The 56,709-nt window shown below is 31.3% G+C and carries 63 protein-coding genes, 4 tRNA genes and 2 pseudogenes (1 of these 69 only partly in view); 48 read left to right on the top strand and 21 right to left on the bottom strand.

The window, feature by feature from the left end; all coding sequences use genetic code 11:
* A protein-coding gene (gene ilvD, locus AJ932_RS02745; protein ID WP_052949447.1) for a dihydroxy-acid dehydratase crosses the window boundary here: on the bottom strand, positions 1-647 show its start. It extends 1,030 nt beyond the left edge of the window; only the first 647 of its 1,677 coding nucleotides appear in the window; it begins with the start codon at positions 645-647; the stop codon falls past the left edge of the window.
* A gap of 158 nt (positions 648-805) precedes the next feature.
* On the opposite strand from ilvD, the gene AJ932_RS02740 reads away from it, so the two are divergent.
* The 3 genes from AJ932_RS02740 to AJ932_RS02730 all read left to right on the top strand — a co-directional run bounded on the left by AJ932_RS02740 (position 806) and on the right by AJ932_RS02730 (position 2,365).
* The gene (locus AJ932_RS02740) at positions 806-1,453 is read left to right on the top strand and encodes a ferritin family protein (protein WP_002855562.1); all 648 of its coding nucleotides are present in this window, start codon (positions 806-808) and stop codon (positions 1,451-1,453) included.
* 64 nt (positions 1,454-1,517) lie between these two features.
* Positions 1,518-1,757 carry a ComEA family DNA-binding protein gene (locus AJ932_RS02735; RefSeq protein ID WP_044778569.1) on the top strand — a complete coding sequence of 80 codons (240 nt, stop codon included), beginning with the start codon at positions 1,518-1,520 and terminating at the stop codon, positions 1,755-1,757.
* Positions 1,758-1,789: 32 nt separating this feature from the next.
* A complete protein-coding gene (locus AJ932_RS02730; RefSeq protein WP_044778570.1) occupies positions 1,790-2,365 on the top strand; it encodes a ribonuclease HII in 576 nt (191 codons plus the stop codon).
* On the opposite strand, the gene AJ932_RS02725 is transcribed toward AJ932_RS02730, so the two are convergent.
* From AJ932_RS02725 to AJ932_RS02715, 3 genes are all read right to left on the bottom strand, one after another.
* Positions 2,366-3,811, bottom strand: coding sequence for a glutamate synthase subunit beta (locus AJ932_RS02725; RefSeq protein ID WP_070278429.1), 1,446 nt, complete (start codon positions 3,809-3,811; stop codon positions 2,366-2,368).
* Between the two features lie 9 nt (positions 3,812-3,820).
* Positions 3,821-8,311 carry a glutamate synthase large subunit gene (gltB, locus tag AJ932_RS02720; protein ID WP_070278427.1) on the bottom strand — a complete coding sequence of 1,497 codons (4,491 nt, stop codon included), beginning with the start codon at positions 8,309-8,311 and terminating at the stop codon, positions 3,821-3,823.
* Between the two features lie 134 nt (positions 8,312-8,445).
* A complete protein-coding gene (locus AJ932_RS02715; protein ID WP_044779740.1) occupies positions 8,446-9,753 on the bottom strand; it encodes a Na+/H+ antiporter family protein in 1,308 nt (435 codons plus the stop codon).
* 203 nt (positions 9,754-9,956) lie between these two features.
* Here AJ932_RS02715 and AJ932_RS02710 point away from each other — a divergent pair, with 203 nt between their 5' ends.
* Positions 9,957-11,195 (top strand): sulfite oxidase, encoded by a 1,239-nt coding sequence (locus AJ932_RS02710; RefSeq protein WP_070278425.1) that lies wholly within the window; start codon positions 9,957-9,959, stop codon positions 11,193-11,195.
* A 5-nt stretch (positions 11,196-11,200) separates the two neighbouring features.
* Positions 11,201-11,542, top strand: coding sequence for a monoheme cytochrome C (locus tag AJ932_RS02705; protein ID WP_002857673.1), 342 nt, complete (start codon positions 11,201-11,203; stop codon positions 11,540-11,542).
* A 25-nt stretch (positions 11,543-11,567) separates the two neighbouring features.
* On the opposite strand, the gene gyrB is transcribed toward AJ932_RS02705, so the two are convergent.
* The 3 genes from gyrB to dnaA all read right to left on the bottom strand — a co-directional run bounded on the left by gyrB (position 11,568) and on the right by dnaA (position 16,456).
* Entirely contained in the window at positions 11,568-13,877 is a 2,310-nt protein-coding gene (gene gyrB / locus AJ932_RS02700) for a DNA topoisomerase (ATP-hydrolyzing) subunit B (protein ID WP_052859133.1), read from the bottom strand.
* Positions 13,878-13,906: 29 nt separating this feature from the next.
* The gene (dnaN, locus tag AJ932_RS02695; protein ID WP_002860849.1) at positions 13,907-14,974 is read right to left on the bottom strand and encodes a DNA polymerase III subunit beta; all 1,068 of its coding nucleotides are present in this window, start codon (positions 14,972-14,974) and stop codon (positions 13,907-13,909) included.
* 159 nt (positions 14,975-15,133) lie between these two features.
* Complete coding sequence (gene dnaA, locus AJ932_RS02690) at positions 15,134-16,456, bottom strand: chromosomal replication initiator protein DnaA (RefSeq protein ID WP_002870442.1); 1,323 nt, start codon at positions 16,454-16,456, stop codon at positions 15,134-15,136.
* Between the two features lie 94 nt (positions 16,457-16,550).
* Between dnaA and ruvC the strand changes: the two genes are divergently transcribed.
* The 4 genes from ruvC to AJ932_RS02665 all read left to right on the top strand — a co-directional run bounded on the left by ruvC (position 16,551) and on the right by AJ932_RS02665 (position 21,191).
* Positions 16,551-17,033, top strand: coding sequence for a crossover junction endodeoxyribonuclease RuvC (gene ruvC, locus AJ932_RS02685; protein ID WP_083261775.1), 483 nt, complete (start codon positions 16,551-16,553; stop codon positions 17,031-17,033).
* A gap of 203 nt (positions 17,034-17,236) precedes the next feature.
* On the top strand, positions 17,237-19,780 hold the full coding sequence (flgE, locus tag AJ932_RS02680; protein WP_070278421.1) for a flagellar hook protein FlgE: 2,544 nt from the start codon (positions 17,237-17,239) through the stop codon (positions 19,778-19,780).
* A gap of 245 nt (positions 19,781-20,025) precedes the next feature.
* Positions 20,026-20,409, top strand: a complete 384-nt coding sequence (gene queF, locus AJ932_RS02670) for a preQ(1) synthase (RefSeq protein ID WP_044779746.1) — start codon at positions 20,026-20,028, stop codon at positions 20,407-20,409.
* Positions 20,410-20,546: 137 nt separating this feature from the next.
* A complete protein-coding gene (locus tag AJ932_RS02665; RefSeq protein ID WP_070278419.1) occupies positions 20,547-21,191 on the top strand; it encodes an outer membrane beta-barrel protein in 645 nt (214 codons plus the stop codon).
* Between the two features lie 35 nt (positions 21,192-21,226).
* Here AJ932_RS02665 and AJ932_RS02660 read toward each other — a convergent pair whose 3' ends face one another.
* A complete protein-coding gene (locus tag AJ932_RS02660) occupies positions 21,227-21,856 on the bottom strand; it encodes a hypothetical protein (RefSeq protein ID WP_002870446.1) in 630 nt (209 codons plus the stop codon).
* Between the two features lie 469 nt (positions 21,857-22,325).
* On the opposite strand from AJ932_RS02660, the pseudogene leuD reads away from it, so the two are divergent.
* A pseudogene (gene leuD / locus AJ932_RS02655) lies at positions 22,326-22,710 on the top strand (3-isopropylmalate dehydratase small subunit); the annotation flags it as partial.
* On the opposite strand, the gene AJ932_RS02650 reads toward leuD, so the two are convergent.
* The 3 genes from AJ932_RS02650 to AJ932_RS02640 all read right to left on the bottom strand — a co-directional run bounded on the left by AJ932_RS02650 (position 22,690) and on the right by AJ932_RS02640 (position 23,402).
* A complete protein-coding gene (locus AJ932_RS02650) occupies positions 22,690-23,220 on the bottom strand; it encodes a GNAT family N-acetyltransferase (protein WP_070278417.1) in 531 nt (176 codons plus the stop codon). The pseudogene leuD and the gene AJ932_RS02650 sit on opposite strands and share 21 nt — an antisense overlap.
* Before the next feature lie 27 nt (positions 23,221-23,247).
* Positions 23,248-23,323, bottom strand: a tRNA-Val gene (locus AJ932_RS02645).
* 3 nt (positions 23,324-23,326) lie between these two features.
* Positions 23,327-23,402 (bottom strand) — tRNA-Ala (locus AJ932_RS02640).
* Positions 23,403-23,517: 115 nt separating this feature from the next.
* Between AJ932_RS02640 and AJ932_RS11010 the strand changes: the two are divergent.
* The 7 genes and pseudogenes from AJ932_RS11010 to AJ932_RS02610 all read left to right on the top strand — a co-directional run.
* Positions 23,518-23,802 (top strand): annotated as a pseudogene (locus AJ932_RS11010) (DNA topoisomerase); the annotation flags it as partial.
* Positions 23,779-24,258 carry a topoisomerase DNA-binding C4 zinc finger domain-containing protein gene (locus AJ932_RS02635; protein WP_410002268.1) on the top strand — a complete coding sequence of 160 codons (480 nt, stop codon included), beginning with the start codon at positions 23,779-23,781 and terminating at the stop codon, positions 24,256-24,258. The pseudogene AJ932_RS11010 and the gene AJ932_RS02635, both read left to right, overlap by 24 nt.
* Positions 24,255-25,352: a hypothetical protein gene (locus AJ932_RS02630; RefSeq protein ID WP_070278413.1), complete on the top strand. Its 1,098-nt coding sequence runs from the start codon at positions 24,255-24,257 to the stop codon at positions 25,350-25,352. The genes AJ932_RS02635 and AJ932_RS02630 overlap by 4 nt, the downstream gene beginning before the upstream one ends.
* Positions 25,353-25,490: 138 nt before the next feature.
* Positions 25,491-25,754: a hypothetical protein gene (locus tag AJ932_RS02625; RefSeq protein ID WP_070278411.1), complete on the top strand. Its 264-nt coding sequence runs from the start codon at positions 25,491-25,493 to the stop codon at positions 25,752-25,754.
* A 27-nt stretch (positions 25,755-25,781) separates the two neighbouring features.
* Positions 25,782-26,606 (top strand): hypothetical protein, encoded by an 825-nt coding sequence (locus AJ932_RS02620; protein ID WP_070278409.1) that lies wholly within the window; start codon positions 25,782-25,784, stop codon positions 26,604-26,606.
* 166 nt (positions 26,607-26,772) lie between these two features.
* A complete protein-coding gene (locus AJ932_RS02615) occupies positions 26,773-27,111 on the top strand; it encodes a hypothetical protein (RefSeq protein ID WP_053872653.1) in 339 nt (112 codons plus the stop codon).
* On the top strand, positions 27,108-27,455 hold the full coding sequence (locus tag AJ932_RS02610) for a hypothetical protein (RefSeq protein ID WP_070278407.1): 348 nt from the start codon (positions 27,108-27,110) through the stop codon (positions 27,453-27,455). Before AJ932_RS02615 ends, AJ932_RS02610 begins: the two co-directional genes overlap by 4 nt.
* Before the next feature lie 387 nt (positions 27,456-27,842).
* Here AJ932_RS02610 and AJ932_RS02605 read toward each other — a convergent pair whose 3' ends face one another.
* From AJ932_RS02605 to AJ932_RS02590, 5 genes are all read right to left on the bottom strand, one after another.
* Positions 27,843-28,232, bottom strand: a complete 390-nt coding sequence (locus AJ932_RS02605) for a hypothetical protein (protein ID WP_070278405.1) — start codon at positions 28,230-28,232, stop codon at positions 27,843-27,845.
* The gene (locus AJ932_RS02600; protein WP_070278403.1) at positions 28,229-29,029 is read right to left on the bottom strand and encodes a Fic family protein; all 801 of its coding nucleotides are present in this window, start codon (positions 29,027-29,029) and stop codon (positions 28,229-28,231) included. Before AJ932_RS02600 ends, AJ932_RS02605 begins: the two co-directional genes overlap by 4 nt.
* A 202-nt stretch (positions 29,030-29,231) precedes the next feature.
* The gene (locus AJ932_RS10030; RefSeq protein ID WP_004305855.1) at positions 29,232-29,396 is read right to left on the bottom strand and encodes a YopX family protein; all 165 of its coding nucleotides are present in this window, start codon (positions 29,394-29,396) and stop codon (positions 29,232-29,234) included.
* A 63-nt stretch (positions 29,397-29,459) separates the two neighbouring features.
* The gene (locus AJ932_RS10745) at positions 29,460-30,071 is read right to left on the bottom strand and encodes a glycosyl transferase family 90 (protein WP_070278401.1); all 612 of its coding nucleotides are present in this window, start codon (positions 30,069-30,071) and stop codon (positions 29,460-29,462) included.
* A gap of 458 nt (positions 30,072-30,529) precedes the next feature.
* Positions 30,530-30,617 (bottom strand) — tRNA-Ser (locus AJ932_RS02590).
* Between the two features lie 135 nt (positions 30,618-30,752).
* Between AJ932_RS02590 and AJ932_RS02585 the strand changes: the two genes are divergently transcribed.
* Positions 30,753-30,829 (top strand) — tRNA-Met (locus tag AJ932_RS02585).
* Between the two features lie 13 nt (positions 30,830-30,842).
* Here AJ932_RS02585 and AJ932_RS02580 read toward each other — a convergent pair.
* From AJ932_RS02580 to AJ932_RS02570, 3 genes are read right to left on the bottom strand one after another with little or no spacing between them, the layout of a single operon-like run.
* On the bottom strand, positions 30,843-30,941 hold the full coding sequence (locus AJ932_RS02580) for a hypothetical protein (protein WP_002869298.1): 99 nt from the start codon (positions 30,939-30,941) through the stop codon (positions 30,843-30,845).
* Positions 30,938-32,008 (bottom strand): 23S rRNA (adenine(2503)-C(2))-methyltransferase RlmN, encoded by a 1,071-nt coding sequence (gene rlmN, locus AJ932_RS02575; RefSeq protein WP_070278399.1) that lies wholly within the window; start codon positions 32,006-32,008, stop codon positions 30,938-30,940. Before rlmN ends, AJ932_RS02580 begins: the two co-directional genes overlap by 4 nt.
* A gap of 22 nt (positions 32,009-32,030) precedes the next feature.
* On the bottom strand, positions 32,031-32,567 hold the full coding sequence (locus AJ932_RS02570; RefSeq protein ID WP_070278397.1) for a purine-nucleoside phosphorylase: 537 nt from the start codon (positions 32,565-32,567) through the stop codon (positions 32,031-32,033).
* An 80-nt stretch (positions 32,568-32,647) separates the two neighbouring features.
* Here AJ932_RS02570 and rsmA point away from each other — a divergent pair, with 80 nt between their 5' ends.
* From rsmA to secY, 24 genes are all read left to right on the top strand, one after another.
* Complete coding sequence (gene rsmA, locus AJ932_RS02565; protein ID WP_070233459.1) at positions 32,648-33,448, top strand: 16S rRNA (adenine(1518)-N(6)/adenine(1519)-N(6))-dimethyltransferase RsmA; 801 nt, start codon at positions 32,648-32,650, stop codon at positions 33,446-33,448.
* A complete protein-coding gene (locus tag AJ932_RS02560; RefSeq protein WP_083261774.1) occupies positions 33,417-35,411 on the top strand; it encodes a ribonuclease J in 1,995 nt (664 codons plus the stop codon). The genes rsmA and AJ932_RS02560 overlap by 32 nt, the downstream gene beginning before the upstream one ends.
* Positions 35,412-35,447: 36 nt before the next feature.
* Positions 35,448-36,209 (top strand): pseudouridine synthase, encoded by a 762-nt coding sequence (locus AJ932_RS02555; protein WP_070278395.1) that lies wholly within the window; start codon positions 35,448-35,450, stop codon positions 36,207-36,209.
* Between the two features lie 197 nt (positions 36,210-36,406).
* Positions 36,407-36,718, top strand: coding sequence for a 30S ribosomal protein S10 (gene rpsJ / locus AJ932_RS02550; RefSeq protein WP_002779353.1), 312 nt, complete (start codon positions 36,407-36,409; stop codon positions 36,716-36,718).
* Between the two features lie 9 nt (positions 36,719-36,727).
* Positions 36,728-37,303: a 50S ribosomal protein L3 gene (gene rplC / locus AJ932_RS02545; RefSeq protein ID WP_057032998.1), complete on the top strand. Its 576-nt coding sequence runs from the start codon at positions 36,728-36,730 to the stop codon at positions 37,301-37,303.
* Positions 37,300-37,914: a 50S ribosomal protein L4 gene (rplD, locus tag AJ932_RS02540; protein ID WP_070278393.1), complete on the top strand. Its 615-nt coding sequence runs from the start codon at positions 37,300-37,302 to the stop codon at positions 37,912-37,914. Before rplC ends, rplD begins: the two co-directional genes overlap by 4 nt.
* Before the next feature lie 2 nt (positions 37,915-37,916).
* Positions 37,917-38,198: a 50S ribosomal protein L23 gene (locus AJ932_RS02535; RefSeq protein ID WP_002856384.1), complete on the top strand. Its 282-nt coding sequence runs from the start codon at positions 37,917-37,919 to the stop codon at positions 38,196-38,198.
* A 1-nt stretch (position 38,199) separates the two neighbouring features.
* Positions 38,200-39,030: a 50S ribosomal protein L2 gene (gene rplB, locus AJ932_RS02530; RefSeq protein ID WP_002869292.1), complete on the top strand. Its 831-nt coding sequence runs from the start codon at positions 38,200-38,202 to the stop codon at positions 39,028-39,030.
* A gap of 1 nt (position 39,031) precedes the next feature.
* Entirely contained in the window at positions 39,032-39,313 is a 282-nt protein-coding gene (gene rpsS, locus AJ932_RS02525; protein WP_002851509.1) for a 30S ribosomal protein S19, read from the top strand.
* Positions 39,314-39,323: 10 nt separating this feature from the next.
* Entirely contained in the window at positions 39,324-39,749 is a 426-nt protein-coding gene (rplV, locus tag AJ932_RS02520; RefSeq protein WP_002860832.1) for a 50S ribosomal protein L22, read from the top strand.
* Positions 39,749-40,450 carry a 30S ribosomal protein S3 gene (gene rpsC / locus AJ932_RS02515; RefSeq protein ID WP_002851138.1) on the top strand — a complete coding sequence of 234 codons (702 nt, stop codon included), beginning with the start codon at positions 39,749-39,751 and terminating at the stop codon, positions 40,448-40,450. Before rplV ends, rpsC begins: the two co-directional genes overlap by 1 nt.
* A 2-nt stretch (positions 40,451-40,452) precedes the next feature.
* On the top strand, positions 40,453-40,878 hold the full coding sequence (gene rplP, locus AJ932_RS02510) for a 50S ribosomal protein L16 (RefSeq protein ID WP_002779441.1): 426 nt from the start codon (positions 40,453-40,455) through the stop codon (positions 40,876-40,878).
* The gene (gene rpmC, locus AJ932_RS02505) at positions 40,865-41,050 is read left to right on the top strand and encodes a 50S ribosomal protein L29 (RefSeq protein ID WP_070278391.1); all 186 of its coding nucleotides are present in this window, start codon (positions 40,865-40,867) and stop codon (positions 41,048-41,050) included. Before rplP ends, rpmC begins: the two co-directional genes overlap by 14 nt.
* Before the next feature lie 11 nt (positions 41,051-41,061).
* Complete coding sequence (gene rpsQ / locus AJ932_RS02500; RefSeq protein WP_002851549.1) at positions 41,062-41,313, top strand: 30S ribosomal protein S17; 252 nt, start codon at positions 41,062-41,064, stop codon at positions 41,311-41,313.
* Positions 41,313-41,681 (top strand): 50S ribosomal protein L14, encoded by a 369-nt coding sequence (gene rplN / locus AJ932_RS02495; RefSeq protein WP_002779438.1) that lies wholly within the window; start codon positions 41,313-41,315, stop codon positions 41,679-41,681. Before rpsQ ends, rplN begins: the two co-directional genes overlap by 1 nt.
* Entirely contained in the window at positions 41,681-41,914 is a 234-nt protein-coding gene (rplX, locus tag AJ932_RS02490; protein ID WP_002779437.1) for a 50S ribosomal protein L24, read from the top strand. The genes rplN and rplX overlap by 1 nt, the downstream gene beginning before the upstream one ends.
* A 3-nt stretch (positions 41,915-41,917) precedes the next feature.
* Positions 41,918-42,463 carry a 50S ribosomal protein L5 gene (rplE, locus tag AJ932_RS02485; protein ID WP_002851453.1) on the top strand — a complete coding sequence of 182 codons (546 nt, stop codon included), beginning with the start codon at positions 41,918-41,920 and terminating at the stop codon, positions 42,461-42,463.
* A gap of 1 nt (position 42,464) precedes the next feature.
* Positions 42,465-42,650, top strand: coding sequence for a type Z 30S ribosomal protein S14 (locus tag AJ932_RS02480; protein ID WP_070278389.1), 186 nt, complete (start codon positions 42,465-42,467; stop codon positions 42,648-42,650).
* A gap of 9 nt (positions 42,651-42,659) precedes the next feature.
* Positions 42,660-43,055 carry a 30S ribosomal protein S8 gene (rpsH, locus tag AJ932_RS02475; protein ID WP_070278387.1) on the top strand — a complete coding sequence of 132 codons (396 nt, stop codon included), beginning with the start codon at positions 42,660-42,662 and terminating at the stop codon, positions 43,053-43,055.
* 78 nt (positions 43,056-43,133) lie between these two features.
* On the top strand, positions 43,134-43,670 hold the full coding sequence (gene rplF, locus AJ932_RS02470; protein WP_070278385.1) for a 50S ribosomal protein L6: 537 nt from the start codon (positions 43,134-43,136) through the stop codon (positions 43,668-43,670).
* A 9-nt stretch (positions 43,671-43,679) separates the two neighbouring features.
* Entirely contained in the window at positions 43,680-44,036 is a 357-nt protein-coding gene (gene rplR, locus AJ932_RS02465) for a 50S ribosomal protein L18 (RefSeq protein ID WP_011990975.1), read from the top strand.
* A 13-nt stretch (positions 44,037-44,049) separates the two neighbouring features.
* The gene (gene rpsE / locus AJ932_RS02460; protein ID WP_002779428.1) at positions 44,050-44,493 is read left to right on the top strand and encodes a 30S ribosomal protein S5; all 444 of its coding nucleotides are present in this window, start codon (positions 44,050-44,052) and stop codon (positions 44,491-44,493) included.
* Positions 44,494-44,497: 4 nt separating this feature from the next.
* Complete coding sequence (gene rplO / locus AJ932_RS02455) at positions 44,498-44,890, top strand: 50S ribosomal protein L15 (RefSeq protein WP_002851292.1); 393 nt, start codon at positions 44,498-44,500, stop codon at positions 44,888-44,890.
* The gene (secY, locus tag AJ932_RS02450) at positions 44,890-46,155 is read left to right on the top strand and encodes a preprotein translocase subunit SecY (protein WP_002860827.1); all 1,266 of its coding nucleotides are present in this window, start codon (positions 44,890-44,892) and stop codon (positions 46,153-46,155) included. The genes rplO and secY overlap by 1 nt, the downstream gene beginning before the upstream one ends.
* A 27-nt stretch (positions 46,156-46,182) precedes the next feature.
* Here secY and AJ932_RS02445 read toward each other — a convergent pair whose 3' ends face one another.
* A complete protein-coding gene (locus AJ932_RS02445; RefSeq protein WP_070210590.1) occupies positions 46,183-47,454 on the bottom strand; it encodes an MFS transporter in 1,272 nt (423 codons plus the stop codon).
* A gap of 174 nt (positions 47,455-47,628) precedes the next feature.
* On the opposite strand from AJ932_RS02445, the gene topA reads away from it, so the two are divergent.
* The 6 genes from topA to AJ932_RS02415 all read left to right on the top strand — a co-directional run bounded on the left by topA (position 47,629) and on the right by AJ932_RS02415 (position 54,759).
* The gene (topA, locus tag AJ932_RS02440) at positions 47,629-49,731 is read left to right on the top strand and encodes a type I DNA topoisomerase (protein WP_070209939.1); all 2,103 of its coding nucleotides are present in this window, start codon (positions 47,629-47,631) and stop codon (positions 49,729-49,731) included.
* A gap of 1 nt (position 49,732) precedes the next feature.
* Positions 49,733-50,569 (top strand): biotin synthase, encoded by an 837-nt coding sequence (locus AJ932_RS02435; RefSeq protein ID WP_070210588.1) that lies wholly within the window; start codon positions 49,733-49,735, stop codon positions 50,567-50,569.
* Positions 50,550-51,725: a cation:proton antiporter gene (locus AJ932_RS02430; protein ID WP_060816449.1), complete on the top strand. Its 1,176-nt coding sequence runs from the start codon at positions 50,550-50,552 to the stop codon at positions 51,723-51,725. The genes AJ932_RS02435 and AJ932_RS02430 overlap by 20 nt, the downstream gene beginning before the upstream one ends.
* 114 nt (positions 51,726-51,839) lie before the next feature.
* The gene (locus AJ932_RS02425) at positions 51,840-53,108 is read left to right on the top strand and encodes a citrate synthase (RefSeq protein ID WP_044778608.1); all 1,269 of its coding nucleotides are present in this window, start codon (positions 51,840-51,842) and stop codon (positions 53,106-53,108) included.
* Positions 53,109-53,187: 79 nt separating this feature from the next.
* Entirely contained in the window at positions 53,188-53,952 is a 765-nt protein-coding gene (locus AJ932_RS02420; protein ID WP_070278383.1) for a 3'(2'),5'-bisphosphate nucleotidase CysQ, read from the top strand.
* A 39-nt stretch (positions 53,953-53,991) separates the two neighbouring features.
* On the top strand, positions 53,992-54,759 hold the full coding sequence (locus tag AJ932_RS02415) for a hypothetical protein (RefSeq protein WP_074469934.1): 768 nt from the start codon (positions 53,992-53,994) through the stop codon (positions 54,757-54,759).
* A gap of 3 nt (positions 54,760-54,762) precedes the next feature.
* On the opposite strand, the gene AJ932_RS02410 is transcribed toward AJ932_RS02415, so the two are convergent.
* A complete protein-coding gene (locus AJ932_RS02410; protein WP_070278379.1) occupies positions 54,763-56,517 on the bottom strand; it encodes a hypothetical protein in 1,755 nt (584 codons plus the stop codon).
* Positions 56,518-56,709: the final 192 nt, after the last annotated feature.

Genomic DNA, 56,709 nt, shown 5'->3' with positions numbered 1-56,709 from the left:
CCATTACCTTCTAGTGCTATACCCATAGCTTCGCATAAGGTATTCATGGAATTTGCCGTAAACATTCCCGAGCAAGATCCACCACTTGGACAGGCTGAACATTCTATGTCTTTAAATTCTTCTTCGCTAATTTTTTTGGCTTCATAAGCCCCTACAGCTTCAAAAACAGAGCTAAGACTGATCTTTTCTCCTTTTTTGGTTACTCCTGAAGCCATAGGCCCACCACTTACAAAAATGGTTGGAACATTAACCCTTAAAGCTCCCATTAACATACCAGGAGTGATTTTATCGCAGTTTGGGATACAGATTAAAGCATCGAGTTGATGAGCATTCATCACTGTTTCAATGGAATTTGCGATAATTTCACGACTTGGTAAAGAATAAAGCATACCTTCATGCCCCATAGCTATACCATCATCTACACCTATGGTATTAAACTCAAAAGGCACACAACCATTTTTGCGTATCTCATCTTTAATGATTTTAGCATAATCATTTAAAAAATAATGCCCTGGGATTATGTCTATATAGCTATTTGCTACACCTATAAAAGGTTTGTCAAAATCTTCATCTTTCAAACCACAAGCACGAAGTAAAGAACGATTAGGTGCTTTTAAATGTCCTTTTTTTATCGCATCGCTTCTCATTGTAACTCCTGATAATAATTTTTTAAAATTATATTTAGCAAAGCTTAATTTTTGTGAAATTTATTTTGATATACATTTTCATAAATGATAAAAATTATTAATTGACAAAAATATTTTTTTATAATACAATGCTTTTTGATAATCAAAAAGGAGTCAAAATGAGACAATATGAAACCTATAAATGCCAAAAATGTGGCAATGAAGTAGAAGTTCAAAATGTAGGCGGTGGTAAACTTAGTTGTTGTGGTGAAGAAATGAAATGTATCACTACAGATTTAACTGCAGTAAATTTGATGAAAGCTTTTGCAGGCGAATCTATGGCAAGAAACAAATACGATTTGTTTGCTGATGTAGCTGAAGAAGAAGGTTGGCACGCGGTTGCTAGACATTTTAGAGAAGCAGCTGAAAATGAAAAATGGCATGCAAGAGCAGAATTTAAAGCTTATCATGAAATCGTTGATGGCAAACCTTTAGAGGTAACTACAAAAAATCTAGTAAGTGCTGCAGAAGGTGAAAACTATGAGCACACAACTATGTATCCAAATTTTGCAAAAATTGCTGAAGATGAAGGCAAAAAGGCTATAGCGAGATTATTTACAGCTATTGGCAAAGTAGAAATCGAACACGAAAGAGAATATCTAGCGCTTAAAAAAATGCTTGAAGAAGAAGAATTTTTTAATAGCGAAGTAGAAGAATTATGGGTTTGTGAAGTATGCGGACATATACATCGTGGTAAAAAAGCTCCAGCAGCCTGTCCTTTATGTAAAGCACCAAAAGAGTATTTTAAACGCGAATTTTTGGGTTAAGTTAAGAAATTCTTATCCTTTTTAAGATAATATTACAATTATTTTTTAATAAAAGGATAATAAAATGAAAAAATTACTATTTTTATTTTTTGCTTTAACGGCTTTTCTCTTTGGTGCTGTAAATATCAACACTGCAACGCTAAAAGAATTAAAAAGTTTAAATGGTATTGGCGAAGCTAAGGCTAAAGCAATTTTAGAATACCGCAAAGAAGCAAATTTTACAAGTATTGATGATCTTAAAAAAGTTAAAGGCATAGGTGATAAGCTTTTTGAAAAAATCAAAAATGATATCATAGTAGAATAAAAGGGCATTTTTGCCCTTCTTTTTAGAAAAATTTGAAAACTTTATTTGACACAAAAGAACTTTTAAACGAATTTGACATAAATTTAATTGGTATTGATGAAGCAGGACGCGGTGCTTTGGCAGGTCCTATGATGATGGCAGCTTGCAAACTGAACAAAAAACTTCATGGGTTGTGTGATTCTAAAAAACTAAGCGAAAAAAAACGCGAAGAACTTTATGAAATCATCATCAAAAATTCAAACTATCTCATACTTGCTTTTTCTTCAGAGCAAATCGACGCACTAGGCTTAAGCACTTGTTTAAAAACAGGCTTAAAGCTTATAAAAAAGCATTTTAAAACAGAAAATAACTTCTTATATGATGGAAAGACCAACCTAGGTATAAATGGGATAAAAACACAAATCAAAGCCGATACTAGCATTTTGCAAGTAAGTGCAGCTAGCATACTTGCAAAAGTTAGTAAAGATAGGGTGATGAATTTCTTAGCTAAAGACTTTCCTTGTTATGAATTTGAAAAAAACAAAGCCTATGGCACAAAAGCTCATAAAGAACTTATAGCTAAATTTGGAATTTGCAAACTCCACCGAAAAAGTTTTAAACTTTTATGATTATTTTGCTAAATTTTGATGCAAACTCAAAGCACATTCTATACCATCTTTTATAGCCCAAACAACTAAAGATTGTCCTTTTCTAGCATCTCCACAAGCAAAGATTTTTTTATGAGTGGTTTGGAAATTTTCTGTGCTTATGTTGTTTTTCTCATCTAATTTCACTCCAAAATTTTTAGAGATAGCTTCTTCGCACCCGCTAAAACCCATAGCTAAAAGCACTAAATCCGCTTTATAAGTTTTTTTAGAATTTGAAAATTCGACATTTATAGCTTTGCCTTCTTTAAACTCGCGTTTTAAATCATTTGCTTCAACGCCTTCTACATGAGTTTTTCCTAAAAATTTCTTTGTCATTTTTTGATATTCCCTAGGATCTTTGCCATATACAGCAATGGCTTCTTCTAAACCATAATCAGTAGTAAAAATGTCAGCTTTTAAAGGCCAAGGATTGTTTTGGCTTCTTTGCAAAGGTCTTTTTGGACTTCTTTCAAAACGCACTATAGATTTAGCCCCTTGTCTTGTCGCTACAGCGATACAATCCACACTTGTATCCCCACTTCCTATAACCAAGACATTTTTACCTTTGGCCGTATCTGCACCCTTGCCTGTTTTTAACAAAGTTTTGGTATTTTGCGTTAAAAAATCAAGGGCAAATTCAACCCCTTTTAGCTTTCTACCTTCTATATCAAGATCTATAGGCTTACTTGCTCCTGTACAAAGCACCAAAGCATCAAATTCTTTTAGAAGTTTTGAAACCTTATCTTTGCTGTCTATATTTTCATTCACTTTAAATTCAATCCCGCTTTTTTTAAGCAAATCCACCCGTCTTTGAACTATACTTTTATCAAGCTTCATATCAGGGATGCCATACATCAAAAGTCCGCCTATTTTATCGCTTCTTTCAAAAACACTTACTTTATAACCTAGTGAATTTAAAGTATTAGCACAAGCAAGTCCAGCGGGTCCACTTCCTATGATAGCGATTTTTTTGCCATTGTATTGCTTAGGTTTATTTACTCTTACTAAATTTTCCTTAAAAGCATTTTCTATAATGGATAATTCATTATTTTTGATGCTCACGCTTACACCATTTATCGCACACACACAAGAATCTTCACAAGGAGCAGGGCAAACACGACCGGTAAATTCAGGAAAAGGATTAGTAAGTTCAAGTCTTTCATAAGCTTCTTTCCATAAAGAATGATAAATAAGATCGTTCCATTCAGGAATGAGATTGTTTAAAGGACAGCCTATATCTTTTCCTTCGCTCATCACGCCCGTATGACAAAAGGCCACACCACAATCCATACATCGTCCGCCCTGAATTTCTTGTTCTTTTTTATCCAAAGGTATAGTAAATTCTTTGTAATTTAAAATCCTTTCTTTAGGAGCAATTTTTTTAAAATCCATTCTTTTAAAGTCTAAAAAACCTCTTGCATTTCCCATTTTTACTCCTTATTTTTGCGTGATTTTCAAAAATGCTGCTAAATTTGGATCTTTTTCATTTTTACAAAGATCAAGCATTTTTAACATCTTTTCATAATCTCTTGGCATGACTTTAAAAAAGTCTTTTTTATCGAATTTTTCTAAAATATCTTTAGCCTTTTTAGAATCTGTATAAGCGATATGTTTTTCTATCACAGCTTTTAATTCTTTTTCATCCTTAGCATTAAGATCTTTAATATCCACAAGCTCGGTATTTACATGAGCTTCATTGTGTCTTCCAAAAATATAAACAACGCCCCCACTCATACCAGCAGCGAAATTCGCACCCACATCTCCAAGAACTACAACTTGCCCACCTGTCATATATTCACAACCATGCACGCCTGTTCCTAAAACCACAGCCAAAGCTCCTGAATTTCTTACACAAAATCTTTCCCCTGCTATACCATCTAAATACACTTCACCCTCAGTTGCTCCATATAAACAAGCATTTCCTGCGATGATATTTTCTTCAGGCGAAAAAGTAGCTTCATTTGAAATTTTTGCTATGATTTTGCCACCACTTAAACCCTTGCCTAAATAATCATTGCTATCGCCTATAATCTCAAGTTTAATGCCCTTTAACAAAAACGCTCCAAAGCTATTACCTGCATTGCCTATAGCTTTGATATGGATACTATCTTCATCTAAAGCATCTTTTCCATAAGTTTTTAAAATTTCACTTGAAAGCATAGTTGCAAAAGTACGACTTTGATTTCCTACTTCTAAAGAAAGTTTGATAGGCTCTTTTTTCTCCACAGCATTTTTACAAAGTGGTAGTAAAATTCTATAATCAATCGTTTTTTCAAGTTTATTGTCTTTATAATCTTTAAAATGCACAGCGGTTCTATTATAAGTAGGCAAGGATTTTAAAATTTTATCTAAATTTAGCTTTCCTGCTTTACCTTGCACACTTTTTTGGCGGAGTTTATCCACGCGACCTATCATATCATCTAGGCGTTCAAAACCAAGCCTTGCCATGTATTCTCTAAGTTCCTCGGCTATAAAATACATGAAATTAATCACATCATCTACTTTGCCTTTGAAACGATCTCTAAGTTCTGTATCTTGAGTGGCTATACCAAAAGGACAGGTATTTAGATGACAAACTCTCATCATTGTACAACCTAAAACAATCAAAGGCGCGGTTGCAAAACCAAATTCTTCAGCTCCTAAAAGTGCTGCTATGGCTAAATCACGCCCATTCATAAGCTTTCCATCAGTTTCTAATCTTACCCTATCTCTAAGCTTATTTAAGATCAAAGTTTGATGCGTTTCAGCTAAGCCTAACTCCCAAGGAATTCCAGCATGCGGTATAGAAGTTCTAGGACTTGCACCCGTACCTCCATCATAACCTGAAACAAGGATTAAATTCGCACCTGCCTTAGCCACACCTGCAGCAACCGTTCCTATGCCATTTTCGCTTACAAGTTTTACTGAAATTTTAGCGTCTTTGTTCGCATTTTTTAGGTCATAAATAAGTTGAGCCAAATCCTCAATAGAATAAATATCATGATGAGGAGGTGGGGAAATCAGCGTCACACCTGCAGTAGAATGTCTAGCCTTAGCTATCCAAGGATAGACTTTAAAGCCCATTAATTGTCCGCCCTCACCTGGTTTTGCACCTTGAGCGACTTTGATTTGAATTTCTTTTGCATGACTTAAGTAGTTTAAATCCACGCCAAAACGCCCACTTGCTACTTGCTTAATGGCTGAGTTTTTATCCACACCCTCTTTGATTTCATAGCGTTCTTCATCCTCACCACCTTCACCTGAATTTGATTTAGCACCTATTTTATTCATAGCCTGTGCTAAACACTCGTGTGCTTCTTTAGAAATAGAACCATAACTCATCGCCCCTGTTCTAAAGCGTTTAACTATACTTTCTACGCTTTCAACCTTATCTATACTGATAGCTTCACTAAAATCAAATTCCATCAAAGAACGCAAATTAACTTGTTTTTCATCTACTAAAGCCGAGTATTTTTTAAAGCTTTTATAGTCTTTGTTGCGGCAGGCTTGCTGAAGATTAAAAATCACAAGCGGATCGATTAAATGTTCTTCTTTAGCACTTCTAAAACCATGAATTCCTTTAGAATCTAAAGCCTTATGTGTATCGTTAAAAGCATATTTGTGTAAAGCAATGAGCTCTTTTTCAAAATCTTCTAAATCCATACCTTCAATGCGTGAAGTTGTAGAAGTGAAGTATTTATCAATCACCTTAGAGCTTAAGCCCAGACATTCAAAAAGTGCAGAGCCATTATAACTTTGCAAGGTAGAAACTCCCATTTTAGAAGCAATTTTGACTATGCCACTTGAACTTGCCTTGATGAAATTTTCTACCGCCTTTTCATAACTTAAATTTAAATCTTTATTGGCAATGAGTTTTTGTATGCTCTCATAAACCAAATAAGGATTAATAACAGTCGCACCATAGCCTAAAAGACATGCAAAATGATGAATTTCTCTAGGTTCACCACTTTCGATGATAAGACTTGTGTGTGTTCTTAAATTTTTTCTTACTAGATGATTATGCACTCCAGAAACAGCAAGCAAAGCGGGGATATAAGCGTTTTTTTCATCCACTCCTTTATCGCTTAAAATGATAATAGAAACACCTTTTTTAACCTCATCTTCTATCTTAACACAAAGTTCATCTAAAGCCTTTTCTAAAGTTTTTTTAGAATAATCATAAAGTATAGAAAATTCTTTAACTTGAAATTTATTTAAAGCCTTAACTTCAAAAAGTTCTTCATTACTTATCACAGGCAAGGCTATTTTTACACGTTTTGCATTGTTTTCATCGGGTTTTAATAAATTGCCTTCGCTTCCTAGATAAATCCTTGTAGAAGTAACGATCTCTTCTCTTATGGCATCAAGGGGAGGATTAGTTACTTGTGCAAAAAGTTGTTTAAAATAATTATACAAAGGTTGATAAGTTTTAGAAAGTATAGCCAAAGGAGTATCTACACCCATAGCTGCTATAGCTTCTTTACCATTTTGAGCCATAGCAGCCACACTCATTTTAAGCTCATCATAACTCCAACCAAAAGCTTTTTGAAGTTTTAAAACCTCATCTTCTTTTAAAAACTGATGTTTATAAACTCCGCTTTTTTGTTTTTCAAGTTCAACTAAATTTTTAAGCCATTTTTTATAAGGCTTAGCATTAGCATAATGCTCTTTGATTTCATTATCAGCTATAACCCTACCTCTTGCTGTATCAACGAGTAAAAGTTTTCCAGGTTCTAAGCGTTTTTTAGCTTTGATATTTTTTTCATCAAGTTTTAAAGCCCCTGTTTCACTTGAAAGTATGAGCATATCATCTTTTGTAAGATAATACCTTGAAGGACGAAAACCATTTCTATCCAAACTCGCCCCCATAATCACTCCATCAGTAAAAACTATAGCAGCAGGTCCATCCCAAGGCTCCATCAATAAAGAATGATACTCATAAAAAGCACGCTTTTTGCTTTCCATATTTTCATTTTTATGCCAAGGTTCTGGCACCATCATCATAAAAGCTTCTTCTAAAGTGCGACCATTTAGAGCTAAAAATTCTAAAGTATTATCAAACATTGCAGAATCACTGCTAGGCTTAGCTATGATGGGAAAAATTTCATCTAAATTTTCAAAATACTCACTTTGCATCAAACCTTCTCTAGCTCTTATACTATCAACATTTCCGCGTATGGTATTAATCTCTCCATTATGCACCATATAGCGGTTTGGATGTGCTCTTTCCCAACTTGGAAAGGTATTAGTCGAAAAGCGAGAATGCACCAAAGCGATGGCTGATTTCATATTGACATCTTTAAAATCAAGATAAAAATCGCTCAATTGAGTTGAAAGAAGCATTCCTTTATAAACTATGGTACGTGAAGAAAAACTTGAAAAATAAAATTTTGGCACATTAATAGCTCTTTTTTCTATAAGGCGACGCGTACTATAAAGCACTCTTTCAAACTCAAGTCCTGCACTTATTTTACTTGGTTTTTTCACAAAGGCTTGTAAAAAATAAGGCATAGCTTTTAAAGCACTTGCACCTATATCACTAGGATTAAAAGGCACTTCTCTAAAACCTAAAAATTCAAGTTTTTTATCCTTTAAACCTTGTAAAAATATTTCTTTTGCTTCTTCTTTTGCATCAGTATTGGGTGATAAAAACATCTGTGCTACAGCATAATTACCCTTTTTAGGAAGTTCAAAACCCAATTCTTGAGTTTTAAAAAAATCATGTGGAATTTGGATCAAAATCCCCGCCCCATCACCTGAATTTTCTTCAGCTCCTGCACCACCTCGGTGCTCAAGATTCATCAAAATTTCTAAAGCATCACAAATAACCTTATAAGAGGCAATACCGCGTATATTAGCAATTGCAGCGATACCGCAGGCATCATGTTCGTTCTTTGGATGATATAAACCTATGCTTTGATTACTTTCTAGGATATTTTCTAAATCCATTCTGCTCTCCTTATAAGACTGATTTAAATTTTGTTAGCTTTATAAAGGATTATAGCATATATTTTTTTAAAATCGATATAATTTTTATCTTAAAAATAAATAAATTAAAAAATATTTTGATAGATTTGTAAAAATTATAAAAACATGGCGATAATACTACCTAAAATCAATAATGAGCCATTATAAAAAATAAAAGTTGGTATGCAAGTATCTTTAATGTGATCGTGTTGTTTATCAGCATTTAATCCTACAGTAGTTCCCATGGTTGTTTCACTAGCTGGACTTCCTGCATCTCCTAAAGCTCCTGCTACTCCTAAGATAAATATAATAAGTGCTGTACTAAAACCAAGTTCCAAACAAATAGGACAAAAAAGCGTAGCTATGATAGGTATAGTTCCAAAAGAAGTACCTATACCCATAGTGATGATAAGTCCTATTAAAAGCATAAAAAATACTGCTAAAAATTTACTTTGTTCCATCCAAGGAACGACTGAATTTACAAGCTCTACTACTGATCCACTTTCTTTTAAAACTTCTCCATATCCTGCAGCAACAAGGATAACAAAAGCTATAAAACCCATCATTTTAAGCCCATCATCAAAAACTTCATTGACTTTTGAAAATTCAACTCCACCCAAAATAACCATTAAAACAAAACCCAAAAGCCCTGATAAAGGTAAATTCATAGTCAAAATTTGCAAAATTAAAGTTAAAACAAGCCCAGCTAAAACGCCCCATTCCTTACGAGTCATTTCAAGATTTTCTAAATTTACTTTAGCAATTTCTACTTCTTGATACTCTCTTGGCTTACGATAAAACACAAAAAGCGCTAGAAAAAGTCCTGTTATCATACAAATAGCAGCAAAATACATAGTATTTGTAACATCATTTAAAGATACACTTACATTATTTGCATTTAAATTATCTTTTAAAAGATCTTGAAAAGTAAGTCCAAAGCCTACTGGCAAAACCATATAAGGCGTAGTAAGTCCAAAAGTTAAAGCACAAGCAACCGCTCTACGATCAATTTTAAGTTTATTAAAAAGACTTAAAAGAGGTGGAATTAACAAAGGTATAAAAGCCACATGAATAGGAATTAAATTTTGAGAAAAACAAGAAATCAAAGCTATAGACAAAAGCAATAAATATTTTTTATGAGATATAAAATGGCTTACTATCTTAATCAAATATGCAGTTAAATTTGTCTTTGAAATCGCTGCGGCAATGGCCCCTAAGAGTATATAGCTAAGAGCTGTTTTTAAATTTTCCTTCATTCCGCTTATAAGTATATTCATAGTATCTACGAGTTCAAGATGAGAAAATACACCTGCAACAAGAGCTGAAATCAAAAGACTCAAAAGCACATTAAAACGAAACAAACAAAGTAAAGTCATCAAAACAACACTGATAATGATAGGATTAGTAAGTAAAGTCAAAATCATTCCTTAAATAATTTTAAAAATTTAATTGTAGAAAAAACTTAGTTAAAATGTAATAAAACTCGAACATATGATGATTTTATTTAATATGTAAAATTATAAAAATAATTAATTTTTTTAATTTAAATAATTAATATAATTAATTATTTAAATTTTTAAAATTTATAATAAAATAAAAGATTATATAAATATTTAAGGATATTTCAATGAAACAGAACGATCAAAAAGAAAATCGTAGAGACTTTCTAAAAAATATAGGACTTGGTTTATTTGGCATTAGTGTATTGTCAAATTTTTCTTTTGAGAATTTTTTAGGAAGTAAGGCTTTGGCAAAAGAATTACCTGATTTTAAAATAGAAGGTAAAAAAGATCTTATCTATCATGGTGAAAAACCATTAACAGCAGAAACTGAAATTTATGCTCTTGATTCTGATTTTACAAAATCTGAAAATTTCTTTGTTAGAAATAATGGCTTACCACCAAGCCTAGAAACGATAAAAGAAAGACTTCATAAAGGTTGGACTTTAGAAATCGATGGAGAAAGTATTATCAATAAAAAATCTTACACCATAGAAGATTTAAAAAAGAAATTTAAAACCTATACTTATGCCTTAACAGTTGAATGCGGTGGAAATGGTAGATCTGAAGTTATACCTAGCACAAAAGGAACTCAATGGGGTTATGGTGCAGTAGCTTGTGGTAGATGGACAGGAGTGCGTTTAAAAGATATTTTAAAAGATTGTGGCATCAAAAATGATGCGGTTTATATCGGATATTATGGCATAGATACAAAATTAAATGGTGAAGAAACTTCACCTATTAGTAGAGGAGTTCCTATTTCTAAAGCTTTACAAGATGAAACTCTAATAGCTTGGGCTTATGAAGGCAAAGATATTCCTTTAGTCAATGGCTATCCACTTAGACTTGTTTGTGGTGGTTACCCTGCAAGTACAAGCGGTAAATGGCTTTATAAAATTTCAGTAAGAAATAAAATTCATGATGGTGAAAAAATGGAAGGTTCTTATAAAGTTCCTGTAAATCCGGTAAAACCAGGAGATTTTAACTATAAAGGCGAGATGAAAATCATAGAATCAATGCCTATAAGATCTGTAATTACTAATATCAAAAATGGTTCTGAAATAAAAGCAAATAAAAAATTTGAAGTTAGAGGTAAAGCTTGGGCTGGAGAACTTGAAGTTAGTGAAGTTTATGTAAGCAATGATTATGGCGTAACATGGACTAAAGCAAAGGTAGAAAAACCATTAAATAGATTAGCATGGCAAAAATGGAGTGCTCAAATATCAATACCAACAAAAGGATATTATGAAATTTGGGCAAGAGCTATCGATAGTCAAGGTAACAGTCAACCTATGGTTTTAGCACAGTGGAATCCAGGAGGATATATCAATAATGCATGCCATAGAGTTAATGTTTATGGAGTTTAAGAATGGTGAAAAAAATTATATTGATCTTAGCATTGTTTTTAAGTGCAAGTTGGGCTCAAAATCTTGAAATTAACCCTGATACAGGATTGATTATCGATCCTGATTCACCTTTAGTGGAAGCAAATTGTTTAGCTTGTCATGGATCCAATCTCATTACCAATATGCACGCAAGTAGAAAAGCTTGGTTAGCAGCTATAAGATGGATGCAAGATAGTGAAGGACTTTGGGAAATAGAACCTGAAGATGAAGAAAAAATTTTAAATTATCTTGAAAAATATTATGGAGAAAAATACGATACAAGAAGAAGAATTCCTCTAGCTATATTCTTACAAAACAAAACTCATTGAAGAAATCATTTCTTCAATGATAAATTTACACATCCAAATGTTTTACATCTTTAGCGTGTGCTTGGATATAATCGCGTCTTGGTTCAACTTCATCGCCCATAAAGAGATTAAAGGTATCGTTTGCACTTTGTGCATCTTCAATAGTAATTTTTAAAAGTCTTCTTACACTTGGATCCATTGTGGTTTCCCAAAGTTGCTCAGGATTCATTTCTCCTAAACCTTTATAGCGTTGTATAGTAGCACCTTTTTTAGCATTGGTTTCAACATCTTCAAGAACTTCTAAAATATCTTTATCAAATTCCAAGCCTCTATCTTTAATCTTATCAAAAATATAACTTGCTTCTTCATATAGTGGATGAGTGAAAAGTTCTTCATTGATCACAAGTTCTTCTAGGCCATTTTGAGTTTGAACAAAAGCTCGAATTTCATTTTCGTTGATATAATGATTTAAGATATTATATCCTTGTGTTTCTAAAAATTGTTTGATTACACTAAATAATTCTTCATTATTTGCTTTAGCTAAATTTGAATTTTCTATCATATAGCGTATCACAGAAATCACATTAAAACGCTTTTCAAGATCTTTTAAAATTGCACGATAAGCTGCAACGATTTTTAAATAATCTTTTAAATCATTCATTCCTATACCTTCATAATTTAAACCTTCTATTCCCGTTTCTATCAGGTATTCGCTCAAAGCTTTTTCATCTTTTAAATAAATTTGCTTTTTAGCTTTTTTATAAAGATATAAAGGCGGTTGTGCTAAATAAATATGTCCATTTGTCACAAGTTCATTCATAAAACGGAAGAAGAAAGTTAAAAGCAAGGTTTGTATATGTGATCCATCAACATCCGCATCTGTCATGATGATGATTTTATGATATCTAAGTTTTGAAAGATCAAAATCTTCACCTATACCACAGCCAAAAGCGGTAATCATATTTTGAATTTGCTCAGATTTTAAAATTTTATCCAGTCTTGCTTTTTCAACATTTAAAATTTTACCACGCAAAGGCAATATAGCTTGGAAAGATCTTTCTCTACCTTGTTTTGCAGAACCTCCTGCAGAATCCCCTTCCACAAGATAAATTTCACTTTCACTTGGATCTTTACTTTGACAATCAGCTAATTTCCCTGGTAAAGTTCCTACGCTTAAACTTTCTTTTTTACGCGTTAATTCTCTGGCTTTTTTCGCTGCTTCTCTACCACGAGCAGCCATTAAAGCTTTGTTCATTATAGCTTTAGCTTCGATAGGATTTTCTTCAAAATATTTAGTCAAGTACTCAAAACTTGCTTTTGAAACTATAGGACGCACATAAGTTGAACCAAGTTTTCCTTTGGTTTGTCCTTCAAATTGTGGTTCAGGCACCTTTACACTCACAACAGCGATTAAACCTTCACGCACATCTTCACCCGTGATTTTATTATCTTTTTCTCTAGCACTTGCATTTGCTTCTATATAGTTACTTATCACACGAGTTAAGCCCATTCTAAAACCAGCTTCGTGTGTTCCACCATCTGGAGTTTTGATATTATTTACAAAAGAGAGTAAATTTTCGCTATAAGTATCATTGTAAAGCAAAGCTACTTCAACATTCACATCTTCTTCATCTACGCTAAAGAAAATTGCTTTAGTTAAAGCTTCTTTTTTATTTAAGTCTGTAACAAACTGAGAAATTCCACCTTCAAAGTGAAAACTTTCATGTTTGCCTACGCGGTTATCTTTAAAATTTATAGTGATTTTTGGATTTAAGTATGCAAGTTCACGAAATCTTTTAGCCAAAATTTCATAATCAAATTCAGTCACTTCAAAAATTTGATCATCAGGCCAAAATTCTATAGTTGTTCCTGTCTTTTTACTTTTTCCTATCACACCAAATTCACTGATAACTTTACCTTCTGAAAATTCTTGACGATAAATTTCTCCATTTCTTTCAACTGTAGCTACAAGTTTTTTAGAGAGTGCATTTACAACCGAAACCCCAACACCGTGCAAACCACCTGAAACTTTATAAGTATCTTTATCGAATTTTCCCCCTGCATGAAGGACAGTTAAAACAACGGTTAAAGTTGGCATATTTTCAGTTGGGTGCATATCAACAGGAATACCACGACCATTATCACTAACTATACAGCTTCCTTCAGTAGTGATTTCTACATCTATAGTATCACAATGTCCTGCCATAGCTTCATCGATAGAATTATCCACAACTTCATAAATCATATGATGAAGTCCGCCTATGTTTGTATCTCCTATATACATACCTGGGCGTTTTCTAACAGCTTCTAGGCCTTTTAGGACTTTAATATTACTCGCACCGTAATTTTCTTGCATATTTTTCCTTTATCTTTTACTTGTTCTTATTATAAAACCATAGGCATGATAATCATTGATAGTCCTTGGGATTTGACTATAAATGCTGAATTAGGTTCATTTACACTTAAAGTGAATTTTTCTTCTTCTATAGAAGTTAAGAAGTCAAGTAAATATTTGATTTTTATAGTAAGATTAAATTCTTCACTCACTCCTGTTTGAATTTCAAGCTCTGTTTTTGCTTCCATATTGTCTAAACTTATACCTTCAAAGATGATTTTATCTTTGTTAAAATGAAGTTTCATTTTTTCAGTTACAACGCTGATTTTTTTAAGACTATCTATAAAATCTTCAGTTGAAAAGCTAAGTTCTTGTTTGAAAGTTTTTGGTATAACTTTTTCATAATCTGGAAATTTATCGTTAATAAGTTTTGTAAAGAATTCAAAGTTTTCATTTTTAGCGATGAGCATATTTTGATCATAAAAGATTTCTATTTTTTCATAGAAAAGTTTTTGCATTTCCATGATAGCTTTTTTAGGGATACTAAAACTAAATTCTTGATTATTCGCTTTTTCTAGAGTATAGATTGCAAGGCGTTTTGTATCAGTTCCTACGAAGTTAATTTTATCTGTTTTTATATCTAAAAATGCACCATTTAAGGAGTATTTTGGGTTGTTTGTATCAATACTTGGTAATATCTTTTTAAGAGAACGGCTTAAATCACTTGAATCAATGTCAAATTGGTTTTTTCCTTCTGTATTTGGAAAATTTGGAAAATCTTCATGATTAAACATAGGAAGTTTGTATTTTGTACTTTTTTGTCTTATAAATAAAAAATTATCAATGGTTTCTAAAACAACTTCTTCATTGTTTAAGCTTTTAATAACATCTGCAATACTTTTTGCATTTGCAGTAGCAAAACCACTTGATTCTACGCGGATTTTTTTTATCTTATAGTTGATACCTATTTCATAATCACTAGCTCTAATAAGAAGTTTATCTTCATCAGCATGAAAAAAAAGATGAGAAGTAATAGTGCTTGAGTCTTTTTTTTCTACATAAGCATTACATAAAATCACTGCAGATTCTAAAGTATTTTTATTGATACTTAACTTCATTTTTTCTCCTTGGTTTATTTTAATTTTAAATTCGTTGTAATAATAAGCTTGTTGAAATTGTGAAATTCTTCAAAGCAAAATAATCAAATTTGTATTTTATCATACTTTGCTTAATTTCTTTTTTTCACATTCTAGAATTTATTTTTCACATCCTTTCACTTAACTTTGACTTTTAACAAGAATTTTGTTTTTAAGTTCTTCGATTTTTGCTTTTAAAGAAGCATCATTTTCTATCATTTCTGTGATTTTTTTAACATTATGTGAAATAGCCGTATGATCTTTCATTTCAAAATAATTCGCAAGTTGTGGCATAGTCAAAGCCGTAAGTGTCCTAGCTAGGTAAATCACAATGCGTCTTGCTGTGACTATATTTTGAGTTTTTTTATTGGATTTCACATCACTTGGTTTGATGTTAAATTCTTTACATACCAAAGATAAAATGTCATCTATGGTGATATTTTCTTTCTTTTCTTTGATATGATCTTTCATCACACTTTTGGCAAGTTCGAGTGTGATTTCTTGTCCTAGTATGGTTGCATAAGCATTTAAACTTATGATGATGCCTTCGATTTCTCTTATATTATCCCCTAAAGAAGTGGCGATATAGTTTATGATATCATTAGAAAGATTGATATCGTTAAATTCACATTTTTTTCTTATGATGGCTATTTTTGTATCTAGTTGAGGTGGAGTTATATCAGCTATGATCCCATGTGCAAAACGACTTTTTAAGCGTTCGGTTATACCTTTTAGCATGTTGGGTGGATTGTCTGAAGTCATGATGATTTGTCCATCGTTGTTTTTGATTTCATTAAATATAAAGAAAAATTCTTCTTGAATTTTATCGGTTTTTCCTAAAAACTGCACATCATCTATAAGCAAAACATCGCAGTTTCTATACTTTTCATGAAATTTATCTAAAGAGCCATTTTTTAAATTTGAAGTAAAATCATTGATAAAATTTTCACTTGTAGCGTAAATGACTTTTTTTCCCATTTCTAAGCTTGCATTTCCAACTGCTTGAAGTAAATGTGTTTTTCCAAGTCCTGTAGGCCCATAAACAAAGATAGGATTATAAAGTTTTCCAAGTTTGTCTTTATGTATTATAGCTTTACATGCTCCATAAGCGTATTTGTTAGAATCCCCCACAACAAAACTTTCAAAAGTAAAAGAAGGATTTAAAATCGTGCTTTGTGCCTTTATATGAGCTATGTCGATTTTTGTGCTTTTGTTGCTTTGTTTAGTACTTTGTGCTTGTATATTTATGATGGCTTTATTTCCGCTTTGTACTTCATAAAAATGCGCGATTTTTTTGCCGTATTTTGTTTGTATGAATTTAGCCATGAGTTCATTTGGAGCATTAAAAACCAAAAGATCTGCTTTGCTTTGCTTTTCGTTGAATTTTAAATTTGATAGATAGTTTTCGTATTCGTTTTCGCTTAATTCTTTTTTTAAATTTTCAAGTATTTGGCTTGGATTCATAATCTCTCTTTAAATTTTGCATAATGTATAAATTTTATCTTAAATTTCATAAAAAAAGGTTAAAATCCGCTTTTGTATTTTATTTTCAAAAGGTATGAATTTGAAAATTTTAGGTATAGATCCAGGTTCGAGAAATTGTGGTTATGCTATCATAGAAGCCAACAAAGGAAAAAACATTCTCATAGAAGCAGGGCTTATAAAGATAAAGCCAAGTACTTTACAGTATCAAATCACAGAGCTTTGCGAGGGTTTGGACTTGATTTTTAAAAATCATTCTTTTGATGAGGTAGCCATAGAAGATATCTTTTTTGCTTACAATCCAAAAACCGTTTTAAAACTCGCACAATTTCGCGGAGCCCTATCTTTAAAAATTCTTCAAATTCATGGAGACTTTGTAGAATACACTCCTTTACAAGTGAAAAAAGCCGTCACAGGAAAAGCTAAAGCAACCAAAGAACAAGTTGCTTTTATGGTAAAAAGACTTTTAGGACTTAGTAAAGATATCAAGCCTTTAGATATCACAGATGCTATAGCAGTGGCATTAACTCATGCGGCAAATTTAAGAGTTAGGGTGTGATTTTGGTAATTTTCATTACACAAAAGTCCAAAGCTCCATAAACTCCTAAAATACCTTTAAATTTTTTCTATAAATTTTTAAAAAATTCATAAAAAATTTCAAAAGTTGGAACAGAACTTGCTTGTAAAACTTCACATAAACGCAAAAGTTTTTTAAAGCCAAAGCGTTAAATTTTTAAAGCAATATTTTATAAAGGATTTAAGATGATGAGATCACTTTGGTCTGGCGTAAGCGGACTACAAGCACATCAAGTTGCGATGGATGTTGAAGGTAATAACATTTCAAATGTTAATACCACTGGTTTTAAATATTCTCGTGCAGATTTTGGAACTATGTTTAGCCAAACAGTAAAAATCGCTACAACTCCAACTGATGGAAGAGGTGGACAAAACCCACTTCAAATCGGTCTTGGCGTTTCAGTAAGTTCTACTACAAGAATTCATTCTCAAGGTTCAGTTCAAACTACAGATAAAAACACTGATGTGGCTATCAATGGTGATGGTTTTTTCATGGTGAGTGATGATGGCGGTCTTACAAACTATCTTACAAGAAGTGGAGACTTTAAACTTGATGCTTATGGGAATTTTGTAAATAATGCCGGTTTTGTTGTGCAAGGATGGAATATCAACTGGGATGATCAAACCATAGATAGCTCAAGAACTCCACAAAACATTTTCATCGATCCAGGTATGCATATCCCTGCAGCAAAATCAACCGAAGTAGCTATCAAAGCAAATTTAAATAGTGGTTTAAATATAGGAACTTCAAGCACGAATTTATACGGACTTGACTCAGTTCATGGCTATAATACTAAAACCAACAAAGCTGAAGATGAAAACGATACAGGAACCACTCAGTTTTATACTACTTCTAAAAATTCGGTTGAAGTAACAGAAAAAGGCGTAGATGCAGGAGCTTTGTTTAATGCAAAAGGAACAGGGCTAAATCTAAGAGATGGACAAGGAATTTGGGTTTCATATGCAGATGCAAAATACACTACAAATACAGGAGGACAAAAAGTATTTGATCCTAACAATACGTCAGAACAAACCTCAGTAATTTTTTGGGGTGATAAGGACAATAAAGTAACTTTAGATATAACTTTAAATGGTGTAAATATTTATAATGCTGATATTCAAAGTCTTGATGATGCCATAGCTTATATCAACACTTTCACCGCACCAACTGATACTAGAGAAGGAACAGGAGTAAAAGCGGTTAAAAAATCAGATGGCTCAGGTATAGAATTTGTCAATGATAATGCTGATGGCACTACAGATAATATGAAAAATATTGATCTTACTGTAAATTCTAATAATAGTGCGGGTGAAATTCAAAATGTAACTTATAATGAAGGACAAAAGAAATTTACAGTAGCAAAAATGAATACTGCTAAGACTGATTCTGCTTGGATAGCTGGTAATGGTGCTAAAGCTGGAGGTGAAAATGTAAAAGTTATTACCGCACATAAGTATATTTATAGTTCAAATCCTGTGGATTTACCTCCTATGTATAATCCTGATGGGGGTCCAAGTTATGTTGCTAATACAAACAATAGACCTACAGATCCTGCTTCTGCAAACTACTGGGATGCTTTGCATGGTGGACTTTTAAATACTGATGCAAGAGTATTTAGAACAACTGAAGATTTAAGAGAGCTTTTACAAAGAGATGCTAGATATGGTGTAGACTATAATGGTAGTGGTAAAGGTGATGGAACAACAGTAGATATGAATGATATCAATCAAAATGTCAAAGTTGTAGTAAATTCAAGCGGACATTTTGCTATATCTAATGCAAATGAAGACTCCACCATACCTTCAGGTGCAGGCGTTAATAGTGGTAATGCTCAAAATGTAGCAGCTAAAAATATGAGTTTTAATATCACTGCTTATTCTAATAAAGAAGGCACAGTAAGCACCAATGATGCTTTTACAGCTATTTTTAAAGCTTGGGATGGTCCTTTAGTAACGGGTGGATCGATCAAAGAAAGCGAACAGCTTAAACTTTCATCCTTTTCAGCAGGGCTTGAAATTTATGATTCTTTAGGTTCAAAACATACTTTAGAAGTGCAATTTGTAAAACAAAGCACCACTCAAGATGGGGGTAATGAATGGCAAATGATCATTCGCGTACCAGAACCTGCAGAGATCAACACTACAGGAGAAGGTCCTACGAACATCATCGTGGGTAGTGCAAGATTTAACAACGATGGATCTTTAGCAAGCTATACACCAAAAACTATAAGCTTTTCACCAAACAATGGTGCTGCGCCAAATCAACAAATCAAACTTTCCTTTGGAACAAGCGGAAGCAATGACGGCCTTGTAAGCTCAAACTCTGCTTCAACTCTAACAGGACAAGCAACCGATGGTTATACTTCGGGTAACTTAAAACCTGATGCTATCCGCGTTGATGATAAAGGAAATATCTTAGGCGAATTTACCAATGGTAAAACTTTTGCAGTGGCAAAAATCGCTATGGCTTCAGTGGCTAATAACTCAGGTCTTGAGGAAATCGGCGGAAACCTTTTCAAAGTTACTGCAAATAGTGGTAATATCGTAGTAGGTGAAGCAGGAACAGGGGGTCGTGGTGAGATGAAAACCTCAGCTCTTGAAATGTCAAATGTGGATTTGAGCCGTTCTTTAACAGAACTTATCATTATCCAAAGGGGTTATCAAGCAAACTCAAAAACCATTTCAACCAGTGATCAAATGCTTCAAACCTTGATCCAGCTTAAACAATAATTTAAGCTTAGCATTCTATAAAATATTGTTTTTTGCTCCCTTAAAGGGAGCAAGCCTTGCTTTACAAGCCTATCTTGGTAGTCTTGTAATACTAGGCTTAGGCTTGAACTGCCTTCAATTTATTGCTAACTCACTCTTGCTAGGGGTGAGTTGCAATAAAATTGCATTTTCTTATCTGTATCATAATCGTTTTAAAAACTTATTTTGTTATAATTTTTGCTTGAATTTAAATTTAAGGAAAATCTATGCGTTATGGTGAAAAAGAAATCAAAGAATTTGATGTAGAAAATATGGAAATTTGGCCAAATGATGCGAAAAATGACTATATCATTAAAATCACTTTACCTGAATTTATGTGTACTTGTCCGCGTTCGGGCTATCCTGACTTTGCAACGATTTATCTTGAGTATATACCTGATAAATTTGTGGTTGAGCTTAAGGCGATAAAGCTTTATATCAATACTTTTATGCATAGAAATGTTTCACATGAAGCAAGTATCAATGAAATTTACAATACTTTAAAAGATAAACTAAAACCAAAATGGATTAAAGTTGTGGGGGATTTTAACCCGCGTGGAAATGTGCATACGGTAATAGAATGTCGTAGTGATATAGTTGTTCCAAAATAATATTTGAGTAAAATATTCACATATTTTTATGTAAAGATTAAATATTTTATAAAAAATTCTTATTTAATCTTTGAAGAATATATAATATAAAAAGATCTAAAATTTTTAGATCGAATTTTATTATAAGGAGTTAGGTTATGAATAAAAAATTATTAAGCATTGTCGCAAGTGCTACTTTGTTTTCAAATTTGGCTTTAGCAGATGAGAATTCCGGTTTTTTTATAGGTGCTGATGCAGCTTGGATACATGCTCAAGTAAAAAGTGAGTTAAAACATAAGAATACAAAGCAAAATTTTAATGGAGATATTTCAGGTAATATACCATCGTTTGGTCTAAAACTTGGATATCGTTTAAATGAAAATCATAGAATTTATGCTGGTTATAATTATTCTGATGAATTTAGTGATTTTATCAAAACTCCTAGAATTCAAATCGAAGGTGATTTTACTACACATAAATTTTTAACAGGTTATGATTTTACTCCTAAGCTTTTTGAAAAAACCAGAGCTGTTTTAGGTGTGTATGGAGGATATGCAAGAACAGATCTTACCTTAAAAACAAGCTTTTTATCTTTGTCGCAAAATTTTGACGGTTATTTTTATGGAGCGAAAATAGGTGCTTTATATGATTTGACACCACATAATGAAATAGAATTAGGCTTTAAAGCAGAGCAAATTCATTATAATTCTAGAAATTTTTATCAAAATAAAGTGGGCTCAAACTTTTACGATCCTAAACAAACAAATTATGGTGTATATTTAGGATATAATTATAAATTTTAATCTAATGCAAGTTTTTATAACTTGCATTAATGAAATCAACCTCCACCGATAAAGTATTTTTCTACATCATCAAGTAATTTTTCACAAATTTGAGAATCTGTATTTTTTTCTACTATAAGATTTATATAAGTTTTAGTATCTCTAAAGCTTCCTGCTGATTTTGAATTTTCGCGAGTGAGTTTTTGAGTGTCTCTAGTGTATTCTATATTGATGTTAAATTTAAGTGCAGCACTTGCTTCGCCTAAATTTGTTTTTACTACTACATTCATTTTAGAAGCTTTAGCGAGTGTGGCTTGGGTTTTATTTATGATTTCTTTAAAGCGTTGGCAAGATCGTATGAGTGTAGCGATAAATTTGTTATCAAGCCCCTCATAAGCTACTTTGAGTTTGTTTTTGATGTCTTTTGTACTTTCTTTTTCAGGGGCTACAAAAACCATGTAAAAACCATTTTTTATAGCTACATTGTCTGTTTTTACATCGCGTCCACTTGACATAACTTTAACATAAATGGCATTATCAAGATAAACACGATCTACCATAGGGCCATAAATTTCGTATTCTTTTTTTCGGACTATGACTTCACGAGCCAGGACATTTAATTTCACATTGGCTTCGTGGATAACAGGTTCCATTTCTTTTTTAATCTCTAAGAGTTCTTTTAACATCAACATCCTTTTTGTTACTTAAAACTACAATTATATCAATAATTTTCTTAATTTAAGAATTTTACAAGCACATTTACTAAAAATATGATACATCAAGGATTAATTTTAACAAAGGAGGAAAAGATGAAACAAATTTGTAAAATTTCAAATTCAGTCCAACAAAAAAGTAAAGACAATACTTTTAATCTGCTACTGCAATTCTCATTCTAAAACTCAATTTTTATTTTTAATCATTTTTTTACATTTTTAATTTTTTATCATTGTTGTTAAGTTTTTGAATTTTTTAAATTCATTTAGTCTGTTTTGGTTTTAAAGGATTAAATCGTGAAAGATAATAAAATCATAATCTTTGATATCACTTTGCGTGATGTGGAAAATGAGATTTAGAAGAAGTGGTTATGGCGATAAAAACTTGCCTTGAAAATTTAGACCACGATGAAAGTACTTATAAGTTAGATGATGTTTATGTTTGGTGAGTTTTGAAAATTTTTGTAATGGTTCTTCAAGAGAGCATGCGTCTTGGGCTTTGGTTGATCATGGTATTAGAGTTATTATCGCACCTTCTTTTGCGGATATTTTAAAAACAATGCCTTAGGAAATGGTTTGCTTACCATAGAACTTACTAAAGATGAGGTTTTGGAAATAGTTGATGAGTTAAAAAAATCCCAAGATAAAAATATAGAAATTTCTTTATTGTAAAAAAGAGTATTTTTTAAAGATAGGATTTTTCTTTTGATTTAGATGATTTTCACAGAATTTGTCTTTTGGAAGGATTTGATAATATAGCTTTGACTTTAAAACATGAAGCACAAATTAAAGCCTATGAGAAAAACTCAAAAAGCTTTTTGGTTTAGAATTTTTTCATAAGCTAAAAAAGGATCTTGGTAATTAGGTATGTTAAAATTTCCACAAAAATTAAAAACAAGCTTTTTAAAAAGCGAATTCATAGGAAAATTTTTACTATGAGTATCTGCTCTTAAACTTGCCTTGTGATTTTCCAAGGCAAAATTTTCGCAAAAATTTAAAAGTTTTTGTGCTACGCCTTTGCCCTTTGCCTTTTGTTTGACGGCTAAACGGTGTAGATAAAAGGCTTTATCATCATAATTTTTGTTAAAAATAACTTGTTTATAAAATTCAGGTTCAAATTTTTCATTGATACAGATAAAGCCTAAAATTTCATCATTTTCTTTAAACACATAAAGTTCTTGTGCTTGTATATCTTCTTGAAAAACTATTTCATTAGGATAATTCTCATCCCATTGGTGAAAATTCATAGCTTTCATAGCATTTAAAGCATCTTTTGTGATTTCAAGTATAGAATTTAAATCTTTATGGATGGCTTTTTGTATGATAGTGTTTTGCATGATAATCCTTTGTATAAGGAAGGGTGATGGTGGCTCCGATTGGACTTGAACCAACGGCCACTACCATGTCAAGGTAGTGCTCTACCAGCTGAGCTACGGAACCATATGGTGGAGCATAGCGGGTTCGAACCGCTGACCCCAACGCTGCCAGCGTTGTGCTCTCCCAGCTGAGCTAATGCCCCTTTGTAAGTCCGAGATTTTATCGTAATATTACTTGTTTTTGGCTGAAAACTAAAATCAAATTTTTAATTTATGATGTAATATACTACTTTATTAAAAGATTTAAATCAAGTTTCTAAATATGTTAAAGATGAAAAAATTAAAAAACTTTTAATAGAAAAAGATAAAGATAAAAAAGGCGAAAATGGCGGAATAGGAACTCCAGCAACAAGAAGTAATCACATAGAAACTTTAATAAACAGAGGCTATATTGTAGTTTCAAAGGATAAAAAGCAAGTTGTTAATGCTACAGAACTTGGAATTAATTTAATCCAAAATTTAGATCCTATATTGACAAATCCAGACATGACAGCTTTATGGTTTGAATCTCAAAAAGAAATACAAGAAGGAAAACTAAAAAGAAGCGATTTTTTAAATTCAATTAATGATTTTATTTTAAAAATAATTGATAATGAAAAGAGTTTAAACAAAAAAATTGTTTCTAATGAAGAAAAAGAAAAAATAACTTGTCCTAAATGTCAAAAAGGTTTTTTAAGAGAAATAAATGGAAAATTTGGAAAATTCTTTTCTTGTTCTGAATATTCTAATGGTTGTGATTTTAAGGCAAAATCTGTTAATGGAAAACCTGAATTAGAAAATAAAAGCACTAATTTAAATACATCTTTTAAATGTCCTCAATGTAATCAAGGAAACTTAATAAAAAGAGAAAGTAAAAATGAAAAAAACAAATTTTGGTATGGTTGTTCTGAATGGAAAAATGGTTGTAAATTTATGTGTCCTGAATTAAATGGCGAACCTAATTTAAATGCTAAAAATAATTTTCAAAACAATTATAAGCAAAAGGTTAAATACAAATGAAAAAAATAATTTTATTTTTATTGCTGTTTAATTTCTTATTTGCAGAAGGAACAAATAATGGGCAAGGAGTTATTTCTGAAACTACTAAAGAAGAAATGCAAAAAATATTTTCTAATAGAAATGATGACATAGAAACTAATGATGGATGTAGTTGGGAGTGTAGAAAGGTTAATAGCGGATATGGAACTCAAATCATAGGATTTGATTTTAAAAATGGGACAACTTTTTGTAGAGTTTATAAAAATGAAAATTTTGATTTAGATTTAAAATTTAATGCTTCAAAAACTAATTTATCTTGTGCTAAACAAGTGTATACAGGACTTGATACTGAATTAAAAAATTATGAAAATATAGATAGAAAAATTAATTTAGAAAGTATAATTAAATGGACGCCAAGCGATACTAAAATTAATTTTGCAAAATATTTAGTTGCTTTAGCAACTTTAAATCCAAATATTATTGATAGAGAAAAAACTTATAATTTAGGAGAATTAACCTTAAAAGATGGTATAGATAATTTTAGCATTAAAACTATACAAAAAAATCAAAGTTTTATGGATTTTTTGATAGCTCCAAATTCTGTTTTAAATCAAAATAAAGGATTTTCTACTTCAAGTATAAGTTTGCAAGAAGCTTCAGCTGTAGATGGTTTTAATAAAAACAATATGGCGTATTTTTCAAATCTATTTTTAACCAATGAAAAAATTTATCAACATTTACAAATTCTAATTCTTGTTTTAGTTGGCGGATTTTTTCTTACTTCAATTAGTGCAGAAAAAATTCAAGCTTACTTAGAAAATAAGGGTGAAAGCGAAGGAAAACAAAAATTTTTACATAAATTTTATATTCCAATGATTATGATGGGAATATTTTTTATGCCTATACCTGAAGGAAATGGTTTAGCTCACTCAACAATTATGCAAAACGTCATTAGATATTTTGCATTAAAATCAACAGATATTGCAGATATGGCTAGTGCAATTGGTGGAAAAACCTATATGGATAAAATTTATAAAAGTATAGGTGGAGTAAATATTCAAGGTATTAAAGCCTTATTAGAAAAAAAGAAAGAAAATGAGTTTCTTATAAGTTAAGGAGATGAAATTTATAAAAAAACTTGTTCTTTAAGATATAAAAACCAACTATCTGCTATTAGAGAAAGCTATATCACTTCTTTAACAGATGAAGATAAAGAAAAAATAAAACGATTTTTAGCTGAAGATAGTAATGATATGGCAGGAAAAAATGGCGATATTTCCTTGGAAGCTTGTATAGCTTTAGAAGCTGATATTTTAAAAGCAAGAAATGAAATAACTAAAATAAATTCTCAAATGGAAAAAATTGATAAATTAAGAGATAACACTCAAAAAATCAATGAAATGAAAAATCTTGATGCTTATTTTGCAGTAAGAGAAATGCAACTTGGATGGATAAATTCTTTATTTACGCCAAGTAGTGCAATTTTAGCAGAAGTAACTATGTTTAAAGAAGAGTAAGGTGATGAAGATGAACAAAAAGAAAGGATGATTAAAGCAACTAAAAAAAATATTCAAAACACTAAAGAAAATATAAATAAAGGAGATATTGAAATTAGTAAAGATGATATTACAGATAGCTCTTTAGGATGGATAGCAGGTAAATTAGTATGGATGATGTTACCAGGAGCTTCAACTATAAAAGATTTTGTAATGGAAAATACTGGAAAATTCATGGCTGTAATTCAAGCAGCAGCAGCTTCTACTGTGCCAATCATAGGAACAGTAGGTGGAGCTATCGTTGGATACATAACAGGAACAGTTGCCTCAACAATTACAGGATATGCTATAGCTATAATGTTAATAGAATGGACTTTTCAAAAAATACCATTATTGGTTTGCACTACAGCTTCTATTATAATATTTGTATCTTATTTAGTTTCTTTGATAAAATATTTTTATATTTCACCATTCGTTGTAGCTTTCTCCTTAGCAACTAAAAGAATGGATAAAATTATTGAATTCTTAATTAATGGTATGGCTATATTTTTAAAACCCGTATTAATTATTCTCTTTATATATTTATCATTATTTATAAATGTTTTAGTAGACGAATTTTTCTTATTTGTTTCTGTAGAACAATTTACAGGAATTAAAACTAGCGTATATAATTTTCACACTAACTTTATTATAGGTGCAATCACAGGCTTATTAACTATATTTGCAAAAATTGCTTCAGCGGTAATTATGTGGAATTTAATTATTAAAGGGTCTTCATGGGCTTTATCATTAGTAGGTATTGATGGAAAACAAAGTGAAATGATTTCTCAAGGTATGGAAAACACTTTAAACAAGAGAGCAAATATTGTTTAAAGAAATCTCAACTAAACCAAATATATACAAAGGAATAAAATGGAAAATAAAATGAAAAAAATATATAGAACTTGAAAGAAAAGAAGGACAAATCAATGACATTCCATATGTTATTTTGAAAGTTGAATATCCTAATCTAAAAGAATTAAAAGATAAGGATTTATTAATGCAAAATGACAAAGGACAATGGCTTTGTGGCTATATTGGCTTAAAACACGAACAAGAATTAGATTTTAATAAGTTGGAAAATGAAGTTTGTATAGCCCCTATTTATTTAGAAAAATTTGACACTGATTTATTTGAAAAAGACGAGAATGTTACTAAAATCATATTTTTTGATCAAAATCATTCTTGGAATAAAAGTAGGATAAATACTCAGTTAGATGAAGATTTATGCTTAAAAGATATTGAAAAAGTAGTAAATCACATTATTAATTTTAACAAAAATAATATAAAAGAAGAAAATTCCAATAAAGAATATAAATTTCAAAGGAGAAGAAAATGACAAAAATAGATTATTATAATTTTTTAGATGAAGCAGATTACTTAATGAAAAAATACAAAGAAGAACAAAAGGAGCTTACAGAAGAAGTATTTTTAAATTTTTTAAAAGAAATGGTAGAAAAATACAATCTTAATAAAAGAAAATATGATTTTTTTGTGCTTCATAATAATTTTCTCTTTGTAACAAAAAACAAGCAATGTTACACAATAATCAGCTTTGAAAAAGACAAAGATAGAAAAATAGATTTTTCAGGATATAGCCTTGAAACAAAAGAACAAGGACAAAAATATTTTGAAGAAAATTTTAAAGAATATGAGAAAGTTGATTTTTTATGGAAAACATAAAATTTGAGAAAAAATTAAAAGAATTAGAACTTACAAAAAAAAAGAATTTGTAAATATGGAAAGAGTAACTATGTTAAAATTACAAATCCAAACGCAACAAAAAAAGATATAGAAAAGGATAAAAAGAAAATGGTAGAAGAGAAAGAAAGTAAGGGGAGCAATCTTATACAATTAAGAATTAGCGATAAGACGAAAGAATACCTTCAAGAGAGCTGACAGCTTAGGTTTTCCTTTAAATACATATATTTATCATCTTATTATGAAAGATATGGAAACTTTTAATCGAAAGTGATTAAAAGTTTTTTCGAAAAATGCTAAACTCAAAGAAACACTAGATAAAAAAGCTGAAGAGTTAGGCATTAACACAACTCAACCCATAAAAACATTTTAATTATCAGAAATATCACAAAATTTCCTTCGCAAATTGCACTCAACGCTAAGTATACTATAATGATCATTATAATTTATAATCATTATATCAGCATATTGATATCTTCCATTTTCAATTTCTTTTTTAGATTCTTTTTGTGAATTTAAAAGAAAATTATAATCTCTTTCTTTAAGTGTTTTAATATTTTTTATTTCGCTTAAATCAATTAAAGAATACTTTCCACTTGTTTTATACTCTTCATCAATTTTTTTAAGTGCAAATTCATATCCTTCTTTACTTCCTTGCTCTGAATTATAAGTATATTCTTTAAGTTTAGGTTCTCCACAACCTATAAAAATTAAAGATAATCCAAAAATAATTAAATACAAACTTTTCTCTTTTTTCATTTTATTTTCCTTTTTATTTTATCTTTTAAATTTTCTTGATATTCATTTTTTTCATTTTTTAGAGCGAAATGTTTTCTTTTTTCTAGTTCATTTTTAACTTCTTTTATTACTATTGTGTCAAATTTTTCAAAGTTTTTATAATAACAAGCTTCTTCCAAAGCTTGAAAGTATTCTTCTTTTGAAGAATACTTAATATTGATAGGTGGATAATTATTTTTAACAAGCTCATAATTCATTAAAAGCCTTGACATTCTTCCATTACCATCAATAAATGGGTGCATTCTAACAAAGTCAATATGTATTCTTGAAGCTCTAATAATAGGGTGTAAATTTTGTGCTTCATTCTCATACCAATTTAAAAAGTTTTTCATTTCAAAATCAATACTCAAATAATCAGGTGGAATATGTTTTGCACCGCTAATCACTACATTAGCCTTTCTATATACTCCAGCATTCTTTATATCAATTGTTTGTAAAATAATTTGATGTAAAGATTTAATATCAAATTCATTTAAAATTGTATTAGCATTTGCAAGTTCTAACATAAAATCAATAGCATGTGAATGGTTTATGGTTTCTAAGTGTTCTTTTACACTTTTTCCTGCAATAGTCATACCTTCAAGCACTGCTTTTGTTTCAAATAAGGTAAGTGTATTCCCTTCGATTGCATTAGAATCATTTGTATATCTTAATTTAAAATCTTCTTCTAGTGATTTTTTAGTTTCAAAAGCTAGTTTGTGTTCTTTCAAAAAATCTTTTAGAATATCAATTTCCTTTAGAACATCTTTTAAATTCATTTTCTTTTCCTATTTTTTATAATGATAGAATATTTTTTTATTTTATCAATTTTTCTATTAATTTAACCATCCCAATACAAAAAACAGATATTTCTCCATATAAGACAGAAATTCCCTAACTTTTCTTTTGTTATTCATTTTTTTCTCCTTTTATTCCAAAGATAATCAATATTATATTATATAGTATTATATTATAAAATTTTCACTCCTTAACTTCTAATAACTCCTTGTTTTCGTAGATATTGCCTACGATTTCAAAATTATAATAATATTTTTCATAATAAGTTATTTCTCCACCTTGTTCCGCATCTTCATCTATATTCGATGTAAGCACAAAACCATTTTTCCCAAATTTAACAATACCCATATATTTTTGCCAAAAATGATAAGCTGTGATAAATGTATAAAAAGATTTATTTTTTATGAAAAATTATTTGATTAATTCTAAAATATCTCTTTTTTTGTTAAGTTCAAGTTGTCTAGAATAATAAAAATATTTGGTCAAAACCAAAATTCCTATATGGAATTCTTTTTTCTTATCTAAAAATTTCTTAATATATTGATGAGCATTATTAATAATTTCCAATGCATCTTTTGAGCGACTTTTAAAATATTCAATTACTGCTGACAAATTCTCATTATCAATCAAAGCAAAGTGATAATTTGGTTTTAAAGTTCCTTCCATAAACCAAGTTTCGCAAGTTATTTTTGGAGCTAAAACTAAAGAATTAGAATTCATAGCCCATTTTAAGTTGCTTGCTACATCGTTACACTCTAAAGAAATTATAAATTTATATTTCATTTGTTCTTTTTTGTTTAAAAAGTTTTTTTTCCATTGGCTAGGTTGTTTTGAAGTATCTCCTATATTGCAAAAAGTTCTACCAAAATAAGAATCAAAAAATTCTTTTCTATGTTTTTGATATACTGCTCCTCTAAATATTGCTATATCCTTTTTATTTTCATAGTTTATGTTATCTTTTAAAAAGCAAAAGTGCCTATTTTTATCAAGTTTTAATAAAATATTATTTATATTATTTTCCAAAGATCTTGATTTGCAAATAGTTGCTTCTTTAAAAGTATGTCTTACATCGCCAAATTCTTTATTCCATAAAAATTCATCTTTAAAGTATTTACTGATTTCATAAGCATCAAAAGCATAAGAGGTGTCTTTAAAAGGAAATTTTCCTATTTTTTCCTTTGCTGTAGGTGTAAAAAATTCATTTATTTGATTATAATATTTAACTCGAGTTTGTATTTCTTCTAAGTCTTTAATATTGTATTTTAAAATATCATTAAAAATTTTATCTAAATTTATTTGAAAAAAAATATCTTGGTATAAAAGATATTCCCATTCCTTTTAAATTCATCAAAAGTCTTGATTGTAGCATTATAAAAAACCTAATAAATAAAATTTTTAATATTTTATCAAAAATTTAAGAATTTGTAAACAATAAAATAACTTTTGACAAAACAATAATTTTTAAATATTAAAAATAAGAATGGCAGACAGGAAGGGATTCGAACCCTCGAAAGCTTGCACTTTACACGCGTTCCAGGCGTGCTCCTTCAACCGCTCGGACACCTGTCTATGAAATAAAGCTTTCATTATATCTATAAAAGCTTTAAAAATAAAGAAATTTTTTAAATATTGAAAATAAAATTATTTTTTTAAAAAATCAGAAAATTTTTAGTAAAAAGTAGTATAATTATATTTTTATTTTTAGTCAGGGTAGCTCAGCTGGTTAGAGCGCTGGTCTCATAAGCCGGAGGTCGGGAGTTCAAGTCTCCCCCTTGACACCATTAAATGTAATAATTATTTTTTTTCTTTTGTTACTACAAAAACAATTCCACCAAAACCTATAATTACAACAGCTGTTATAAAAACGATTTCGAAAATATCTAGCATTGTCATTGTTCTTTTGCCCTTTCTTTAAGCTGTCCACAAGCAGCTGAGATATCAAGCCCTTTACTTTCTCTTATAGTGCAAGTTACACCTTTGCTACTGAGTAAATCTTGAAATTTAATCGCATTTTCTAAACTAGGGCGTTTATATAAACTTCCTTCATGTGGATTAAAAAGTATTAAATTCACTTTGGCTTTAATGCCATTTAAAAGCTTGACTAATTCTTTAGCGTGTTCAAGCTTATCATTGATACCATCAATTAAAAGATATTCAAACATTACCCTTTTTCTTTGATTTATAGGAAATTCACGCACCGCATCCATAATTGCAGCGATATTATAAGCTTTATTGATAGGCATAAGCTCAGTTCGAAGTTCATCATTAACCGCATGCAACGATATAGCAAGTAAAGCACCTAAATTCATTTGACCTAATTCTTTGATTTGTTTTGCTAAACCGCTAGTGCTGATGGTTTGACGGCGGGGACTTATGGCAAGCCCCTCATTTTGTGCTAAAATTTTTACCGCTTTAGAAACATTTTTAAGATTATCCAAAGGCTCACCCATACCCATATATACTATATTTACACACCGTTCATAAGGGATATTATTTTGTTTTTTGATCCATAAAATTTGTCCGACTATCTCCCCTGCACTTAAATTTCTTTTCAAACCACCCTTGGCAGTAAGACAAAAACTACATCCACTTTTACAACCTACTTGAGAAGAAACACAGATAGTGTATCTTGCATGAGAAATTCTTTTGCCTTCCGCATCTATTTTTTCTTCTTTCATAGGCAAAAGCACACTTTCTACTCTTAAACCATCGATGAGTTCAAAAAGATATTTTATACTTCCATCTTTACTTTGCTCATTTTTAACGCATTTTACAGGAGAGAAATGAAAATTTTGTGCAAGTTCTAAACGTAGATCTTTTGGTAAACTTGACATATCGGAAAAATTATTGGCGTATTTTTGATAAATCCATTGATAAATTTGTTTCACGCGAAACATCGGTTTGATTTTTTCTCCTAATTCTTCAGGTAAAAAATCTAAAATATTAACAAGCTCTTTCAAAATTATTTTCCTTTTTGAATTTTTAAATATAATGATATTTTTTTAAGTATTCTTCTAATTTTTCTTTTGCCTTTTGATGATTTTTTATAAAATCTTCGTGAGCGTTTTCATTACAAAAATTTGTTGTACACAAAATACACTCTGCATCAATATTTAAATTTTTAGCTACGCTCAAAACAGAAAAGGCTTCCATATTTTCTGCAAAAAAACCTAATTTCGAAAATTCTTTTGCTGCTTTTGAATTTTGACAAATATAATTTGAAGAATTGATCTTGATTGTTTCACGAGAAACATTTTCTTTTTCTAAGCAAATTTCATATTTTGCAGGAGTATAAAAAGCATGTGAAATTTTAGAAAATTCTACATTAAAAGCATGTGAACTTCTATAAATTTCTAAAATTTCCCCCTTATCATAAAGCCCACAAGTTCCTATAAATATAAGTTTTGATGGTTTTTCTTTGAAGCAAAGTTGACTCAAATGAAAAGCTGATTCAACCAAACCTATGCCTATAGCTTTTGCAAAAGAAAAATTTTCATTTCCACCCGCACAAACAATCATTTTGATCCTTATGAAATTTTACAAAAAATAATTCTACCTAAAAAGACTTAATTAAGAATTTTTAGATAAAATTATTTCTTATGGTTAAAGCAAAAAAACAATACGGACAAAATTTTTTAATCGATAAAAGCGTATTAGCAAAAATCATCCAAGCCATACCCAAAGAGATGAACAATATCATTGAGATTGGGCCTGGCTTAGGTGATTTAACGCAAGAACTTTTAAAAATTTCTCAAGTAAAAGCTTATGAAATCGATAATGATCTCATACCTATTTTAAAAAAGAAATTTCAAAAAGAACTTGAATGTGGAAAATTTAACTTGATCCATCAAGACGCAAGCGAAGCTTTTAATCCTAGTCTTGATGAAAAACCATATTTTTTGGTTGCAAATTTGCCTTATTATGTTGCAAGTCACATTATATTAAAAGCTTTAGAAGATAAAAATTGTCTAGGGCTTATTGTAATGGTGCAAAAAGAAATGGCTGAAAAATTCTGCGCTAAAGAAGGAAATAGTGAGTTTTCTTCCTTGGGCGTTTTAAGTGCAATGATTTGCGAAAGAAAAATGCTTTTTGATGTTGATCCACAATGTTTTAATCCGCCGCCAAAAGTTATGTCAGCGGTGATGAGTTTGATTAAAACTAAGGATTTTGATGAACTTTGCGAAATAGAAAATTTCAAAAATTTTCTAAAAGACTGTTTTAAAGCTCCTAGAAAACAACTCTTAGGAAATTTAAAAACATATAAAGTAAAAGTTTTAGAAGTTTTAAGTGCTCTTGGCTTAAAAGAAAACATCAGACCACATGAAATTTGCGTTAATTCATACCTTAAAATTTATGACAAATTAAAGGATGAATATGGACGAAAACAAAGAGATAAATAAAAACGAACAAAATCCGAACTCAAATTCAAAAAACAATAAACGCTATAAATATAAAAATCGTAGAAAAAAATTAGCTGATTCTTTGCAAAATGAAAACGATACTCCAAAAATCGATCAAATTTCTAACAAGGAAAATTCTGAAAACTCAGAAAATAAAACTGAGAAAAAAAAGAAGAAAAATCGCAATCTTCCTTCAAAACTCACAGGCAATGAAGATTGGCAAATCGCTCTTGCAGAATGTATAGAAGCTAACCGTGTTTCACATGAAAACCGCTTACACCCTTTAAAATATAATAATTCTAGCGAATATAAAATCCGCATTACTCCTTTAGGAGGCTTAGGAGAAATCGGTGGAAATATTAGCGTTTTTGAAACCAATAAAGATGCAATCATAATAGATATAGGCATGAGTTTTCCTGATGGAACTATGCATGGGGTAGATATTATCATCCCTGATTTTGATTATGTAAGAAAAATTAAAGATAAAATTCGTGGTATAGTGATTACCCATGCACACGAAGATCATATCGGTGCGGTGCCTTATTTCTTTAAAGAATTTCAATTTCCTATCTACGCTACACCTTTGGCTTTAGGAATGATTTCAAACAAATTTGAAGAACATGGCTTAAAAGCAGAACGCAAATGGTTTCGTCCTGTAGAAAAACGCAAAGTTTATGAGATAGGTGAATTTGATATAGAATGGATTCATATCACGCACTCTATCATTGATGCTTCAGCGCTTGCGATTAAAACAAAAGCAGGAACTATTATTCATACAGGTGATTTTAAAATCGATCAAACCCCAATCGATGGCTATCCAACAGACTTAGGACGTTTAGCACATTATGGAGAAGAAGGAGTTTTATGTCTTTTAAGTGATAGTACAAATTCTTATAAAGAAGGTTATACAAAAAGTGAAAGCTCTGTAGGGCCAACTTTTGATCAAATTTTTGCGCGTACTAAGGGTAGGGTGATCATGAGTACTTTTAGCTCTAATATCCACCGTGTTTATCAAGCTATCACTTATGGTTTAAAATACGGCAGAAAAGTTTGTGTTATCGGTCGTTCTATGGAAAGAAATCTTTATACCACTATGGAATTAGGCTATATCAAACTTGATAGAAAAATTTTCATCGATGCTGATGAAGTAAGCAAATATAAAGACAATGAAGTGCTTATCGTAACTACAGGAAGTCAAGGCGAAACTATGAGTGCGCTTTATAGAATGGCAACTGATGAGCATAAATTTATAAAGATTAAGCCTACGGATCAAGTAATCATTTCAGCTAAAGCTATACCAGGAAATGAAGCAAGTGTTTCTGCAGTACTTGACTATCTTTTAAAAGCAGGAGCTAAAGTAGCGTATCAAGAATTTAGCGAAATTCATGTAAGCGGACACGCTAGTATAGAAGAGCAAAAACTTATGCTAACCCTTACTAAACCTAAATTTTTCTTACCGGTTCATGGGGAATACAACCATATCACCAAACATAAAGAAACAGCGATGAAATGCGGTATTCCTGAAAGAAATATCTATCTTATGAGTGATGGTGATCAAGTAGAACTTTGCCAAAAATATGTCAAACGCATAAAAACCGTAAAAACAGGTAAAGTTTTTGTGGATAATCAAATCAACAAACAAATCGCCGATGATGTAGTTATAGATCGCCAAAAACTTGCAGATAGTGGTATAGTGGTTATTATCGCACAAATTGACAAAGCTACAAAAACACTGATCAACAAACCAAGAGTATTTAGCTATGGGCTAGTAGCTGACAAACACGATCATGCTTTTAGCAAAGATATGGCTGAAGTTTTAGGACAATTTTTCATCAATGTTAAAGATGAAGTACTCAATGATCCAAGATTTTTAGAAAATCAAATCCGCCAAGTTTTAAGAAAGCATATCTTTAGAAAGATTAAAAAATACCCAACCATAGTTCCAACTATTTTTGTAATGTAAAAAAAGGGCAAAAACGCCCTTTTTAAGGAAGATCAAATGAGAATTAATAAATTTATATCCCATAACACCCGCTATTCACGCCGTGAAGCTGATGAACTTATCAAACAAGGCTTAATAAAAATAAACAACAAAATTGCCCTTTTAAGCGATGAGGTTAAATTTGATGATAAAGTCTTTGTTAAGGGTAAAAGAGTGCAAAAAAGAACGCAATTTAGCGTGATAATCTACCATAAACAAAAAGGTGAAATTGTTGGTAAAAAAGACGATCGTGGAAGAAAAACTATATACGATACCTTGCCAAGACAATTTAGCACTTGGCTTAGCGTAGGAAGGCTGGATTATGCAAGTGAAGGCTTGCTTTTGCTTACAGATTCTCCTGTGATTGCCGATGCTTTAATGCATAGCGATTTAGAAAGAGAATACTACCTTAAAGTTAAAGGTACGGTGAGCAAACAAGTCATCGAAGCCATGCAAAATGGACTTGAGATTAAAAATGAAAAAAAAGGCGCACATGCAAAAACTAAAATTACCTCTATGAGTTTTGCTCCTTTTATAGACTTTGAAATTTTTGGATCAAGTGGAGGTTATACTAAGCTTAGAGTGGTTATAAATGAAGGTAAAAATAGAGAGCTTAGACGCTTTTTTGGGCATTTTGATCTCGAGGTTATGGATCTTAAGCGTGTTGCTTTTGGGGCTTTAGATCTTGGTATGTTAAAGGCGGGAAAACACCGTTATTTAGAAAATGGCGAATATGAAAAATTAAGAGATTTTTTGAAATTTAATGAAATAAGATATTGATCATTATATACAAAAATTTAAAAAATAATGATAATTTTTAAATTCTAAAAATTCTATTTTTATCCTTTTTAAAAGGAAAATAATAGAAAAATTTCATCAAATTCCTTGACTTTGAAAACAAGATTTTATATACTCTCATTTCAATTTTTATAAATTGGTTAGTTTTTAACTAACGAGTTCTTTTTAAAGGAAATATTATGGAAAGAATTAGGCTTAAGCTAAAAGCTTATGACCATCGAGTACTAGACAGAACAGTTGCAGCAATCGTAGAAGCTGTTAAAAGAACAGGTGCGGATATCAGAGGTCCGATACCAATGCCTACTAAAATCAAACGCTATACAGTTTTAAAATCTCCACACATTAACAAAGATTCTCGTGAGCAGTTTGAGATAAGAATTCACGCGCGTATGCTAGATATAGTAGCAGCGACTCCAGATACAGTTGATTCTTTAACTAAGCTTGATTTAGCGCCAGAAGTAAGCGTTGAAGTAAGAGCTATGGGTAAGTAAGGATAAGATATGGAATATATTGTAGAAAAAATCGGAATGAGCAGAACAATTACTAATCCAAGTATCGCTGTAACTTTACTAAGGGTTGTAAATGCAAAAGTATGTGAAGTTGAAGGCGGAAAGGCTTTAGTAGCATATCCAAAAGGTAAAGCAAGTAATAAATGTGTCGCAGGACAACAAAAAAAGTATAATCTTTCTGCAGAATACAATAGATTTGCGACTTTAGAAGTAGCAAATACTAAAGCAGGAGATTTAGATGAAACTCCATTAAATGAAGCAAAAATTTTAAAAGTAAGCTTTAACACTAAAGGTAGAGGTTATAGCGGTGTTATGAAAAGACATAACTTTGCAGGGGGTCCAGCAAGTCACGGTTCGAGATTTCATAGACGCCACGGATCTATTGGTAATAGAGAATGGCCAGGTCGTGTTCAACCAGGTATGAAAATGGCAGGACACTATGGAAATACTAAAGTAACCGTTAAAAACGAAGTTGTATCTTATGATGCTGAAAACAAAATTTTAGTAGTTAAAGGTGCAGTACCAGGTTATAATGGTGCTATGGGTAAAATAAGGATTGCAAAATGAGTAAAGTAGTTGTTTTAAATGATAAGTTAGAAAAAGCAGGTGAACTTGATTTGCCTTCAAAATATGCGGAAGTAAATCCACACAATCTTTACTTATATGTGAAATCTTACCTTGCAAGTTTAAGAGCAAATACAGCTCATGCTAAAGGTAGAAGTGATGTAAGTGGTGGTGGTAAAAAACCTTGGAGACAAAAAGGTCGTGGCGGTGCTAGAGCGGGTTCAACAAGAACTAACGTTTGGGTAGGTGGCGCGGTTGCTTTTGGTCCAACAAATGAAAGAAACTACTTTCAAAAAGTAAATAAAAAACAAAAAAGATTGGCGCTTGAAAGAGCTTTAGCAGATAAAGCAGCTAAAGGTGCGTTATTTGCTGCTGATTCTTTAGCTATTGAAAGTGGCAAAACAAAAGATGCAAACGCTGTGATTAAAAAACTTGGCGTCAAAGATGCTTTAATCGTTAAAGATTTACTAGATGAAAAAACACTTTTAGCTTACAGAAATTTAGCAAATTGCTATGTAGTTGATGTAACTGAAGTAAATGCTTATTTAGTATCTGTATTTAATGCTGTTATCATAGAAAAATCAGCGTTAGAATCTATTACAAAAGAGGGATAATTATGGCAGATATTACTGATATAAAGACTATACTTTACACAGAAAAAAGTTTGAATTTGCAAGAGCAAGGTGTCGTAGTTATTCAAACTTCACCAAAGATGACTAAAACAGGCTTAAAAGCGGTTTTAAAAGAGTATTTTGGTGTAACTCCAAAAAGCATCAATTCATTAAGAATGGATGGAAAAGTTAAGCGTTTTAGAGGTCGTTTAGGTCAAAGAAACGATTACAAAAAATTCTATGTTAAGCTACCTGAAGGTGTTAGCTTAGAAAATACGGAGGCTTAAGATGGCAATTAAAACTTATAAACCATATACTCCAAGTAGAAGATATATCACAGGTTTAAGTTCTGAAGATATTACAGCTAAACCAAGTGTGCGTTCACTACTTGTTAAACTTCCAGTGCACGCAGGTCGTAATAGCTATGGAAGAATTACAAGTCGTCATAAAGAAGCGGGTGCTAAAAAACTTTACAGAATTATTGATTTTAAACGCCGTAAATTCGGTATAGAAGGTAAAGTAGAAGCAATCGAGTATGATCCATATAGAAATTGTAGAATTGCTTTGATTGCTTATAAAGATGGGGAAAAAAGATATATTCTTCAACCACGTGGATTAAGCGTTGGCGATATCGTTGCAGCTGCTGAAAGCGGACTTGATATTAAACCAGGTAACGCAATGAAACTTAAAAACATTCCTGTGGGTACTATTGTTCATAATGTTGAGTTAAAGCCAGGCAAAGGCGGTCAAATGATCCGTTCTGCAGGTGCTTATGCACAACTTATGGGTAAAGAAGAAAAATATGTTATCTTAAGACTTGCAAGTGGCGAAATGAGACAAGTTTTAGCTGAATGTATGGCAAGTATCGGCGAAGTTGGAAATGAAGAATGGGCTAATGTAACTATCGGTAAAGCAGGTAGAAATCGCCATAGAGGTATCCGTCCACAAACTCGTGGTTCTGCTATGAACCCAGTAGATCACCCGCACGGTGGGGGTGAAGGTAAGAAAAATTCAGGCCGTCATCCAGTAACTCCATGGGGTAAACCAACCAAAGGTGCGAAAACTCGTCGTAAAAAAGCTAGCGATAAGCTAATAATTTCAAGAAGAAAAGGAAAGTAAGATGGCTAGATCACTAAAAAAAGGTCCTTTTGTTGATGATCATGTAATGAAAAAAGTCATCGCTGCTAAAAAGGCTAATGATAATAAACCAATTAAAACTTGGTCAAGAAGAAGCACAATTACTCCTGATATGATAGGACTTACATTTAATGTTCATAATGGTAAAAGCTTTATTCCAGTTTATATTACTGAAAATCATATCGGTTATAAGCTTGGTGAATTTGCTCCAACACGCACATTTAAAGGGCATAAAGGCTCTGTGCAAAAGAAAATTGGTAAGTAAGGGATAAGATATGAGTAAAGCATTAATTAAATTCATAAGATTATCTCCAACTAAAGCAAGATTGATTGCTAGGGAAGTTCAGGGGATGAATGCAGAATTAGCTATGGCTAGTTTAAAATTTATGCCAAATAAAGGTGCAAAATATATCGCAAATGCAATTTCAAGTGCAGTAGCAAATGGTGGCTTTGAAGCAAACGAAGTGATTGTAAAAAGTTGTCGCGTGGATGCAGCTGCGGTGTTGAAAAGATTTAGACCAAGAGCTAGAGGAAGTGCAAGTCGTATTAGAAAACCAACTTCACATATTTTAGTAGAAGTGGCAAAAGCAGAAGTGAAAGCTGAAGAGAAAAAAACAGTAGCTAAAAAAACTACTACAACAAAAGCTCCAGCTAAAAAAACAACAAGCACTAAAAAAGCAACAGCGAAAAAGGAAAGCTAATGGGACAAAAAGTTAATCCAATTGGTCTAAGACTAGGAATCAATAGAAACTGGGAATCAAGATGGTTTCCAACTAAAGCAAATTTAGTAGAAAATATCGGTGAAGATTACAAAATCAGAGCTTTCTTAAAAAGAAAACTTTATTACGCAGGAATTAGCCAAATTTTAGTAGAAAGAACTGCTAAAAAACTTCGCGTTACTGTAGTTGCTGCAAGACCAGGTATCATCATCGGTAAAAAAGGTAGTGATGTTGATAATTTAAGAAAAGAATTGCAAGATTTAATCGGTAAAGATGTAAATATCAATATCAAAGAAGAAAGAAAAGCAGGAGCTTCAGCTCAACTTGCTGCTGAAAGTGTTGCAACTCAACTTGAAAAAAGAATTGCTTTTAGAAGAGCAATGAAAAAAGTAATTCAAGGTGCGCAAAAAGCAGGTGCTAAAGGGATTAAAGTTTCAGTTTCTGGTCGTTTAGGCGGTGCTGAAATGGCAAGAACAGAATGGTATCTTGAAGGACGCGTTCCACTTCATACTTTAAGAGCAAAAATCGATTATGGTTTTGCAGAAGCTAGAACTACTTATGGAAATATAGGGGTTAAAGTATGGATCTTTAAAGGTGAGGTATTACACAAAGGTATGCAACCTGAAAAAACTGAAGAAAGTGCTCCAGCTAAAAAGCCAAGACGCACAAGAAGGGGTAAATAATCATGTTAATGCCAAAAAGAACTAAATATCGCAAAATGATGAAAGGGCGTAACAGAGGTTATGCTAATCGTGGAACAGAATTTACTTTTGGTGAATTTGCATTAAAAGCAACTGAAGCAGGACGCATTAACTCACGCCAAATCGAAGCAGCGCGTATTGCTTTAACTCGTTTCGTTAAAAGACAAGGAAAAACTTGGATTAGAGTTTTCCCAGATAAGCCTTTGACAAAAAAACCTTTAGAAACTCGTATGGGTAAAGGTAAAGGTGCTGTTGAGGAATGGGTAATGAATATCAAGCCAGGCCGTATCATTTATGAAATGGCAGGAGTAAGCGAAGAAATGGCAAGAGAAGCATTGACTTTAGCTATGCATAAACTTCCATTTAAAACTAAGTTTGTTACAAGAGAGAGCCAAAATGAAATATACTGAGATTAAAGATAAAACAGCAGCTGAGCTTGCAACAATGCTAAAAGAAAAAAAGGTGCTTTTATTCACTTTAAAACAAAAGCTAAAAACAATGCAACTTACTAATCCAAAAGAGATTAGCCAAGTAAAAAAAGACATTGCTAGAATAAATACAGCAATTAGCGCTTTAAGATAAGGATAGAGAAAATGGCATTTAAAAGAGAAATTCAAGGCGTTGTTGTTAAAATCGCTGGTGAAAAAACCGCAAGTGTTTTGGTTGAAAGAAAAGTGGTTCATCCAAGATATAGAAAAATTGTTAAACGCTTTAAAAAATATCTAATTCATGATGAGAGAAATGAAGTTAAAGTGGGTGATACTGTTGTTGCGGTAGAATGCAGACCACTTTCAAAAAGAAAATCATTTCGCTTAAAATCTGTATTAGCTACAGGAGTTGAGTAATGATTCAAAGTTTTACAAGACTTGCAGTTGCTGATAATAGCGGTGCAAAAGAATTAATGTGTATCAAGGTTTTAGGGGGTAGCAAAAGAAGATACGCTACCGTAGGTGATGTAATCGTTGCATCTGTTAAAAAAGCTTTACCAAATGGAAAAGTTAAAAAAGGTCAAGTGGTAAAAGCGGTTATCGTTAGAACTAAAAAAGAAATTCATAGAGATAATGGTTCTTTGATTCGTTTTGATGAAAATGCTGCGGTTATTCTTGACAACAAAAGAGAGCCTATTGGAACTCGTATCTTTGGGCCAGTGGGCAGAGAAGTTAGATATGGTGGCTTTATGAAAATCGTTTCACTAGCACCGGAGGTATTATAATGGCGGTTAAATTAAAAATCAAAAAAGGTGATAGCGTTAAGGTTATCACAGGCGATGATAAAGGTAAAACAGGTAAAGTTTTAGCGGTATATCCAAAAACACTTAAAGTGGTAGTTGAAGGATGTAAAATTGCTAAAAAAGCTATTAAGCCGAGTGAGAAAAACCCAAATGGTGGTTTTATCAATAAAGAAATGCCAATGGATATTTCCAATGTGGCAAAAGTTCAGGAGTAAGCGATGATGAGATTAAAAGAAAAATACAATCAAAGCATTAAACCTGCATTGGTTAAAGAATTTGATATTAAAAATCCTATGCTTATCCCTGTGATCGAAAAAGTAGTTATCAGCGTAGGTGCTGGTGAGTTGGCTAAAGATCAAAAAGTATTGCAAAATGTTGCAGATACTATTTCTTTAATTGCAGGACAAAAAGCTGTAATTACTAAAGCTAAAAAATCAGTTGCAGGATTTAAAGTTCGCGAAGGTTTTCCTGTGGGTGTAATGGTAACTTTAAGAAAAGAAAATATGTATGCTTTTCTTGATAAATTAATTTCTATTGCTTTGCCAAGGGTGAAAGACTTTAGAGGTTTAAGTAGAGATGGTTTTGATGGACGCGGAAACTATAACTTCGGTCTTGATGAGCAGTTGATGTTCCCAGAAGTGGAGTATGATAAAATTTTAAGAACTCATGGTATGAATATTTCTATAGTTACAACAGCACAAAATGACAAACAGGCACAAAAGTTATTAGAACTTATCGGTGTGCCATTTACAAAAGGAAAGTAAGATGGCTAAAAAATCAATGATTGCAAAAGCGGCACGCAAGTCTAAATTTAAGGTTAGAGCTTATACGAGATGCCAAATTTGTGGGCGTCCGCATTCGGTTTATAGAGATTTTGGAATTTGCAGAGTTTGCTTAAGAAAAATGGGCAATGAAGGTTTGATTCCAGGTCTTAAGAAAGCAAGTTGGTAAGGATAAAATATGATAAATGATATTATTTCAGATTCACTCACTCGTATCAGAAATGCAGGAATGAGAAAGCTTGAAACAACTAAGCTTTTACATTCTAAAGTTGTAGAAGCTTTAGTTGGAATTTTTCAAGCTAAGGGCTATATTGAGAGTTTTAATGTTATTGAAGAAGATAAAAAGAAATTTATCAATGTAGTTTTAAAATACGATGAAAAAGGTAAGAGTGTTATCAATGAGCTTAAAAGAATTTCTAAGCCTGGTCGTCGTGTTTATAAAGGTAAAGATGAAATCAAGTGTTTTAAAAATGGTTATGGTACTATCGTAGTTAGCACAAGTCGTGGCGTTTTAGCTAATGATGAAGCTTATAAAGCAGGTGTTGGCGGCGAAATTTTATGTACTATTTGGTAAAAAATCTGCTTTTTATGGCATTGGGTATCCATTCTTTTAAAAAAGTAGAAATATCCTAGACAAATAAAAAGGAAAAATATGTCTCGTATAGGTAAACAACCGATTGCTATTCCAGCAGGAGTAGAAGTAAAATTAGAAGGAAATTTGCTTAAATTTAAAAAAGGAAATTTGGCAAAAGAACTTGATACTAAAGCAAATGTAAATGTTGAGATTAAAGATAATAATATTCTTTTTTCTCCAAAAGGTGAAGATAGACAAAGTAGAGCTTATTGGGGAACTTACAGAGCTTTAGCTTACAATATCGTTGTAGGTTTAACTCAAGGTTTTTCAAAAACTCTTGAAATCAATGGAGTTGGTTATAAAGTAGCTTTAAAAGGTAAAGTTTTAGAACTAAGCCTTGGTTTTTCTCATCCTATTAATTATGATATTCCAGAAGGAATTGAAATTGTAGTGGATAAAAATACTATTATAGTTAAAGGAAGTGATAAACAAGTTGTAGGTCAAGTTGCTGCTCAAATTCGTGAATTTAGACCACCAGAGCCATATAAAGGAAAAGGCGTTAAGTATTCTGATGAACGCATTATCCGCAAAGCTGGTAAGACATCTAAGAAGTAAGGGTAGAATATGAGAGCAAATGTATTAAAAAGAAAACTAACTTTAAGAATCAAAAGAAAAAAAAGAATTAGAGCGAAAATTTCAGGTTGTGAAAATTTTCCAAGAATTTCTGTATTTAAATCAAACAGAACTCTATATATCCAAGCGATTGATGATGTAAAAGCTGTAACTTTAGCAGCAGTTGATGGACGCAAACTTGGCGTTAAAGCAAATAAAGAAGGTGCTAAAAAAATCGCTGCTGAATTTGCTAAAACTTTAAAAGCTAAAAAGATAGAACAAGCTGTTTTTGATAGAAATGGTTATGTATATCATGGTGTTATTGCAGTTTTAGCTGAATCTTTAAGAGAAAATGGCATTAGGCTATAAGGGGTATAAATCGATGGAAAAATATAATAGAGAAGAATTTGAAGAAGTAATCGTCGATATCGGCAGAGTTACTAAGGTTGTTAAAGGTGGTAGAAGATTTAGATTTACTGCTTTAGTTATCGTTGGAAACCGCAAAGGTTTAGTAGGTGTTGGTTATGGTAAGGCTAAGGAAGTTCCAGATGCTATCCGTAAAGCTGTTGATGATGCGTTTAAAAATATTGTTGAAGTTAAAACTAAAGGCTCAACTATCGCTCACGATGTAGAGGTGAAATACAACGCAAGTAGAATTTTACTTAAACCAGCTAGCGAAGGTACAGGAGTTATCGCAGGTGGTTCTACACGCCCTATCGTGGAACTTGCAGGTATTAAAGACATCTTAACTAAGTCTTTGGGTTCAAATAATTCAGCTAATGTGGTTCGTGCTACAATCAAAGCTTTAACAATGTTAAAAGGATAAGAAGATGAATTTAACAAAAGCAGCGGGTTCAACGCATAAAACTAAAAGAATTGGCCGTGGTCAAGGTTCTGGCATGGGTAAGACTGCTACTAAAGGGGGTAAAGGTCAAACTGCTAGAAAAGGTTATAATGAAAAAAGAGGTTTTGAAGGGGGTCAACAACCACTTCAAAGAAGACTACCAAAAGTAGGTTTTACTTCTAAAATTCAAAAACCTTATGTGATCAATGTTGAAAAAATCACAGCTGTAAAAGAGCTTAGTGAAATTACATTTGAGAGCATTAAAAGTGTTCACAAAATTTCAAAATCTGTGAATAAAATCAAATTAATTGGTGCAAGTGCAAAAGACTTAGTATCAAAAATCAAAGACGAGAATATTAGCGTCACCGGATCAAAATAATGAATAGAGCATTGACGAATAAGATTTTAATCACCTTAGCATTTTTATTTGCTTATAGGGTTCTGGCTTATGTGCCAGTTCCTGGCGTCAATGCTGATGTGATTGCGGAATTTTTTAATAACAATCAAAACAATGCTTTGGGTTTATTTAATGTTTTTAGTGGTGGAGCGGCTGAACGCTTTTCTATCATTTCTTTAGGTATTATGCCTTATATTACTGCTTCTATTATTATGGAGCTTCTTGCAGCAACTTTTCCAAATATTGGTAAGATGAAAAAAGAGCGTGATAGTATGCAAAAATATATGCAAATTATCCGTTATGCGACTATTGTGATTACTTTGGTTCAAAGTATAGGCGTTGCTATAGGTTTGCAAAGCTTGCACGGTCGTGGTGGTGCAGGGGCTATAATGGTAGAAGATTTAAATATGTTTATCGCACTTTGTGCTATTTCTATGCTTGCTGGAACTATGCTTTTAATGTGGCTTGGCGAACAAATCACACAAAGAGGTATAGGAAATGGTATTTCTTTAATCATTTTTGCAGGTATTGTTTCAGGTATTCCAAGAGCGATTTCAGGAACTGTAGGACAAATTAATTCAGGTGAGATGAATTTCTTAACCGCTTTTGCAATTTTTGCTTTGATTTTAATCACTATAGGCGTGATTATTTATGTAGAACTTGGAGAAAGAAGAATTCCTATTTCTTATTCTCGTAAAGTTGTAATGCAAAATCAAAACAAACGCATTATGAATTATATTCCTATTAAACTCAATCTTAGTGGAGTTATTCCACCGATTTTTGCTAGTGCGATTTTGATGTTTCCAACAACGATTTTACAAACTAGTACAAATCCTTATCTACAAGCCATTAATGACTTTTTAAATCCAAATGGTTATTTGTTTCATGTTTTAACTTTCTTGTTTGTAATTTTCTTTGCTTATTTTTATGCTTCTATTGTATTTAACGCTAAAGACATAGCAGAAAATTTGAAAAAACAAGGCGGTTTTATCCCTGGAATTCGTCCAGGTGAAGGAACTTCAAATTATCTTAATGAAGTGGCTTCTCGTTTAACTTTATCAGGTTCTATTTATTTAGGGCTTGTTGCAACCTTGCCTTGGGTTTTGGTGAAATTTATGGGCGTGCCTTTTCATTTTGGCGGTACTTCTGTACTTATTGTAGTTCAAGTAGCGCTTGATACAATGAGAAAAATTGAAGCTCAAATTTATATGAGTAAATACCAAACTTTAAGTGCAGTAGGTTTGTAATAAATAAAATTAGCAAGATTTTTCTTGCTAATTTATCCTAGGTTTTTGCTTTAAAAATAAAAACACAATGCACACTATAAAAATTACTATTGACCATATTAAAAAAGCATCTACAAGACCCATTTGCCTAACGATAGGTTGAGAGATAATAGGACTTAAAAATTGTCCTAAAAATATACAACTTGCTAAAATTCCATAAGCCCTAGCGCGAGCATTTTCGGGACAGATTGAAAAAAGATAAGCCGTATTATTTACAAGCATAATACCTCCGCCCATTCCAAGCAAAGCTAAGGCGATTAAAACTGTGAAAAAGCTATCTACTAAAAAAAGCAGCAAAAAAGAACAAGATACGATAAAAAGAGTTAAAACATAGATAGTTTTAATACTTAAGAATTTTATAATATATCTATAGCTTAGAGAGAAAAAACCATAACATAGTGCAGATACAGACATCGAAATACCTATATATTTAGGGTCCAATCTTAAATGTTCTTCTATATAGTAAGGAAGTTGAGTTGGCGAAATATAATAAACTACCATGATAAAAAAACCTATAAAATAGATAGGGAAAAATTGCCAATAATTTGTTTTTGCTTCTATTTTTGTATGATTATAGAATTTAAATTTTCTAGGTTCAAAAAGATAAATGATAGCCATTAAGGTAATTAAAATTCCAAGTCCATACACCAAAAAAGGATAACGCCAAGAATAACTTGAAACAAATCCCGCAATAGAAATAAAAATAGCACCCCCTACCGCACAAAAAAATCCTTGAAGACTTAAAGCATTTTCTCTGCGATTAAAGCCACCGCGACTATAATAATCTCCAAGTAAAGCCGAAGCGCCTGTCATTATAAAAGCAGTTGCCATACCAAAAATAGCTCTTGAAGTCAGTATAGCGTAAATATCATTTAAGAAAAAGCCACTTACCCCAGAAATAGTCCAAACCACCATAGCCGGAAGAATGAATTTTAATTTGCCAAATTTATCCATTAAAATACCAGCAAATGGAGATAAAATGACAACAAAAATAGCAGGAATGGTTAAAACTAAGCGAACAAGTATATCAAGATGAGCTAATGTGAAACTTGAAGCAAGAGTAGCACCACTTTGGGTTAAAAGTTCTTCAAAATGTCTGTTGATAGCAGGTAGAGCAGATGAAATGACTACACTTCCTAGCATAGTCATAGCGGCCATAGAAAACACAGCTGCTTTAAATCCGGATTTTTCGGTAATTTGAATTATTTTTTTATCCATTTTTGTATCATTTGGATGAAATTTATAAGTTTTGCCATTCATAATTTTGCCTTTTTTATTTTATTATACTCCAAAAATTATGATTTGTATTTAAAATTACTTAAAATTATATTTTATTTATTTTGTTATGATAGTTTTGTTTTTAAAATATATTTTATAAGTAGAATTTTAAATAATTTTAGCTAAATTCAGCTTTTTATTCAACAAGGGTGTAAAATGAAGAAAAATTTAATCATAGTAGAATCTCCTGCAAAAGCTAAAACCATAGGAAATTTTTTGGGAAAAGATTATGAAGTGATTGCTTCTAAAGGACATATTAGAGATTTACCTAAATCAAGCTTTGGGATTAAAATAGAAGATGATGAATTTATTCCAGAGTATAGAATCACAAGTGATCATAGCGCCTTAGTTAAAGAACTTAAAAGCAAAGCCAAAGATGCCAAAGAAGTCTATCTTGCAACGGATGAGGATAGAGAAGGAGAAGCCATAGCTTATCATATTGCAAAAGCTATAGGCAAAGATGAAAATACCTTGCCGCGCATTGTTTTTCACGAAATTACCAAAAGCGCTATAGAAAATGCTTTAAAAAATCCAAGAAAATTAGATATGCACTCTGTAAATGCTCAACAAACTAGACGCCTTTTAGATCGCATTGTAGGATATAAACTCAGCCCCTTATTGGGGCAAAAAATTCAAAGAGGACTTAGCGCAGGGCGTGTTCAAAGTGCGGCTTTAAAGATCATAGTCGATCGTGAAAAAGAAATTCGTGCCTTTGTACCACTGGAATATTTTAGCATAGATATGATTTTTCAAAAAGATTTGGATGCAGAACTAGTTGAGTTTGACAAAGCTAAGATAGAAAAACTTACCATTATCAACAAAGATCGTGCCAAACTTGTACTGGAAGCTTGCAAAAATGAAGCTTATACTATAAGTGACATTGAAAGCAAAGAAAGAAAAATCGCTCCACCACCTCCTTTTATGACTTCAACTTTACAGCAAAGTGCTAGCAATCGCCTTGGTTTTAACCCTAAAAAAACCATGATGATAGCTCAAAAACTCTATGAAGGAGTAAATACTCACGAGGGCGTGATGGGGGTTATTACCTACATGAGAACTGATAGTTTAAATTTGGCCAAAGAAGCTATAGAAAATGCAAGAAAATTCATACAAGCAAATTTTGGCCAAGATTATCTTCCAAGCCAAGCAAATGTATATACTACAAAGGCTAAAGGTGCTCAAGAAGCTCATGAAGCTATACGTCCTACAAATTTAAGTTTTACTCCAGAAATTGCGGCCAAATTTTTAGACAAAGATGAGTTAAAACTTTACACACTTATTTACAATCGCTTTTTAGCCTGTCAGATGAATCCTGCTATCTCTCAAACTCAAAATGTATTTGTAAAAAATGATAGAGCAGTTTTTAAAATAAGCGGTAGAAAAATCCTTTTCGATGGATATTATAAAGTTTATGGTGATATGGATAAGGATAAAATTTTACCAAATTTTAAAATAGGTGAAAATTTAAAAATACAAAATTTAGAAATGAACTCACATTTTACCGAACCACCTTCAAGGTATTCAGAAGCAGGACTTGTAAAAAAACTTGAAAGTTTAGGCATAGGTCGCCCTTCTACTTATGCACCAACCATTTCTATACTTACAAGCCGTGATTATGTAAAAATAGACAAAAAACAACTTATTCCTAGTGAGGTTGCTTTTAATGTAACCGAAGTGCTTGAAAAAAATTTTAGCGATATAGTGGATAGTAAATTTACTTCAAATCTTGAAAACACTTTAGATGAAATCGCAGAAGATAAGGCAGATTGGCAAGAAACTTTAAAAGAATTTTACTATCCTTTTATGAGAAAAATCGAAGAAGGAAAAACAAAAATCGCCAGTCAAAAAACTGTTACAAAATTAGGTGAAAGTTGTCCTGATTGTGGTGGGGAACTTGCTATTAGAAAAGGGCGTTTTGGAGAATTTGTAGCGTGTTTAAATTTCCCAAAATGTAAGTATTCAAGAAATTTAAAAAGTGAAAGTAAAAATGAAAGCGAAAATACTGCCGCAAAAGCTAAAGCTAATGGTACAGGTATTACTTGTCCAAGTTGTCAAAAAGGTGAAATCGTAGAACGCTTTTCAAAACGCGGTAAATTTTATGGCTGTAGCGCTTATCCAAAATGCAATTTTATAAGTAAATACAAACCAAGCGAAGAAAAATGCGAAGAGTGTGGCGAAACTTTAGTGATAAAAGAGCTTAAAAAAGGTACATTCTTAGAATGTTTAAAGTGTAAAATTAAAAAAGAAATGAAGGATTAAAATGCAAATCATGCTTTGTGCTATTTCAAATATAGCGAGTGGAAATTGTTCAGAAGACTGTAAATACTGTACCCAAAGTGCCCATGTAAAAACAGATATTCAAAAATATCGTCGTAAAGAACTTTCACAAATCGTTTTAGAAGCAAAAATGGCAAAGAAAAATGAAGCCTTGGGTTTTTGTTTGGTTACAGCAGGACTTGGGATTGATGATGAAAAGCTTGAGTATGTTTGCGAAGCTGCTAAGGCTGTGCAAAAAGAAGTGCCTAACTTGCTTTTAATTGCCTGTAATGGCATGGCAAGCGTGGAGCAACTCAAAGAACTTAAAAAAGCAGGAATTTTTTCTTATAATCACAATCTTGAAACTTCTAAGGAATTTTTTCCACAAATTTGCACCACGCATACTTGGGAAAGTAGATTTCAAACCAATTTAAACGCTAAAGAAGCAGGGCTTATGCTTTGTTGTGGTGGAATCTATGGTATGGGTGAGAGTGAAGAAGATAGGCTAAGTTTTAGAAAATCTTTGCAAGAATTACAGCCTTTTTCAACGCCTATTAATTTTTTTATAGCAAATGAAAATTTAAAACTACAAGTTCCAAGACTTGGCGCTGATGAAGCTTTAAAAATCGTGCGTGATACCAAAGAGGCTTTACCGCAAAGCGTGGTAATGGTAGCAGGTGGGCGTGAAGTGGTATTACGAGAAAGACAATATGAAATTTTTCAAGCAGGTGCTGGGGCTATTGTTATAGGGGATTATTTAACCACTAAAGGTGAAGAACCAAGTCAAGATATAATAAAATTAAAAGAAATGGGATTTACTTTTGCATCAGAGTGTCATTGATCCGCAAGGTTTAATTGATCTAAAAATTCTTATTGTTATAGCTTTATGCTTACTTTTTTCTCCGCATATTGCAAAAATTTTACGCTTGCCTCTTTCGGCTACTGAAATTATTTTAGGGGCAATAATAGCGTATTTTGGTTTCATAGGAAAAAGTGAAAATTTTGCACTTTTAGCCAATGTAGGTTTTTATTATCTAATGTTTATAGCGGGCATGGAGGTAAATTTAAGAGCCTTTTTTAATATGGATAAAGAAGTTGTCAAAAAAAGTTTTTTTTATATTTTTTTACTTTACGCTTTATCTTCTTTTATAGTATGGATTTTTGGACTTTCTTTAGTATTTATTATCATTATACCTGTGATGAGTGTAGGGCTTTTATCTTTACTTTTTAAGGATTTTGGAAAAGAGTGTTATTGGCTAAATATTGCTATGATAGTAGCTACTTTAGCTGAGGTGATTTCTATTGTGCTTTTGACTATAGCGGGAGCTTTTTTGCGCGAAGGAACAGGTATTATTGATGTAGCGCAAAGTATTTTATATCTTAATATCTTTTTGGGACTTTGTTTGCTCGGATTTAAAATGCTTGGTGTGCTTTTTTGGTGGTATCCTCAGCTTAAAGTTGTGCTTATGCCATGGGAAGATAAAAATGAAAAAGATATAAGATTCTGTATGGCCATTTTTATACTGATTATTGTTGCTATGGTTATTACAAAACTTGAAATCGTTCTTGGCTCTTTTATAGCAGGTTCATTTATAGCTACTTTTTTTGATCATAAAAAAGATCTTGAGCACAAGCTTTCTACTTTTGGACACGGGTTTTTGATCCCTATTTTTTTTATCCATATAGGCTCAACCTTTGATCTTAAAATGATTTTAGATTATAAAATCGTTTTACAAGCATTTTTACTTATGTTTGTTATGGTGGGTTTAAGAATTTTATGTGCAAGTGTTTTTTTAAAAAGAATTGGTTTTAAAAATATGATTTTATTTGGTCTTAGTCATTCTATGCCTTTAACCTTGCTTATAGCAACAGCTACTCTGGGTTATTCGGGCAAGGTTATTGATGAGAAGCTTTATTCAGCACTTATTTTAACAGCGTTATTTGAGGCTATTATTGTTATGAGTATGATTAAATTTCTTTCTAATTCTAAAAAATGAAAGTTACTTTTTTACTCAAAAAAGCAAACAAAATCTTAAAAATTCAATAATAAAAAAACTCATAATCGTCCTTTTTTGTTAGAATTAATAAAAGTAACAATAAAAGGAGCGAAAATGTCAGATTCCGTTACTATAACCGATAATAGAAATGGAAAAAGCTATGAATTTCCTATATATGATGGTACAACTGGGCCAAGCGTTGTAGATATGTCAAGTTTTTATAAACAAACAGGAATGTTTTCTTATGATGAGGGCTTAACTTCTACAGCTACTTGTAAATCAAAAATCACTTATATTGATGGAGAAAACGGAATTTTAATGCACCGTGGCTATCCTATAGAGTGGCTTGCTGAAAACAAACTTTATTTAGATGTGGTTCATCTTTTACTTTATAAAGAATTACCTGATGCTACGCGTCTTGAAGCGTTTCGTTATGAAATGAAAAAGCGTTCTTTTATCCATGAAGGTATGCATCGTCTTTTTGATTCTTTCCCTGATAATGCTCATCCTATGGCAGTTTTACAAGGTGCTGTTTCATCGCTTAGTGCTTTTTATCCTGATCATTTAAATATGAACGTAAAAGAAGAATATATGGAAATGGCAGCTAGAATAGTAGCTAAAATCCCTACTATAGTCGCCACCGCTTATAGATATAAACATGGCTTTCCTATGGCTTATCCAAATTTAGATCGTGGTTTTACAGAAAATTTCTTATATATGTTAAGAACTTATCCTTACGATCATGTAGAGCTTAAACCTATAGAGGTAAAAGCACTTGATACAGTTTTTATGCTTCATGCAGATCATGAGCAAAATGCTTCAACTTCAACGGTTCGTGCTGTGGGTTCAACTCATGCTCATCCTTATGCCTGTATAGCAGCAGGTATTGGCGCACTTTGGGGTCATGCACATGGTGGAGCTAATGAAGGTGTTATTAGAATGCTTGAGCAAATAGGTAGTGTTGATAGGGTAGATGAATTCATCAAAAGGGCTAAGGATAAAAACGATCCTTTCCGTTTGATGGGCTTTGGGCATAGGGTTTATAAAAATTTTGATCCCAGAGCAAAAGTGCTTAAAAAACTTCGTGATCAACTTATTGATGAGTTGGATATTGATACCAATCTTATTAAAGTAGCAACGCGTATAGAAGAGATTGCTTTAAGCGATGATTATTTTGTTCAAAGAGGGCTATATCCGAATGTTGATTTTCATAGCGGACTTATTTTAAAAGCCTTAGGTATTCCAAATGAAATGTTTGCTACTTTATTTGTTATAGGACGCACCCCAGGATGGATAGCTCAGTGGATAGAACAAAAAGAGCAAGAAAGTCTTAAAATAGTCCGTCCAAGACAACTTTATTTGGGTGAAACTAGTAAAATTTAATTAAAATTTTTTGTGGAAATTAAAAATTCCACAAAATCTTCTTGTATAATTTTAAAAATCTTATAGAAAGTTTATAATCATGCTTAATCTTGATAAATTTTTAGAAATTGCTATAAATGCTAGCAATCAAGCTTCTAAGGCTATTTTAGAAGAGAGAAAAAATTTCAAAACTTGGGAAAAAGAAGATAAAAGCCCGCTTACATCAGCAGATCTTGCTTCTAATAAAATTTTAAATGATATTTTAGGTTCTACGGATATTAAAATTTTATCAGAAGAAAAATTACTCAGCAAAGAAGAATGTGAAGAATTAAAAACTTTTTGGCTTATTGATCCTCTTGATGGAACAAGTGGTTTTTTAAAAGGCAGTGATGAATTTTGCGTTATGATAAGTTTGGTTCATGACAATCGCCCTGTTTTATCGCTTATACAAAATCCATCAAAAGGTGATATGTTCTATGCTCATGCAAAAACTAAGGTTTATAAAAACGATAAACCTTTGCAAATTGACCAGCAAGAATACGAGAAAAATAAATATAAAGCCTTATTGAGTGTTAATCATCTTAGCAAAGAAGATGAAGACTTTGCAAAAGAGCATCAATTAGAAGCTATTAATATAGGCTCTGGATTGAAATTTTGTGCTATTTTAGAGGCTAAGGCAGGAGTTTATAAAAGATTTGAAAAGCTTAATATTTGGGATATTGTAGCAGGAGATTTTTTGATTAATCAAAATGGAGGATTTATGGGAGATTTTTCTAAAAAATACATTTTATATAACCCTTTAGATTATAAATCCAGTCCTTTTATTTGTGTTTCATCTATGAATTTTTTACAAGATTTTTTATAAAATAAAGAGTATAATTTTATATTTAAATAGTTTATAAGGATGAAGATGAGGTATTGTTTCATTTTGTTTTTAAGTTTAGTTTTAAGTTCTAATCTTTTGGCAAATAATTTTTCTCAGAAAAAAGTTATTAAAATTGAAAAAAACGCAGATAGTTTTGAGCTAATAGATCTAAATCAAAATGTTACAAATCCAAATCTAAATCAACAAAAAGCATTGTTTGATAGTTCTACTTTGATTGAAAAAAAATCACAAATCACCAAAGATAAAGATATTGATTTTGCTATTGTATTAACTTTTAGGAAAAATTTCGGTTATTTTTTAGATGGTTTCAGGGTGAGTGATAAGGAGTTTTCTACATTATTTGCTAAAAATTTGATTCAAAGTTTAAAGCTTAATTGGGTTAATTCTGCTGCAAATGGTATTTATCAAAGTTCTAAAACTTTGTCACATTTTAGTCCTAAAGATGCAAAACTTATAAATGTAAGTCCTTTTTTAACACAAGAAAAAGACAAGGCTAAAATGTATGCTAAATTTACAGATTATGTTGTGGTGGTAAATTTGCAAGATTTTTATGTAAATATTACAAATTATTTTATCACAACGAGTAAGGAAGGTGTGGCTAGTATTAATTTTAAAATCATTTCTACAAGTAATGGAAAAATTCTTGCAGCAAAAAATGCAAAATTAAATTTGACATTAAAAGGTCAAGATGCAAAGCAAAATTATCAAGATATTATAAACCAAATGCCAAAAATGCTAGCTGATGTTATCAAAAACCAAATTTTCCACCTAAAGCTCTTAAACTAAGCTTTAGTTTAAAATATCTTTAATCAGTTTTTGCAAATTCCTTTTTGTTTCTTCTTGTTCTTTTATGATAAAACATTTTGCTTTTGGCCAAAAATAACTTTTAGGATTTTCAAATTTTCCCCAACGCCAATCAAACCTAGGATGTAAAAGAACTATAGTAGGAATATCCATAGCTAAACTTAAATGCGCTATAGCACTATCAATACTAAGCATACAGTCAATATCATATAAATAATTTAGAGTATCATTCCAATTTTTTATAAGCTTGCTTCTATCTTCTATTACCTTAGGTAATTCTTCTTTTAATTGCATTTGAAAAGAAATGATTTCATAATCTAAGTCTTTTAATACATCAAATAAAAATTCAAATTTTACATTTCTTAATAAATCAGAATTTTCAGCATTAGGAGTAGCATAAAAAATACCAAGTTTTTTTCTTTGATTATGCGGTTTTTTCTGTGGCAATATAGGTGTTTTTAATCGTAAAATCTCATCAAGCTTAATATCAATAAAAAAAGGCAAAGAACAAATAGGAATAGCATAATCAAAATTTGTAGGTAGATTTTTTAAAACCTTTACATTTTTAAAAATATCATTATTTTGATTTAAAAATTTGATTTGATTTTTAAACATTTCATACATGGCACTTTGAGGAGCAAATAAAACCTTTGAAGCGATTTTGCAAAGTTTTTCTAAGCATCTTGCATACATTATAGTATCGCCAAAGCCTTGCTCGCAAAATACTAAAACTTCTTTATTTTTAAAAGCATCAACGCCAAATTTATTAAAAGCTTTTAGGCTTTCATTATAATGATAAGTAGAAAAAGTTTCATTATGAGCATAAAATAATCTGCTTTCATAATATTTCTTACCCTCTTCAAAATTATCATCCACTCCCATACGCATCAAAAGATAAGCCAAATCAAATTGATAGGTTGCATGAGAATCCAAACTAAGACATTTTTTATAAGCATGATAAGCTTCTTGATAGTTTGAGTTAAATTCTAAGACCTTAGCATAGTTTTGCCAAAACTGTGCATGGTGTTGATTGGCTTCTTGTAGTGATTGAAAAAGTTCTAAAGAATCAGATATTCTAAAAAGCTTAAAAAGTAAGTATGCTTTTTGGGGTAAAATTTGATGAGTTAAAAAATCTTCTATTTTAGAAATGGTAAGATTTTCTTTGGTTTTACTATGAAGCCTATCTTCGAGTTTGACTAAATTAAGATTGGTTTGTTCAGCAATGATTCCTTTTTGTAGTTTATCAATCAAATCTTGCATAAAATGACACAAGTGCTCATGTGCATTTAATGCCTTCGTAAAATCATGTTTAAAATAAATTTCTGCATAATTTTTCCATAGATTAAGATTATACATATCTTTAGAAAGTAATTCTTTGAAAATTTGTTCAGATTCTTCTAGTTTATTGCTCAGTTTATAAATAAAAGCCAATTCTAACTTAAGTTCATCCTCTAAATCATCTTTGCGAATTAAAAGTGTTTGTAATAAATTCAAGGCTTCATCAAATCTTAAATTTTCAATATAGCTTTTAGCAAGCATAAGACCATTAAAACTTGTAGGATTTAAAGAAAAAAGCTCTTGAGCATAATATAAAGCTTTTTGAAAAAGAGAAAGTTTATAAGAAGAAAGCGTAGCAAATTCTAAAGCAAATTTTGGACTTTCTTTTAAAAATTGCTCACTCAAGTTTAAACATTTTTCATAATTAGCATTAAAATAATAATAATGAATTTTATCAAACATATTTTTCCTTGATAGTTACATTAAAATCTAATATTATCTTATAAGTTGCATAAAAAGATAATTATATTTTTATAAAATTAAATAATAAAACAAAAATAAAAAAATAAATACAATAAAAACATCCATCCCAATAATTTTAAAATTATCAGGATGAAATTTTTAACAAGTAGGAGAGTAAACTAATTAAACTAA

Origin of the sequence: Campylobacter sp. BCW_6873 (assembly GCF_001762365.1) — a bacterium.
GTDB classification, from domain to species: Bacteria; Campylobacterota; Campylobacteria; order Campylobacterales; family Campylobacteraceae; genus Campylobacter_D; species Campylobacter_D jejuni.
The sequence above is the reverse complement of the archived record's forward strand: the minus strand, read 5'-3'. Positions and strand labels throughout refer to the sequence as shown.

Bases quoted from the DNA above. Each gene is read 5' to 3' on its own strand.
- AJ932_RS02665 (WP_070278419.1), top strand. From the start codon at position 20,547: ATGAATAAAAAATTATTAAGCATTGTCGCAAGTGCTACTTTGTTTTCA.
- rpmC (WP_070278391.1), top strand. From the start codon at position 40,865: ATGAAATATACTGAGATTAAAGATAAAACAGCAGCTGAGCTTGCAACA.
- AJ932_RS02710 (WP_070278425.1), top strand. From the start codon at position 9,957: ATGAAACAGAACGATCAAAAAGAAAATCGTAGAGACTTTCTAAAAAAT.
- rplR (WP_011990975.1), top strand. From the start codon at position 43,680: ATGAGAGCAAATGTATTAAAAAGAAAACTAACTTTAAGAATCAAAAGA.
- AJ932_RS02425 (WP_044778608.1), top strand. From the start codon at position 51,840: ATGTCAGATTCCGTTACTATAACCGATAATAGAAATGGAAAAAGCTAT.
- AJ932_RS02445 (WP_070210590.1), bottom strand. From the start codon at position 47,454: ATGAATGGCAAAACTTATAAATTTCATCCAAATGATACAAAAATGGAT.
- queF (WP_044779746.1), top strand. From the start codon at position 20,026: ATGCGTTATGGTGAAAAAGAAATCAAAGAATTTGATGTAGAAAATATG.
- AJ932_RS02580 (WP_002869298.1), bottom strand. From the start codon at position 30,941: ATGACAATGCTAGATATTTTCGAAATCGTTTTTATAACAGCTGTTGTA.
- AJ932_RS02615 (WP_053872653.1), top strand. From the start codon at position 26,773: ATGCAAAATGACAAAGGACAATGGCTTTGTGGCTATATTGGCTTAAAA.
- rpsJ (WP_002779353.1), top strand. From the start codon at position 36,407: ATGGAAAGAATTAGGCTTAAGCTAAAAGCTTATGACCATCGAGTACTA.
- AJ932_RS02660 (WP_002870446.1), bottom strand. From the start codon at position 21,856: ATGTTAAAAGAACTCTTAGAGATTAAAAAAGAAATGGAACCTGTTATC.
- AJ932_RS02605 (WP_070278405.1), bottom strand. From the start codon at position 28,232: ATGAAAAAAGAGAAAAGTTTGTATTTAATTATTTTTGGATTATCTTTA.
- dnaA (WP_002870442.1), bottom strand. From the start codon at position 16,456: ATGAATCCAAGCCAAATACTTGAAAATTTAAAAAAAGAATTAAGCGAA.
- rpsH (WP_070278387.1), top strand. From the start codon at position 42,660: ATGATAAATGATATTATTTCAGATTCACTCACTCGTATCAGAAATGCA.
- AJ932_RS02420 (WP_070278383.1), top strand. From the start codon at position 53,188: ATGCTTAATCTTGATAAATTTTTAGAAATTGCTATAAATGCTAGCAAT.
- rplV (WP_002860832.1), top strand. From the start codon at position 39,324: ATGAGTAAAGCATTAATTAAATTCATAAGATTATCTCCAACTAAAGCA.
- ruvC (WP_083261775.1), top strand. From the start codon at position 16,551: ATGAATTTGAAAATTTTAGGTATAGATCCAGGTTCGAGAAATTGTGGT.
- AJ932_RS02725 (WP_070278429.1), bottom strand. From the start codon at position 3,811: ATGGGAAATGCAAGAGGTTTTTTAGACTTTAAAAGAATGGATTTTAAA.
- AJ932_RS02570 (WP_070278397.1), bottom strand. From the start codon at position 32,567: ATGATTGTTTGTGCGGGTGGAAATGAAAATTTTTCTTTTGCAAAAGCT.
- AJ932_RS02535 (WP_002856384.1), top strand. From the start codon at position 37,917: ATGGCAGATATTACTGATATAAAGACTATACTTTACACAGAAAAAAGT.
- AJ932_RS02560 (WP_083261774.1), top strand. From the start codon at position 33,417: ATGAATATGGACGAAAACAAAGAGATAAATAAAAACGAACAAAATCCG.
- AJ932_RS02480 (WP_070278389.1), top strand. From the start codon at position 42,465: ATGGCTAAAAAATCAATGATTGCAAAAGCGGCACGCAAGTCTAAATTT.
- rpsQ (WP_002851549.1), top strand. From the start codon at position 41,062: ATGGCATTTAAAAGAGAAATTCAAGGCGTTGTTGTTAAAATCGCTGGT.
- AJ932_RS02625 (WP_070278411.1), top strand. From the start codon at position 25,491: ATGGCAGGAAAAAATGGCGATATTTCCTTGGAAGCTTGTATAGCTTTA.
- rplC (WP_057032998.1), top strand. From the start codon at position 36,728: ATGGAATATATTGTAGAAAAAATCGGAATGAGCAGAACAATTACTAAT.
- dnaN (WP_002860849.1), bottom strand. From the start codon at position 14,974: ATGAAGTTAAGTATCAATAAAAATACTTTAGAATCTGCAGTGATTTTA.
- topA (WP_070209939.1), top strand. From the start codon at position 47,629: ATGAAGAAAAATTTAATCATAGTAGAATCTCCTGCAAAAGCTAAAACC.
- rplX (WP_002779437.1), top strand. From the start codon at position 41,681: ATGGCGGTTAAATTAAAAATCAAAAAAGGTGATAGCGTTAAGGTTATC.
- AJ932_RS02715 (WP_044779740.1), bottom strand. From the start codon at position 9,753: ATGATTTTGACTTTACTTACTAATCCTATCATTATCAGTGTTGTTTTG.
- secY (WP_002860827.1), top strand. From the start codon at position 44,890: ATGAATAGAGCATTGACGAATAAGATTTTAATCACCTTAGCATTTTTA.
- AJ932_RS02740 (WP_002855562.1), top strand. From the start codon at position 806: ATGAGACAATATGAAACCTATAAATGCCAAAAATGTGGCAATGAAGTA.
- flgE (WP_070278421.1), top strand. From the start codon at position 17,237: ATGATGAGATCACTTTGGTCTGGCGTAAGCGGACTACAAGCACATCAA.
- AJ932_RS02620 (WP_070278409.1), top strand. From the start codon at position 25,782: ATGATTAAAGCAACTAAAAAAAATATTCAAAACACTAAAGAAAATATA.
- gltB (WP_070278427.1), bottom strand. From the start codon at position 8,311: ATGGATTTAGAAAATATCCTAGAAAGTAATCAAAGCATAGGTTTATAT.
- gyrB (WP_052859133.1), bottom strand. From the start codon at position 13,877: ATGCAAGAAAATTACGGTGCGAGTAATATTAAAGTCCTAAAAGGCCTA.
- rplP (WP_002779441.1), top strand. From the start codon at position 40,453: ATGTTAATGCCAAAAAGAACTAAATATCGCAAAATGATGAAAGGGCGT.
- AJ932_RS02555 (WP_070278395.1), top strand. From the start codon at position 35,448: ATGAGAATTAATAAATTTATATCCCATAACACCCGCTATTCACGCCGT.
- rpsS (WP_002851509.1), top strand. From the start codon at position 39,032: ATGGCTAGATCACTAAAAAAAGGTCCTTTTGTTGATGATCATGTAATG.
- rplN (WP_002779438.1), top strand. From the start codon at position 41,313: ATGATTCAAAGTTTTACAAGACTTGCAGTTGCTGATAATAGCGGTGCA.
- rplO (WP_002851292.1), top strand. From the start codon at position 44,498: ATGAATTTAACAAAAGCAGCGGGTTCAACGCATAAAACTAAAAGAATT.
- rpsC (WP_002851138.1), top strand. From the start codon at position 39,749: ATGGGACAAAAAGTTAATCCAATTGGTCTAAGACTAGGAATCAATAGA.
- rplE (WP_002851453.1), top strand. From the start codon at position 41,918: ATGATGAGATTAAAAGAAAAATACAATCAAAGCATTAAACCTGCATTG.
- rplF (WP_070278385.1), top strand. From the start codon at position 43,134: ATGTCTCGTATAGGTAAACAACCGATTGCTATTCCAGCAGGAGTAGAA.
- rsmA (WP_070233459.1), top strand. From the start codon at position 32,648: ATGGTTAAAGCAAAAAAACAATACGGACAAAATTTTTTAATCGATAAA.
- rplB (WP_002869292.1), top strand. From the start codon at position 38,200: ATGGCAATTAAAACTTATAAACCATATACTCCAAGTAGAAGATATATC.
- AJ932_RS02650 (WP_070278417.1), bottom strand. From the start codon at position 23,220: ATGCAAAACACTATCATACAAAAAGCCATCCATAAAGATTTAAATTCT.
- AJ932_RS02630 (WP_070278413.1), top strand. From the start codon at position 24,255: ATGAAAAAAATAATTTTATTTTTATTGCTGTTTAATTTCTTATTTGCA.
- AJ932_RS02735 (WP_044778569.1), top strand. From the start codon at position 1,518: ATGAAAAAATTACTATTTTTATTTTTTGCTTTAACGGCTTTTCTCTTT.
- AJ932_RS02600 (WP_070278403.1), bottom strand. From the start codon at position 29,029: ATGAATTTAAAAGATGTTCTAAAGGAAATTGATATTCTAAAAGATTTT.
- rplD (WP_070278393.1), top strand. From the start codon at position 37,300: ATGAGTAAAGTAGTTGTTTTAAATGATAAGTTAGAAAAAGCAGGTGAA.
- AJ932_RS02410 (WP_070278379.1), bottom strand. From the start codon at position 56,517: ATGTTTGATAAAATTCATTATTATTATTTTAATGCTAATTATGAAAAA.
- AJ932_RS10030 (WP_004305855.1), bottom strand. From the start codon at position 29,396: ATGGGTATTGTTAAATTTGGGAAAAATGGTTTTGTGCTTACATCGAAT.
- rpsE (WP_002779428.1), top strand. From the start codon at position 44,050: ATGGAAAAATATAATAGAGAAGAATTTGAAGAAGTAATCGTCGATATC.
- AJ932_RS02610 (WP_070278407.1), top strand. From the start codon at position 27,108: ATGACAAAAATAGATTATTATAATTTTTTAGATGAAGCAGATTACTTA.
- AJ932_RS02435 (WP_070210588.1), top strand. From the start codon at position 49,733: ATGCAAATCATGCTTTGTGCTATTTCAAATATAGCGAGTGGAAATTGT.
- AJ932_RS02415 (WP_074469934.1), top strand. From the start codon at position 53,992: ATGAAGATGAGGTATTGTTTCATTTTGTTTTTAAGTTTAGTTTTAAGT.